General features: G+C 70.9%; 41 protein-coding genes and 1 pseudogene (1 of these 42 running past the window's edge). 22 read left to right on the top strand and 20 right to left on the bottom strand.

The features are described 5' to 3' along the window. Positions 1 to 2,385, bottom strand: partial view of a glycoside hydrolase family 9 protein gene (locus tag QSK39_RS32380; protein WP_285481645.1) — the 5' portion only. The gene continues 492 nt to the left of window position 1, outside the view; the window shows 2,385 of its 2,877 coding nt (coding positions 1–2,385); it begins with the start codon at positions 2,383 to 2,385; the stop codon falls past the left edge of the window. 238 nt (positions 2,386 to 2,623) lie between these two features. On the opposite strand from QSK39_RS32380, the gene QSK39_RS32375 reads away from it, so the two are divergent. The 5 genes from QSK39_RS32375 (at position 2,624) to QSK39_RS32355 (ending at position 8,412) form a co-directional block, all read left to right on the top strand. Further along, positions 2,624 to 3,361 carry a GH12 family glycosyl hydrolase domain-containing protein gene (locus QSK39_RS32375; protein ID WP_285481644.1) on the top strand — a complete coding sequence of 246 codons (738 nt, stop codon included), beginning with the start codon at positions 2,624 to 2,626 and terminating at the stop codon, positions 3,359 to 3,361. A gap of 20 nt (positions 3,362 to 3,381) precedes the next feature. Continuing rightward, a complete protein-coding gene (locus tag QSK39_RS32370; RefSeq protein WP_285481643.1) occupies positions 3,382 to 4,746 on the top strand; it encodes a glycoside hydrolase family 10 protein in 1,365 nt (454 codons plus the stop codon). A 349-nt stretch (positions 4,747 to 5,095) separates the two neighbouring features. Beyond that, on the top strand, positions 5,096 to 6,472 hold the full coding sequence (locus tag QSK39_RS32365; RefSeq protein WP_285481642.1) for a glycoside hydrolase family 10 protein: 1,377 nt from the start codon (positions 5,096 to 5,098) through the stop codon (positions 6,470 to 6,472). Between the two features lie 102 nt (positions 6,473 to 6,574). After that, entirely contained in the window at positions 6,575 to 7,558 is a 984-nt protein-coding gene (locus QSK39_RS32360; RefSeq protein ID WP_285481641.1) for a MerR family transcriptional regulator, read from the top strand. A 146-nt stretch (positions 7,559 to 7,704) separates the two neighbouring features. After that, positions 7,705 to 8,412, top strand: a complete 708-nt coding sequence (locus tag QSK39_RS32355) for a FadR/GntR family transcriptional regulator (protein ID WP_285481640.1) — start codon at positions 7,705 to 7,707, stop codon at positions 8,410 to 8,412. Between the two features lie 4 nt (positions 8,413 to 8,416). On the opposite strand, the gene QSK39_RS32350 is transcribed toward QSK39_RS32355, so the two are convergent. From QSK39_RS32350 to QSK39_RS32335, 4 genes are read right to left on the bottom strand one after another with little or no spacing between them, the layout of a single operon-like run. Beyond that, entirely contained in the window at positions 8,417 to 9,442 is a 1,026-nt protein-coding gene (locus QSK39_RS32350) for an ABC transporter permease (protein ID WP_285481639.1), read from the bottom strand. Beyond that, the gene (locus QSK39_RS32345) at positions 9,432 to 10,934 is read right to left on the bottom strand and encodes a sugar ABC transporter ATP-binding protein (protein WP_285481638.1); all 1,503 of its coding nucleotides are present in this window, start codon (positions 10,932 to 10,934) and stop codon (positions 9,432 to 9,434) included. Before QSK39_RS32345 ends, QSK39_RS32350 begins: the two co-directional genes overlap by 11 nt. Positions 10,935 to 10,957: 23 nt before the next feature. Next, entirely contained in the window at positions 10,958 to 12,004 is a 1,047-nt protein-coding gene (locus QSK39_RS32340; protein WP_285481637.1) for a sugar ABC transporter substrate-binding protein, read from the bottom strand. 46 nt (positions 12,005 to 12,050) lie between these two features. Next, positions 12,051 to 13,373 carry an enolase C-terminal domain-like protein gene (locus tag QSK39_RS32335; protein WP_502873321.1) on the bottom strand — a complete coding sequence of 441 codons (1,323 nt, stop codon included), beginning with the start codon at positions 13,371 to 13,373 and terminating at the stop codon, positions 12,051 to 12,053. 166 nt (positions 13,374 to 13,539) lie between these two features. Between QSK39_RS32335 and QSK39_RS32330 the strand changes: the two genes are divergently transcribed. Genes QSK39_RS32330 through QSK39_RS32320 form a run of 3 tightly spaced genes read left to right on the top strand, consistent with a single transcriptional unit; the run spans position 13,540 to position 16,405 of the window. Further along, the gene (locus tag QSK39_RS32330) at positions 13,540 to 14,637 is read left to right on the top strand and encodes a sugar ABC transporter substrate-binding protein (RefSeq protein WP_285481635.1); all 1,098 of its coding nucleotides are present in this window, start codon (positions 13,540 to 13,542) and stop codon (positions 14,635 to 14,637) included. Positions 14,638 to 14,645: 8 nt separating this feature from the next. Beyond that, positions 14,646 to 15,620 (top strand): ABC transporter permease, encoded by a 975-nt coding sequence (locus QSK39_RS32325; protein WP_285481634.1) that lies wholly within the window; start codon positions 14,646 to 14,648, stop codon positions 15,618 to 15,620. Beyond that, positions 15,617 to 16,405, top strand: a complete 789-nt coding sequence (locus QSK39_RS32320) for an ATP-binding cassette domain-containing protein (RefSeq protein WP_285481633.1) — start codon at positions 15,617 to 15,619, stop codon at positions 16,403 to 16,405. The genes QSK39_RS32325 and QSK39_RS32320 overlap by 4 nt, the downstream gene beginning before the upstream one ends. A 24-nt stretch (positions 16,406 to 16,429) precedes the next feature. Here QSK39_RS32320 and QSK39_RS32315 read toward each other — a convergent pair whose 3' ends face one another. Together QSK39_RS32315 and QSK39_RS32310 are read right to left on the bottom strand one after the other, a co-directional pair. Continuing rightward, the gene (locus QSK39_RS32315) at positions 16,430 to 17,302 is read right to left on the bottom strand and encodes a transporter substrate-binding domain-containing protein (protein WP_285481632.1); all 873 of its coding nucleotides are present in this window, start codon (positions 17,300 to 17,302) and stop codon (positions 16,430 to 16,432) included. Positions 17,303 to 17,550: 248 nt separating this feature from the next. Further along, entirely contained in the window at positions 17,551 to 18,792 is a 1,242-nt protein-coding gene (locus QSK39_RS32310; protein ID WP_285481631.1) for a serine hydrolase domain-containing protein, read from the bottom strand. Between the two features lie 178 nt (positions 18,793 to 18,970). On the opposite strand from QSK39_RS32310, the gene QSK39_RS32305 reads away from it, so the two are divergent. Both QSK39_RS32305 and QSK39_RS32300 read left to right on the top strand, forming a co-directional pair. After that, on the top strand, positions 18,971 to 20,224 hold the full coding sequence (locus tag QSK39_RS32305) for a sensor histidine kinase (protein WP_285481630.1): 1,254 nt from the start codon (positions 18,971 to 18,973) through the stop codon (positions 20,222 to 20,224). Further along, the gene (locus QSK39_RS32300; RefSeq protein WP_285481629.1) at positions 20,209 to 20,865 is read left to right on the top strand and encodes a response regulator transcription factor; all 657 of its coding nucleotides are present in this window, start codon (positions 20,209 to 20,211) and stop codon (positions 20,863 to 20,865) included. The genes QSK39_RS32305 and QSK39_RS32300 overlap by 16 nt, the downstream gene beginning before the upstream one ends. Here QSK39_RS32300 and QSK39_RS32295 read toward each other — a convergent pair. Further along, positions 20,838 to 21,341, bottom strand: coding sequence for a MarR family winged helix-turn-helix transcriptional regulator (locus QSK39_RS32295; protein ID WP_285481628.1), 504 nt, complete (start codon positions 21,339 to 21,341; stop codon positions 20,838 to 20,840). The genes QSK39_RS32300 and QSK39_RS32295 overlap by 28 nt on opposite strands. A 56-nt stretch (positions 21,342 to 21,397) precedes the next feature. Here QSK39_RS32295 and QSK39_RS32290 point away from each other — a divergent pair, with 56 nt between their 5' ends. Continuing rightward, on the top strand, positions 21,398 to 22,588 hold the full coding sequence (locus QSK39_RS32290) for an FAD-dependent monooxygenase (RefSeq protein ID WP_285481627.1): 1,191 nt from the start codon (positions 21,398 to 21,400) through the stop codon (positions 22,586 to 22,588). A 181-nt stretch (positions 22,589 to 22,769) separates the two neighbouring features. Next, the gene (locus tag QSK39_RS32285) at positions 22,770 to 24,215 is read left to right on the top strand and encodes a non-reducing end alpha-L-arabinofuranosidase family hydrolase (protein WP_285481626.1); all 1,446 of its coding nucleotides are present in this window, start codon (positions 22,770 to 22,772) and stop codon (positions 24,213 to 24,215) included. On the opposite strand, the gene QSK39_RS32280 is transcribed toward QSK39_RS32285, so the two are convergent. The 6 genes and pseudogenes from QSK39_RS32280 to QSK39_RS32255 all read right to left on the bottom strand — a co-directional run bounded on the left by QSK39_RS32280 (position 24,212) and on the right by QSK39_RS32255 (position 33,141). Next, positions 24,212 to 25,447 (bottom strand): PucR family transcriptional regulator, encoded by a 1,236-nt coding sequence (locus tag QSK39_RS32280; RefSeq protein ID WP_285481625.1) that lies wholly within the window; start codon positions 25,445 to 25,447, stop codon positions 24,212 to 24,214. The genes QSK39_RS32285 and QSK39_RS32280 overlap by 4 nt on opposite strands. Positions 25,448 to 25,520: 73 nt before the next feature. Then, positions 25,521 to 26,210: pseudogene (locus QSK39_RS32275) on the bottom strand (IS5 family transposase). A gap of 232 nt (positions 26,211 to 26,442) precedes the next feature. Then, entirely contained in the window at positions 26,443 to 27,159 is a 717-nt protein-coding gene (locus tag QSK39_RS32270; protein ID WP_285481624.1) for an alpha/beta fold hydrolase, read from the bottom strand. A 122-nt stretch (positions 27,160 to 27,281) separates the two neighbouring features. Next, positions 27,282 to 28,733: an arabinofuranosidase catalytic domain-containing protein gene (locus QSK39_RS32265; protein ID WP_285481623.1), complete on the bottom strand. Its 1,452-nt coding sequence runs from the start codon at positions 28,731 to 28,733 to the stop codon at positions 27,282 to 27,284. Continuing rightward, positions 28,730 to 31,147 carry a ricin-type beta-trefoil lectin domain protein gene (locus QSK39_RS32260; RefSeq protein ID WP_285481622.1) on the bottom strand — a complete coding sequence of 806 codons (2,418 nt, stop codon included), beginning with the start codon at positions 31,145 to 31,147 and terminating at the stop codon, positions 28,730 to 28,732. Before QSK39_RS32260 ends, QSK39_RS32265 begins: the two co-directional genes overlap by 4 nt. A 26-nt stretch (positions 31,148 to 31,173) precedes the next feature. Then, complete coding sequence (locus QSK39_RS32255) at positions 31,174 to 33,141, bottom strand: alpha-L-fucosidase (protein WP_285481621.1); 1,968 nt, start codon at positions 33,139 to 33,141, stop codon at positions 31,174 to 31,176. Positions 33,142 to 33,396: 255 nt separating this feature from the next. On the opposite strand from QSK39_RS32255, the gene QSK39_RS32250 reads away from it, so the two are divergent. Beyond that, positions 33,397 to 34,770 (top strand): glycoside hydrolase family 43 protein, encoded by a 1,374-nt coding sequence (locus QSK39_RS32250; protein ID WP_285481620.1) that lies wholly within the window; start codon positions 33,397 to 33,399, stop codon positions 34,768 to 34,770. A gap of 34 nt (positions 34,771 to 34,804) precedes the next feature. Then, positions 34,805 to 36,418 carry a glycoside hydrolase family 27 protein gene (locus tag QSK39_RS32245; protein WP_285481619.1) on the top strand — a complete coding sequence of 538 codons (1,614 nt, stop codon included), beginning with the start codon at positions 34,805 to 34,807 and terminating at the stop codon, positions 36,416 to 36,418. Positions 36,419 to 36,500: 82 nt separating this feature from the next. Here the strand turns inward: QSK39_RS32245 and QSK39_RS32240 are convergent, their stop codons facing one another. The 4 genes from QSK39_RS32240 to QSK39_RS32225 form a co-directional block, all read right to left on the bottom strand. Next, complete coding sequence (locus tag QSK39_RS32240; protein ID WP_285481618.1) at positions 36,501 to 37,937, bottom strand: arabinofuranosidase catalytic domain-containing protein; 1,437 nt, start codon at positions 37,935 to 37,937, stop codon at positions 36,501 to 36,503. Between the two features lie 55 nt (positions 37,938 to 37,992). Continuing rightward, positions 37,993 to 39,018: a LacI family DNA-binding transcriptional regulator gene (locus QSK39_RS32235; RefSeq protein WP_285481617.1), complete on the bottom strand. Its 1,026-nt coding sequence runs from the start codon at positions 39,016 to 39,018 to the stop codon at positions 37,993 to 37,995. A gap of 69 nt (positions 39,019 to 39,087) precedes the next feature. Then, the gene (locus tag QSK39_RS32230; protein ID WP_285481616.1) at positions 39,088 to 40,437 is read right to left on the bottom strand and encodes an RICIN domain-containing protein; all 1,350 of its coding nucleotides are present in this window, start codon (positions 40,435 to 40,437) and stop codon (positions 39,088 to 39,090) included. A gap of 142 nt (positions 40,438 to 40,579) precedes the next feature. Next, the gene (locus tag QSK39_RS32225) at positions 40,580 to 41,323 is read right to left on the bottom strand and encodes a FadR/GntR family transcriptional regulator (RefSeq protein ID WP_285481615.1); all 744 of its coding nucleotides are present in this window, start codon (positions 41,321 to 41,323) and stop codon (positions 40,580 to 40,582) included. A 260-nt stretch (positions 41,324 to 41,583) separates the two neighbouring features. Here QSK39_RS32225 and QSK39_RS32220 point away from each other — a divergent pair, with 260 nt between their 5' ends. Beyond that, entirely contained in the window at positions 41,584 to 43,953 is a 2,370-nt protein-coding gene (locus QSK39_RS32220; RefSeq protein WP_285481614.1) for an RICIN domain-containing protein, read from the top strand. 16 nt (positions 43,954 to 43,969) lie between these two features. Further along, entirely contained in the window at positions 43,970 to 45,052 is a 1,083-nt protein-coding gene (locus tag QSK39_RS32215; protein WP_285481613.1) for a ricin-type beta-trefoil lectin domain protein, read from the top strand. Positions 45,053 to 45,078: 26 nt separating this feature from the next. Here the strand turns inward: QSK39_RS32215 and QSK39_RS32210 are convergent, their stop codons facing one another. Continuing rightward, the gene (locus QSK39_RS32210) at positions 45,079 to 45,792 is read right to left on the bottom strand and encodes a FadR/GntR family transcriptional regulator (protein ID WP_285481612.1); all 714 of its coding nucleotides are present in this window, start codon (positions 45,790 to 45,792) and stop codon (positions 45,079 to 45,081) included. Positions 45,793 to 46,013: 221 nt separating this feature from the next. Between QSK39_RS32210 and QSK39_RS32205 the strand changes: the two genes are divergently transcribed. Genes QSK39_RS32205 through QSK39_RS32185 form a run of 5 tightly spaced genes read left to right on the top strand, consistent with a single transcriptional unit; the run spans position 46,014 to position 51,931 of the window. Next, positions 46,014 to 47,375, top strand: coding sequence for an ABC transporter substrate-binding protein (locus QSK39_RS32205; protein WP_285481611.1), 1,362 nt, complete (start codon positions 46,014 to 46,016; stop codon positions 47,373 to 47,375). After that, positions 47,372 to 48,280, top strand: coding sequence for a carbohydrate ABC transporter permease (locus QSK39_RS32200; RefSeq protein WP_285481610.1), 909 nt, complete (start codon positions 47,372 to 47,374; stop codon positions 48,278 to 48,280). The genes QSK39_RS32205 and QSK39_RS32200 overlap by 4 nt, the downstream gene beginning before the upstream one ends. Beyond that, a complete protein-coding gene (locus QSK39_RS32195) occupies positions 48,270 to 49,145 on the top strand; it encodes a carbohydrate ABC transporter permease (protein ID WP_285481609.1) in 876 nt (291 codons plus the stop codon). The genes QSK39_RS32200 and QSK39_RS32195 overlap by 11 nt, the downstream gene beginning before the upstream one ends. Before the next feature lie 18 nt (positions 49,146 to 49,163). Continuing rightward, positions 49,164 to 51,065 (top strand): DUF8034 domain-containing protein, encoded by a 1,902-nt coding sequence (locus QSK39_RS32190; protein ID WP_285481608.1) that lies wholly within the window; start codon positions 49,164 to 49,166, stop codon positions 51,063 to 51,065. Beyond that, positions 51,062 to 51,931: an amidohydrolase family protein gene (locus tag QSK39_RS32185; protein ID WP_285481607.1), complete on the top strand. Its 870-nt coding sequence runs from the start codon at positions 51,062 to 51,064 to the stop codon at positions 51,929 to 51,931. The genes QSK39_RS32190 and QSK39_RS32185 overlap by 4 nt, the downstream gene beginning before the upstream one ends. Here QSK39_RS32185 and QSK39_RS32180 read toward each other — a convergent pair. After that, entirely contained in the window at positions 51,916 to 52,854 is a 939-nt protein-coding gene (locus QSK39_RS32180; RefSeq protein WP_285481606.1) for an oxidoreductase, read from the bottom strand. The genes QSK39_RS32185 and QSK39_RS32180 overlap by 16 nt on opposite strands. A 225-nt stretch (positions 52,855 to 53,079) precedes the next feature. On the opposite strand from QSK39_RS32180, the gene QSK39_RS32175 reads away from it, so the two are divergent. Beyond that, the gene (locus QSK39_RS32175) at positions 53,080 to 57,612 is read left to right on the top strand and encodes an RHS repeat-associated core domain-containing protein (RefSeq protein WP_285481605.1); all 4,533 of its coding nucleotides are present in this window, start codon (positions 53,080 to 53,082) and stop codon (positions 57,610 to 57,612) included. Positions 57,613 to 57,671 lie beyond the last annotated feature (59 nt).

The raw sequence follows: 57,671 nt of genomic DNA, 5'->3' as shown, positions 1-57,671 counted from the left end.
CACGTCGTAGTTCTTCACCCCGCTCTCCGGATCCGCGGCCGCCGTCCAGGTCAGGGTCGCGCCGCCGCTGGACACCGCGGACACGGCCGGGGTGCCCGGCGCGCCCGGCGCCGTCGTGTCCACAGTGGACGACGACTTCTCCGCGGTCCAGTTCGCCAGCCAGGCCAGCGCCGAGTTCCAGTTGATCGCGACCTCGTTCACCGAGTACGCCTGGATGTCGTCGACGAAGCAGCGCTGCGGGGCGCAGCCGGCGAGCAGCCGGGCCGCGGTCGGGTCCTGCAGGCCGCTGTTGGGCCCGCCCGACAACGCACCGGGCGGCGCGGTCGGCAGGGACGCGTCCAGCTGGTGCGCCCAGAACCGGTGGTGCACGTTGCGCACCGGCTGGTCGCCGTGGCCGGCGACGTAGGAGTAGTTCGCCGGGTTGCGGCCCAGCAGGTAGTCCAGCGCGGCGAACGCGCCGTCGCGGTACTTGTCCTGCTTGGTGAAGTCGTAGGCCAGGGCGAGCACCACGCCGTTGTTCGCCACCAGGCCGTTGGATCCCCATTCGTACGAGCCGTCGGCCGTGCGGTAGGGCGCCGGGTAGCCCATGGCCGCCATCTGCGCCAGGTGGCTGTCGGCGGTCGTGGTGATCGCCGACCGGATCGCGGTGACGTCCGCCGCCGGCAGGTCGGTGGGGACCACCGCGAGCGTGATGTCCCCGAGCGCGCCCGTCGAGGCCCAGTCGAAGCCGTGGGTGGTGAAGCTCTTCCCGCGGTAGAGCGCAGAGCCGGTGACGTCGGTGCGGTAGGCGCTCTTGCCCGTGGTCGTGAACAGCTCCGCGGCCGCCCAGTAGAACTCGTCGGTGACGGTGCTGTCGCTGTAGGTCCCGCCGCCGGTGCCGTCGTCCGGATCGGCGAGCCGGCCCGGGTTCGCCTTGGCCGCGGCGTACGCCTTTTCGGCTGCGGCCAGCAGCTTCGCCGAGTACGCCGGATCGATGGCCCGCCACAGCCGGGACGCCTGCGCCGCGACTGCCGCCGTGTTCAGCGTCGCCGCGGTGCTCGGCGGCGACAGCCGGCGCGGCTGGCTGTCCTGGTCGGGCCGGGTGGGCAGCGACGTCCACTGCGCGTCGTGGATCTTGTGGTGCACCAGGCCCGCGTCCGGCTTGCCGTCCGGCACCTGCATGGAGAGGAGGAAGTCGACCTCCCAGCGGGCTTCGTCGAGGATGTCGGGCACGCCGTTGGCCCGCTCCGGGATGGCCAGCTTGCCGTCGCCCAGCGCGCTCGCGTCGCCCAGGCGCAGCGCGCGCTCGTACTCGTCGAGCAGCTCCCACGCCGCGATGCCGCCGTTGACGACGTACTTGCCGTGGTCGCCCGCGTCGTACCAGCCGCCGCGCACGTCGAGGGTGTAGCCGCAGTTCAGGTCGGCTCGGCAGGGAACGGCGTCGTCGCCCTGGTTCGGGGCCACGTTCACGTGCCCGGCGGGCCGCGCGTAGGCACTGCCGACGTAGGCGGCGTCGATCGCGATGCCGCTGCGCTGGTGGTAGAAGAACGCCAGCGAGTCGTACCGCAGCTTCTGCGGCCCGGCGGCGGAGATGTCGAACGGGAAGCTGGTCTCGGAGCCGACGCTCAGCGTGTACCCGGTCCCCGCGGTGTCGTAGGCGGAGAAGTCGATCTCGTGCACGTTCTCGCCGGAAGCCGCGTCCGCGCCCCGCGGCGTCGTCCGGCCGGTGGCCACGGCGGTCCCCGCGGAGTTCTTCAGCGTCCAGGTCTGCGCGGCGGCCGAATCGCTGATCAGCGTGGCCCGCTTGGGCAGCCCCGGGGTGTAACTTTCCTGGTTCACCCGGATGCCGCTCGTCGGTGGCAGGCCGCCGGGCGGGACGACCCCGCCGACGAGGGAGATGTTGTCCAAGCAGACGGTGTTGGCGGCGGACTGCCCGCCGAACCAGAACGCCAGCTGACCGTTCCCGGCGGCCGGGAAGTCCAAAGTGGACGTGAAGGTGACCGTGAAGTGCTGTGTGGACGGCGTCACCGTCAGGTCGGTGCGCGAGATCTGCCGGTAGGGCGACACGGCTTCGCCCGCGACGGCGGAGATCTGCTGAGCGGTGCTCGCGTGCGCGTCGAAGGTCAGCGTGTACTGCTGCCCCGCCTCGAACGGCACCCCGTTCTGGCCGGACAGCGCGTCGTACCCGTTGGCCGTGCCGCCGGGGACGTCGGTGCAGAACTCCCCGCCGGTGACGTGGCCGGTCGTGCCCGACCCGGCCCACCAGGGGTCGAGGGTGCCGCCGGAGAAGGTGCCGTTGAGCAGGCGCTCGTAGTCCGCGGCGGACGCGGGCGCGGCGGCCCCGGCCAGCCCGAGCGCCACCGCGACCAGCAGGGCCGGACCGGCCCGCAGCTTCCTTGCCCGCATTCGCCATCTCCTCGTCTTCGTCGGCGTGCCGATGGTGATCCGGACTGAGAGCGCTCCCAGGTGACGGTAACCGCTCCCGCGCTCCCTTGGCAATCACCGGCGAAACTTTCGAAGGGTACCCGGAAAATTGATCACGGCCGGGGGCTTTGCTCCCCGGCTCCCTTGTGCTTTCATCGGAACGACCCGGGACTGAGAGCGCTCCCAGCAGGTTCCGCACACGACGAGGTGGAGGCGGCACGTGAAACTGAAGCACGCTCTTTCGGCAGTGGTACTGGCCCTGGCGGGGCTCGTGGTCCCGGCACCGGCCGCCCACGCGGACACGCTCATCTGCGACCAGTACGGGACGACCACGATCGGCGGCCGGTACGTGGTCATGAACAACCGCTGGGGCAGCAGCGCGACGCAGTGCATCAGCGTCACCGGCAGCGGGTTCCGCATCCAGACCCAGCAGGGTTCGACCAGCGGCGGCGCGCCCCTGTCCTACCCGGCCGTCTACGCCGGGTGCCACTACGGGAACTGCTCCCCCGCCACGAACCTGCCCCGGCAGCTGAGCCGGATCGGCAGCGTGTCGTCGTCGATCTCCTACACCTACGCCGGCGGCACCTTCGACGCCTCCTACGACATCTGGATGGACCCGACCGCCAAGACCACCGGGGTCAACCAGATGGAGCTGATGATCTGGTTCAACCGGACCGGCGGGGTGCAGCCGGTCGGCGGCCGGGTCGGCACCACGACCCTCGGCGGGCGGAGCTGGGAAGTCTGGCAGGGCAACAACGGCGGCAACGACGTCGTCTCCTACGTCGCCCAGTCGACGATCTCGAGCTGGTCGTTCAGCGTCCTGGACTTCGTCAACGACGTCGACGCCCGCACCCGCGTGGACCGCTCGTGGTACTTGACCAGCATCCAGGCCGGCTTCGAGCCGTGGAGCGGCGGCGTCGGCCTCGCGGTCAACTCGTTCTCGGCCACCGTCAGCTGACCGTCCCGGAAAGGCCTGCCATGAAACCGACCTCGCGATCTCTATCTCGCGCGGCGCTCGCTTCGACGCTGCTGGCGGCGTCGATCGGGGCTTCGCTGCTGCTCGCCACCACCTCCGCCGGCGCGGCCACCACGCTCGGCGCGTCGGCCGCCCAGACGGGCCGCTACTTCGGCACCGCCGTCTCGGCCGGGAAGCTCGGGGATACGACGTATGTCGGCATCCTCAACCGTGAATTCAGCATGGTCACCCCCGAAAACGAGATGAAGTGGGACGCCACCGAACCGAACCAGGGGCAGTTCAGCTTCACCAACGGGGACCGGATCCTCAACCAGGCGGTGAGCAACGGCAAGCGGGTGCGCGGGCACGCGCTGCTGTGGCACCAGCAGCAGCCGGGCTGGGCGCAGGGGCTCAGCGGCTCCGCCCTGCGTCAGGCCGCACTCAACCACGTCACCCAGGTCGCCACCCACTACCAGGGCAAGATCTACGCCTGGGACGTCGTCAACGAAGCGTTCGCGGACGGCGGCAGCGGCGGCCGGCGGGACTCCAACCTCCAGCGCACCGGCAACGACTGGATCGAGGCCGCCTTCCGCGCCGCGCGGGCCGCCGACCCCGGCGCGAAACTCTGCTACAACGACTACAACACCGACGGCGTCAACGCGAAGAGCACGGGCATCTACAACATGGTGCGCGACTTCAAGTCCCGCGGTGTCCCGATCGACTGCGTCGGCTTCCAGTCCCACCTGAGCAACTCGGCGCCGAGCGACTACCAGGCCAACCTCCAGCGGTTCGCCGACCTCGGCGTCGAGGTCCAGATCACCGAGCTGGACATCTCCGGCTCCAACCAGGCGAACGTCTACGGCACGGTCACCCGCGCCTGCCTGGCCGTCGCCCGCTGCGCCGGCCTCACGGTCTGGGGCATCCGCGACAGCGATTCGTGGCGCACCGGCGAAAACCCGCTCCTGTTCGACGGCAACGGGAACAAGAAGGCGGCTTACACGAGCGTCCTCGACGCCCTGAACGCCGGCGGCACGACCACGACGCCGACCACCCCGACGACGCCCACCACACCCACGACCCCGACCACGCCGTCGAACTCGGGCTGCACCAGCTCGGTCTCCCTCGACTCGTGGAACGGCGGTTTCGTGGCCACCGTGCGGGTCACGGCCGGCTCCACCGCCCTTTCCGGCTGGTCGGTGACGACGAACCTGCCGTCCGGCGCCACGGTGACCAGCGGCTGGAACGCCGGCCAGAGCGGCACCACCGGCAGCGTCAAGTGGACGAACGTCGGCTACAACGGCAACGTCGCCGCCGGGCAGTCGACGCAGTTCGGCTTCCAGGGCACCGGCAGCGCCGACGGCATCACCTCGTCCTGCACGGCCGGCTGATCCCCGCCGGCCCGGTCTCAGAGAGGAGTTCCTGGCCTCGCACCATGAATTCGCGACGCGCGATGCCGTGGTGCGAGGCATCCGGTTGCGCAACATTCTCCGCAAACTCCCCGCGCCGCCGGAAAGCCCTGCCCGGCGGCATCGTCCGGAGACACGTGGTCCGCCCGTGGGTGCACCGGTCGAAACTCGACCGAAACTCTTTGCCCGGCAACGAAGTTCCGTGTTCTCCTGCTCGCAGCAAGTGAACATCATCGGATCGTCCAGGTCACCGGCGACTTGGTTCCCGGCTCCCGCCGGGACTCGTCCTCGGGTGGCTACTCCTGGGCGTGCGCCCGGAAGGAGACCACGGATGGCAAGAAGTTCGTCGAGCCCGAGCGGCAAGCGGTGGTGGCGGTCACCGGCCGGCCGCGTGGTGGCGGCAGCGGCCACCGTTGCCGCGACCGCCGCCGTCCTCGTGACCGCCCCCGGCGCCGATGCCGCGGCCAGCACGCTGGGCGCCGCGGCCGCGCAGTCCGGCCGGTACTTCGGCACCGCGATCGCCGCCGGCAAGCTGAGCAACTCCGCCTACACCACGATCGCCGCGCGTGAGTTCAACATGGTCACGCCGGAAAACGAGATGAAGCCCGACGCGACCGAACCGAACCAGAACCAGTTCAACTTCTCTTCGGGCGACCAGATCTACAACTGGGCGGTCAGCCACGGCGCCAAGGTCCGCGGCCACACACTGGCCTGGCACGCCCAGCAGCCCGGCTGGATGCAGAACATGGGCGGCAGCTCGCTGCGCAACGCGATGATCAACCACATCCAGAAGGTGATGGCGCACTACCAAGGCAAGCTCGCGTACTGGGACGTCGTCAACGAAGCCTTCAACGAAGACGGCAGCCGCCGGTCGTCGAACCTGCAGAGCACCGGCAACGACTGGATCGAGGTCGCGTTCAAGACCGCGCGCGCCGCCGACTCGTCGACCAAGCTCTGCTACAACGACTACAACATCGACAACTGGAACTACGGCAAGACCCAGGGCGTGTACAACATGGTGCGGGACTTCAAGTCCCGCGGCGTCCCGATCGACTGCGTCGGCCTGCAGGCCCACTTCACCGGCGGCAGCTCGGTCCCGAGCAGCCTCCAGACGACGATCTCCAGCTTCGCGGCGCTCGGCGTCGACGTGGCGCTGACGGAGGTCGACGTCACGAACGCGTCCACCTCGCAGTACTCGGCGCTGACCCAGGCGTGCATGAACGTCGCGCGCTGCGTCGGCATCACGGTGTGGGGCGTGCGGGACAGCGATTCCTGGCGCTCCGGCGAGAGTCCGCTCCTGTTCGACGGCAACGGCAACAAGAAGTCCGCCTACAACTCGGTGCTGAACGTCCTCAACTCCGGCGGGGGCACGACCACCACACCGACGACGACCCCGACGGGCACCACCACGCCGACCACCCCGACCACGACACCGGGCGGCGGCAGTTGCACGGCCTCGCTTTCGGCGGGACAGTCCTGGAGTGACCGGTACAACCTCAACGTCTCGGTCAGCGGCGCCAGCTCCTGGACGGTCACGATGACCGTGCCGAGTCCCGCGAGGATCAGCGCCACCTGGAACATCAACGCCACCTGGCCCAGCAGCCAGGTCCTCGTCGCGACCCCCAACGGCAACGGCAACAACTGGGGCGTCACGATCCAGCACAACGGGAACTGGAACTGGCCCAGCGTCAGCTGCAGCACCTCCTGAAGCAGGACAACGCAAGCCGGCCCGCCCGCGAACCGGCAGCTTCGCGGGCGGGCCGGTGGTGTCCTTGACTCTCAAGCCACTCGAGACCGCATAGTGGTCGGCATGGAAGAGCTCTACCCCATCGGGGACGTCGCCCGCCGCACCGGCCTGAGCGTGAGCGCGATCAGGTTCTACGCCGACGAAGGCATCGTCGCGCCCACGGCCCTCACCGCGGGCGGCTTCCGGCAGTACGACGTGCAGGCCATCTCGCGGCTCGAGCTCGTGCACACCCTGCGCGAACTGGGCGCGGGCCTCGACGACATCCGTCGTGTGCTGGCCGAAGAGACCGCCCTGCCCGACCTGGCCCGCACGCACCTGCGGCTGGTCGAGGACCAGCTGCGGCAGTTCCGGGCCCGCCGCGCCGTGCTGCGGACCATCGTGCGGCAGCGGAGCACGGCGGACCAGGTGAACCTGCTGCACAAGCTCGTCTCCCTGTCCGACGACGAGCGGGACCGGCTCGTCGCCGCGTTCTGGGAGTTCGTGACCGAGGGGCTCGACGTCCACCCCGAGTACGTCGAACGGCTGCGCGGCCGGCGGCCGAACCTGCCCGAGGACCCGTCCACCGAGCAGCTCGAAGCGTGGATCGAGCTGGCCGACCTCGTGCAGGACGACGACTTCCGGACGTCGGTGCGCGAGTTCTACCACCGCACCTTCGCCACCGAGCGGGGCAAGCTGATGACCACGCCGGACATGCTGGCCCGCACCGAGAAGCACCGGAAGCTCCTCCTCGAAGCGCGGGCGGCCCAGCAAGCGGGGGTGGCCGCGGACTCCCCGCAGGCCCGGGACCTCGCCGAACGCGCGGCCGCCGGCTCGGCCGACCTCGTCGCCGCCATGACCGGGCAGCACGACCCCGAAAAGGCCCGGCGCAGCATGGCCGAGCCCGATCGCGACGGCAAAGCCGCGCACTGGCTCGCCAAGTCGGCCGGCCTGCAGCTGCTGATCCGGTTCGAGGCCCTGGTCGCGAAGATCAACGGCACGCCCGTGCCGGACGCGGATCCGGAAAAGGCGGCGGCACTCCGCGCGTGGATCGCCGCCGCGCTGAAGTGAAAACAGGCCGGAACATCACATGTTCCGGTGACCAAAAGCCACTTCTCCCGCGGCAATCCGTCGAATCCGGCGAAGGCGCCCGCACTTGCGCGACATTCATCATATGACTGATAGGGTCGGGGGCAGTTCACTGCCCGAGGAGCACCATGGCGAGGTCCCTGACCGACGAAGCGATCGACCGGATCCGGGAGTTCGTCCGGTCCGGGCGGTTCCCCGCGGGTTCCCGGCTGCCGCCCGAGCACGAGCTGGCCACCGAGCTGGGGATTTCCCGCAGTCCCACGCGGGAAGCCGTGAAGGCGCTGGAGCTGGCCCGGGTGCTCGAAGTCCGCCGCGGCGACGGCACCTACGTCACGAGCCTCGCGCCCGGCCTGCTGCTGGAAGGCCTGGGCAACGCGGTCTCGCTGATGCGGGACGGCTCCGTGCTCGAACTGACCGAGGTGCGGCGGCTCCTGGAGCCGGCCGCCACCGGGCTCGCCGCGACCCGGATCACCGATGACGGGCTGCGCACCGTGGCCGAACTGCTCGACGCGATGCAGGAAGCGGTCGAGGACGTCGAACGCCTGACGGTGCTCGACGCCGCCTTCCACCGCGAGGTCGTCGCCGCGGCGGGCAACGAAACCCTCACCGCGCTGCTGGACGGCATCTCCTCGCGCACGCTGCGGGCGAGGATCTGGCGCGGCACCGTCGACCGGGGCGTCACCCACCTGACCCTGGCCCAGCACAAGGCCATCTACGACGCCCTGGCCGGCCGCGACCCCGCCGTGGCCACCGCGGCCGCGCTGATGCACGTGGACACCTCCGAGCGCTGGCTGCGCGACCACCTGGCCGACCTGCGGACCCTCGGCGAGCAGTAGCGGCTCAGCTCTGCCGCTTGCCGCTGGTGATCCGGGACATCACCAGCGCGACCAGGATGATCGTGCCGTTGAGCGCCCCGATCCACTGCGCGGGCACCCCGGCCAGGGTGAGCACGTTCTGGATCATGTACAGCAGCAGGATCCCGGTGAACGCCCCGAACAGCGTGCCGCGGCCGCCGTTCAGGCTGACCCCGCCGATCACCGCAGCGGCGAAGACGGTGAAGATGTAGCCGTTTCCCTGGGCCGCGGCCACGGAAGCCAGCCGGCCCGACAGCAGCAGCCCGCCGAGCGCGGCCAGCACGCTCGCTCCGATGAGGACGATCCACACGATCCGGTCGGTCCGGATGCCCGCCGCCTTCGCCGCGTCTTCGTTGCCGCCGATCGCGTAGAGGCTGCGGCCGAAGCGGGTGTGGCCGAGCAGGACGATGCCCGCGGCGAACAGCAGCACGCAGACCCAGATGGACGCCGGGATCCCGGCCCACAGCGTGGTGCCGAGGTAGAGCATCGAATCGGGCATGCCGAAGAACGTCTGGCCGCCGGAGATCCCGGTCAGCAGGCCGCGCAGCACGATCAGCATGCCGAGGGTGACCACGAACCCGCTCAGCCCGAACCGGACGATCAGCAGGGCGTTGAGCGCGCCCACCAGCACCCCGACCGCGAGCACCAGCGGCACCGCCGTCCACGCGGGCAGGAGGCCGAGCGAGTGGCCGCCCTCGATCGTCAGCCAGGCCGCGACCCCCGGGGCCAGGCCGAACGTGGACTCCAGTGACAGGTCCATCTTGCCGACGACCAGGACCAGCGTCTGGGCCAGCACCAGCAGGGCGATCTCCGACATGGTCTGCAGGATGTTGATCACGTTGTCGTACTGGAGGAACACGGGGTTCACCAGCTGGCCGACCACGGCGATCGCGACGATCCCCGGTACCAGCGCGAAGTCGCGCACGCGGGCGAGGGCGATCCGCCGCGGCGGCCGGGCGGCAGCGGGCTCGGTCCGTGCCTCGGCACGCACGGCGGCAGGGCTATCCGGCATCGAGGTCGACTCCTTCCATGGCGGCCACGACCTCGCGGTCCGGCCAGCCGGCGGGGATTTCGGCGGCGAGCCGTCCGTGCACCAGCACGAGCACGCGGTCGCAGAGGCGCAGGTCGTCCAGCTCGTCCGAGGCGATCAGCACCGCGGTGCCCCCGGCGGCGGCCTCGGCCACCTTGCCGAGGAGGAACTCCTTCGACCGCACGTCCACGCCCGCGGTCGGGGTGATCAGCACGAGCACGCGGGGATCTCCGGCCAGCGCCCGGGCCATGACGACCTTCTGCTGGTTGCCGCCGGACAGGGCCGACACCGCGAGCTCCGGGCCGGGCGTCTTCACCTCCAGCCGGTCGATCATCGTCCCGGCCAGCCGGTCCCGGAGGCCGGACCGGACGAAGATGCCCGGGCCGAGCCGGTCCATCACGGACAGGGTGGTGTTGTCCGCGACCGACATGTCGGGCACGAGCCCCTGCCGGTGGCGGTCTTCCGGGACGAAGCCGATCCCGGCGGCGAGTGCCGCCGGGACGTCGCCGGGACGAGGACGGTGGCCGCCGACGAGGATGGTGCCCGACCCGGCCGCCCGCAGCCCGGTCAGCGTTTCGGCGACCTCGGTCTTGCCGCTGCCGCCGGCCCCGGCCAGGCCGACGATCTCCCCCGGCGCGACGTCGAAGGAGACGTCCTCGTACGTGGGGGCGAGACTCAGGCCGAGCACCTGGAGGACGGGAGCGACGCCGAGCCGGGCCGAGGACGGGCGTTCGTCGGCCACGAGGGCGTTCTCCCCGGTCATCGCCGCGACGAGGTCGGGCTTCGGCAGCTCGGCGACCGGCGCGGTCAGGACGTGCCGGGCGTCGCGGAAGACCGTGACCGTGTCGCAGATCTCGTAGACCTCCTGCAGGTGGTGGCTGATGAACAGGAACGTCACGCCTTGCCGTTGCAGGTCGGCGATGTGGCCGAACAGGCGGGTGATCGCGCCGCCGTCCAGCTGCGCGGTCGGCTCGTCGAGGATGACGAACCGCGCGCCGAAGGACAGCGCCCGCGCGATCTCGACGAACTGCCGCTGCTCGACCCCGAGCTCCCCCGCGGGCCGGCGGACGTCGACGTCCACCGACCAGCGTTCGAGCAGCGCGGCGGCGGCCCGGCGCACCGCAGACCAGCGGACGAAGCCGCGCACGGTCTCCTGCCGGTTCAGGAACAGGTTCTCCGCCACCGACAGGTCCGGGATGATCGTCGAGCGCTGGTACACGCAGGCGACCAGCGACCGCCAGGCGTCCCGATCGGACAGTCCCGGGGCGGGTTCGCCGTTCAGCAGGAGCGATCCGGAATCCGGCCCGGTCAGGCCGGTGAGCACGGAGACGAGCGTCGACTTCCCGGCGCCGTTGCGGCCGACGAGCGCGTGCGTCTGTCCCGGCAGGACGGTGAGGTCGGCGTGGTCCAGCGCGACGGTGGCGCCGTAGCGCTTGACCACCTGCCGCGCTTCGACGACCGGCACGGTGCTCATCTCCACCTCCTTTCCGAAGCCGGTCAGCTCTTGCTGTTGCCCCACAAGGACTGGTCGTCGACCTTGACGCTCGCGACCGGGCCGAAGGTGGCACCGTCCGCGGTGACCAGCGGCGCGGCCAGCTGGTCCTCCATCAGGCCGTCGCGGACCGCCACGATCGTGCTGTCGTGGTCGGTCTTGCCCGGCGCCGGTGTCTTGCCCGCGATGGCGTCCTTGAGGTACTGCAACGCGTACTTGGCGAACAGGTCCGCGGGCTGCGAGACGGTCGCGTCCATCTCGCCGGCGCGGATCTTCTCGAGCTCCTCGGGGATCCCGTCGTTGGACACGATGAACACGTGCTTCGGGTCGGCCGCCGGCACGAGCAGGCCCCGTTGCTTCAGCAGCTGCAGGGTCCCCGAAAGGGCGAAGCTGGACTGCATGTAGACGCCCTTGATGTCCGGGTTCGCGGTCAGCCGGGTCTGGAGCTTCTGGGCCGCGGTATTGGCGTCCCAGTTGGTCGCCTCACCGAACACCGTGATGCCGGGGAAGTTCTGCTTCATGCAGTCGTTGAAGGCTTCGGTGCGGTCCCGCCCGTTGATCGACGCGAGGTCGCCCTGCAGCATCACGACCTTCCCCTTGCCGCCGAGCTTCGTGCCGAGGAACCGGCACGCCTTTTCGCCGTAGGCACGGTTGTCGGCCCGCACGACCATGTAGACGTTGCCCTGGTCGGGGCGGGTGTCGACGGACACGACCGGGATCTTCTTCGTGGCCAGCTGCTGCAGCGTCGGGATGATCGCCGCGGTGTCCTGCGGTGCCATGACGACGCCCTTGACGCCCTGGCTGATCATCGTCTGCACGTTGGCGGTCAGGGTGGCGACGTCGTTCTGCGAGTTCGTGGTCTTGAGCTCGAAGCCGTCCTGGCCGGCGAACTGGGGCACGTACTTGATGTAGGCGTTCCAGAAGTCGGTGTCCGAGCGGGGGTAGTCGACGCCGACGACGGTTCCGCCGGACGCGGCGGTGCCCCCGCCGCTGCAGCCGGCGAGCACGCCGGCCGCGACGACCGCGGCCGAGCACAGGTAGCGGATCTTCATGACCTCTCCTCGTTGACAGGCTGCCGAAGGACTCGCGGGCCGGTGGTCACGCGACCACCGGCGCTTCCGCGCGCCAGGCCGGACCGTCGGGATACCGGAAGCGCGCGATGGATTCGGGGTGCAGGCGGGCGCCGAGGCCCGGCCGGTCCGGGGCCAGGTACCTCCCCCGCTCGACCCGGGCCGGGTCGACGAAGTGCTCGTGCAGGTGGTCCACGTACTCGATGACCCGGTCCCGGCGGGTTCCGCTCACCGCGACGAAGTCGAACATCGCCAGGTGCTGCACCATCTCGCAGAGCCCGACCCCGCCCGCGTGCGGGCACACCGGGACGCCGAACTTCGCGGCCAGCAACAGGATCGCGATGTTCTCGGTGACGCCGGCGACCCGGCTCGCGTCGAGCTGGAGGATGTCGATCGCCTCCGCCTGCAGCAGCTGCTTGAACATCACCGCGTTGTGCGTGTGCTCCCCGGTGGCCACCTTGATCGGCGCCACCGCCCGGCGGATCGCGGCGTGGCCGAGCACGTCGTCGGGCGAGGTCGGCTCCTCGATCCAGTACGGGTCGAACTCCGCCAGCGGCCGCAGCCAGGCGATGGCCTGCCCGACACCCCACACCTGGTTGGCGTCGATGGCGATCCGCACGTCCGGGCCGACGACCTCGCGCGCCAGCCGCAGCCGCCGGATGTCGTCGTCGAGGTCGGCCCCGACCTTGAGCTTGATCTGGGTGAAGCCTTCGTCGACCGCCGCCGACGCGAGCGTCGCCAGCTTCTCCGGCGAATAGCCGAGCCAGCCGGGAGTGGTGGTGTAGGCGGGATAGCCCGACGCGAGCAGCTCGGCCTGGCGGCCCGCCCGGCCCGGTTCGGCGGCCCGCAGGATGCTCAGGGCTTCGTCGCGGGTAAGCGCTTCCTCGAGGTACCGGAAGTCGATCAGGTCGACCAGGTCCGCCGGCGGCAGTTCGGCGAGCAGCCGCCAGACCGGCTTGCCTTCGCGGCGCGCCCGCAGGTCCCACACGGCGTTGACGATCGCCGCCGCGGCCATGTGGATCGCCCCCTTGTCCGGGCCCAGCCACCGGAGCTGGCTGTCCCCGGTCAGCCGGCGCGAGAAGCCCCCGAGATCGGCGAGTGCGTCGTCCACCGGCATGCCGGCGACCAGCGGCACCAGCGCCCGGACGGCGGCGACCTGGACGTCGTTCCCGCGTCCGACGGTGAACGCGAGGCCGTACCCCTCCTCCCCCGCGCTCGTGCGGATGGTGACGTACGCGGCGGAGTAGTCGGGTTCCGGGTTCATCGCGTCGGACCCGTCCAGGTTCAGCGACGTCGGGAAACGCACGTCCACGGCTTCGATCGCGCTGATCACCTCGGGCAAGGCCGTCACCTCTCACGCGAACACCAGGGCCAGACAACATACGTATAGGTACGCCTCGCCCGGCCGATTGTCCAGAAGTCCGGCGATCACGCGAAGAAGCTGGTCGAGACATCATACGTCTGCTACCGTCGATGCCAGTTCCGCTCCGGTCCGCCGAGACGAACGCGGGGACATGATGACCGCTGAAACAGGCACCACCTCCCGAAGAACCGCACTGAAGTACCTGGGCATGGGCGGCGGGACGGTGGCCGCGAGCGCACTGCTCGCGGCGTGCACCGGCGTCCAGGAGGCGCAGAACGGCGGCAAGTCCGGGCCGTTCCCGAGCACACCGCAGTGGCGGTTCGTGTTCGTCAACCACGTCACCACCAACTCCTTCTTCGTCCCGACCCGGACCGGGCTCGCCGACGCCGCGGCGTTGCTCGGGGTGCCCGAGCCGCAGTGGACCGGCTCGGAGAACGGCAACGTCGCCCAGATGGCCAGTGCGATGGAAACCGCGATCACCGGCAAGGCCGACGGGATCGCCGTCGCGCTGACCGACGACAACGCGTTCGTCGACCTCACCAAGCGCGCGCTGGCCGCGGGCATCCCGGTGATCGCGTACAACGCCAGTGCCGCGGGCAACTACCCGCTCACCTACGTCGGACAGGACCTGTACTTGTCCGGGTTCCGGATGGGGCAGCGCATCGCGCAGAAGGTCACCTTCGGCGACATCCTGGTCGGGATCTCCCAGCCGGGCGGCAACAACGTCCAGCCGCGGCTCGACGGCATCACCGACGCGCTCAAGCAGGCCGCGCCCGGCGTGCGCGTCCAGTCGGTGAACACCGGGGCCGAGCAGGCCGGCGAGCTCAACGCGATGACCGCCGCGTACACCGGGAACGCCGCGGCGAAAGGGATCTACGCGGTCGACGCCGGCAGCACCGCCGCGTGCGCGAAGCTGATCGCCGACCGCAAGCTGTCCGGCAAGCTCGGCAGCGGCGGGTTCGACCTGCTCGACGACACGGTCACCGGGGTCAAGGACGGCGCGCTCGACTTCACCATCGACCAGTCCCCCTACCTGCAGGGCTTCCTGTCGGTGCTCTACCTGTACCTGTTCCGGCTGTCCGGGACGCTGGTCGCGCCACCGGTCACCGACACCGGTCTCACGTTCGTCACCAAGGAGAACGTCGGCCCGTACGCCACGGCCCGCAGCCGGTTCGAAGGCGGCGACAACAAGGACGTCCTCGCGATGCCGGGCTCGATCCCCCTGCCGCCCGCGTCGGTGCCGAGCCGGTAGGCGCGCCGATGTCGTCGAAGCCGGTGCTGCTCGGCGTGCTGCAGGTCAAGGAGCTGAGCATCCTGCTGGTCACGATCGCCGCGGGGATCTACTTCACGGTGACGAGCGGAGCGTTCAACTCCCCGGACAACTACCAGACGATCGCCCAGTACGTGGCACCGTGGTCGATCATCGCGGCGGGGCAGGTGATGCTGCTGATCTGCGGGGAGATCGACCTGTCGGCCGGTTTCGTGTTCACCCTCGCCCCGTTCACGATGATGCAGTTCTTCGTCAACGGGTGGCCGCTGTGGCTCGCGCTGCTCGGCGCGATCGCGGTGAGCACGCTGGTCGGTCTCGCGAACGGGATGATCCGGACCGTGCTGGGGATCCCGTCGTTCATCACCACACTCGGCATGGCTTTCCTGTTGCAGGGCCTGGTCCTGATCATCTCGAACGCCCGCCCGGTCGCCGCACCCAAGGGCAGCGGGGTGCTCGAGGTGTTCGGCGGGGCGCGGTGGACGGAGTTCCTGTGGGCGGTGGGCGTGGTCGTCGTCATGCAGGTGGTGCTCTCGGCGACCCGGTTCGGCATCCACACCCAGGCCACCGGCGGGAACCCGGTCGGCGCCGCGGAGTCCGGCATCCCGGTCAACCGGGTGAAGGTGGTCAACTTCGCGATCACCAGCACCGTGGCCGGCCTCGCCGGCATCCTGCAGGGCACCCGGGTCGGCTCCTACGACCCGACCAACGGCGGGTTCACCACGATGTTCTTCGCCGTGGCGGCGGCCGTGATCGGCGGCACGGCGCTGCTCGGCGGGTCCGGCACGGTGGCCGGGGCGTTCCTCGGCGCGCTGCTGCTGGGGATCGTGTTCGACGGGTTCAACCTGACCGGGGTCAGCGCGAACGCGTTCAACGTGGTGCTCGGCGCCGCCATCCTGGGCGCGATGGTGCTGAACGTGACGCTGATCGTGGTGCGCAAGCGCGCCGGATCCCGGGAGCGGACATGACCGGCGAGATCATCCGGGTCGAGGGCATCAGCAAGAAGTTCGGTTCCGTCACCGCGCTCGCCGACATCGGCCTGCACGTCCGGCGGGGCGAGATCCTCGGGCTCATCGGGGACAACGGCGCCGGCAAGTCGACGCTGATCAAGATCCTCACCGGCTACCACCAGCCGGACGGCGGGAGCATCGCGTTCGAGGGCGAGCCGACGACGCTGAAGTCCGTGGTGCACGCCCGGTCACTGGGCATCGAGACGGTGTTCCAGGACCTGGCGATGATCAACGACCTGCCCGTGTACCTGAACCTGCACCTGAACCGCGAGCTGACCCACCGCCCGCTGCCGTTCCTGCGGCGCCGCGAGATGAAGCGCCGCGCCCGCGAGGCCCTGGACTCGATCGGGATCGGCATCCCCTCGGTGACCGCCGAAGTGGGCATGCTCTCCGGCGGCCAGCGGCAGGCGATCGCGGTCGCCCGGTCGGTGTATTCGAAGGCGAAGCTCCTGCTGCTCGACGAGCCCCTCGCCGCGATGGGCGCCAAGGAGAGCACGGTGATCCTGCGCCTGCTGCAGGAATTGAAGAACCGCGGCGACATCGCGATCATCCTCATCGCGCACAACTACGGTCAGGTGATCGACGTCTGCGACCGGGTGAACCTGCTGCAGCACGGAGAAATCACCTTCGACCGGCCGGTCGGGGAAACGTCGGTGGCCGAGCTCCTCGAGCTGGTGCACGCGGAATACCGCCTCGAAGGCGGGCACCGGCCGCCTTCCGGAATTCCCCCTGCCCGCCCTTGATCCTCCACAGTGGACATCCTCGGCTCAGTGCGCCGTAGCCGCGTTGAACACCGGTTTCGGAACCGACACCTGGTTGAGCCCCCAGCGGGACATGATCCCGACGTACGTGCCGTTCTCGAACAGCTCCTCGAAGACCTGCTGCAGCACCGGGCCCAGCTTCGAGGACTTGGGGACGTACAACGCCAGGTCGTCCTTGGTCGCCCCCTGCGCTTCGGTCTGGGTGACGTACTTGGTGCCGCCCTGCTTCTGCGTCACGTCGATCGCCGCGGCCTCGGTCATCCCCGCCGCGTCCGCACGCCCCGAGCGGGTGGCCAGCAGCGTGCCGTTCGTGTCGTCCAGGCCGACGGTCTGCGTGGCCGCGCGTTTGTTCTGCGTGCAGAACCGGGACAGCTTGTTCAGCTGCTCCTCCACGACACTGGCGGCCACCACCGCGATGCGCTTCCCGCAGAGGTCTTCGACCCGCGTGATCCCCGCCGTCGAATCGGTGGGGAACACGTAGGCCGTGCGGGTGGTCATCCAGGTGATCGTGTCGAACTGCTTCTCGCGTTCGGCGGTGGCCTTGACCGGGCCGTTGAACGCGTCGTACCGGTTGCTCAGCATGCCCTGCAGCGCGGCCGGCAGCCCGGTGACGACGCTGGTCTGCGTCTTGACCCCGAGCACCTGGCCGATCGCGGCCTGGAAGTCGGCGTCGATCCCGGTGATCGTGCCGTCCTGCGCGACCGTGCGATAAGGCGGGTGGGAGTCACCGGCGAACCGGATCACCCCGGAGTCCTTGATCGCCTGCGGCAGCGCGTCGTGCAACGACTGCACCACCGCGAGGTTCGTCGCGGTCGCCAGGCCCGGGGAACTGCTTCCCACCGTGCACCCGGTGGCGGCCAGCCCGAAAGCGGCGGTCATGAAGATCATGCTTCGGCATCGACGACGAAGGGGGGATCGCATAGTGCTTTTTCTTCCTTGGCCGAGGTCAGTCCCGCGAAGAATAGGTTCCTAAGACGGCGGCGATCGTTGCACAAACTGTCGCCTTGTTCAACCCACTTTGTTTCGGTCTTCTTCGGACGTACCGGCACGCCTTGATGTCATATCTTGACCGCGAGCACAAATGGTGGCTATCTGTCCGCCGATCGCACTTCGAAGTGCGTCCGGGATCAGCCGGCCGGGACCGCCGCGGTGCCGGGAACCGGCTTGCCGAGCATGGCGCACACCGCGGCGTTCACCAGCTCCCGGTTGGCCGCGCCGGCCTTCGGGACGGCCAAGCCGAAGATCGTGGTGGTGAGGACGGAAGCGGTGCGCTTGCCCGTGTCGTCGGTGTAAGCCTCGCCGGAGTACCCGGCGACCTGGCCGTTGTGCCCCCAGACGGTGCCGCAGGGCGTGGTCACCTGCTCGAGACCGAGCCCGTAGCGGCGGTCCGGGAACTCCGGCTCCTCGGCGCGGGTGGTCTGCATTTCCTTGAGCAGGGCGGGCGGCAGCAGCTCGCCGGACACGAGCGCGCGGTCGAACCGGGCCCAGTCCGGCGCGCTCGACACCATGCCGCCGGCGGCCCACTGCGTGCTGGCGTTCACGAACGTGGTGTCGACGTACCCGGCGGGCCGGGCCGGGCCGGCGAACGCGGTCCCGGCAGGCGTGCCCGCGGGAAGCAGCGGGGCGATGTGGGCGGCGTCGGGTTCGTAGCCGTGCGCGAGTGTCGACGTGTCTCCTTCGACCAGATACGTCTTCGTCAGGTGCAGCGGCGCGACGATCCGCTCCCGGACCAGGTCGCCCAGGGTCCGCCCGGTCGCCTTCTCGGCGACGAGCCCGAGCGCGACGTAGTTGGTGTTGCTGTAGGCGTAGTCCGTCCCGGGCGCGAACAGCGGGTCGTGCCGGACGGCGGCGGCGAGCAGCTCCCGGGGTGTCCAGACCCGGGTGTCCTGGCCGGTGAACGCCCGCAGCACGGCGGGATCGTTGCGGTAGTTGAACAAGCCGCTCGTGTGGCCGAGCAGCATCCGCACGGTGATCGCGTCCCCGTTCGGCACGAGGCCGGGCAGCCACTTCCCGACCGGGTCGGTCAGCCGCAGCCGCTGCTCGGCGACCAGCTGGAGGGCGACGGTGGCGACCATCGTCTTGGTGTTGGAGCCCATCCGGAACGCGTCGCTCGCGCTCAGGACGTGGTCGGCCGTCGTCCACGGCGCCTGCCGGGCGAGCTCGACCACCCGGCCGCTGCCGTCGTCGACCCGGACGATCACCCCGGGTGCTCCGGCGTCGACGTCCCGCTGGGCGAGCTCGGCCAGGCCGACGCCGGCGGGGCCGGGCGTCTCGTCGCAGGCGGTGAGCACACCGCTCAGGGCGACGGCCACCAGCAGGGCCAGTCCCGCCCGGCGGCGGTGGCGGGGGAACAACGGGTTCGCGGTCATGGGCAGGGCCTCCTGGCTCGTCGGTCGCCGGTCGTCCGGCCGGCAACATCAGCTTCTCCGGACGACGGACCGGGAACACTGGTGCCGGCTCCCACGGAAGGTGGAGCCAGCCCTACCGCGCGAACCCCCCTTCTCCGGTCATCATCGACATCCGATCCGTCGACGCCGGGAGGGAACCGTGCCGACCGCACTGCGTTCGCGGCTGACCCTGCTGGGCTGGTCCGCGCTGCTCCTGACGGGCTCGGTCGCGGGTGCCGCACTGGCCACGCTCTGGATCACGGCGGTGCCGCTCGTCGCGCTGGGCGCCGGAATCCCGCTGACGCTGCTTTCCACCGCGCTGGTCCGGTGGCTGGCCGGCCTGCACCGGCAGTGGGCCGGGCGGCGGCTCGGCGACCCGGTGGACCGGCCCTACCTCCCGGCACCGGACGCCGGCTGGGCGGCACGGCTGTGGACGGTCCTGCGCGACCCGGCGAGCTGGCGGGACTGGGCGTGGCTGGGCGTCAACGCGGTCACCGGCTGGCTCACCTCCGGGCTGTCCCTGCTGTTGTTCGCCGGTGGCTTCTTCTACCTGCTCTATCCCGTGGTCTACCTGCTGACGCCGCCCGAGGTGTTCCGCACCCCGCTGGGCGGGGCCTTCCGGCTGCACAGCGTCGCCCAGACGTTCGTGCTGCTCCCGCTCGGCCTGGTCAGCTTCGGGCTCTGGTACGCCACCGCCACCCCGCTGGCGGACCTCAACGCCCGGGTGATCCGCCTGCTGTTGGGCCCGGCCGAGCAGGTCCGGCTGCGGGCCCGGGTCCGGCAGCTGGCGGCCTCGCGGGCCGAGACCGTCGACACCCAGGCCGGCGAGCTGCGCCGGATCGAACGCGACCTGCACGACGGCGCCCAGGCCCGGTTGGTGTCGCTGGGCATGAGCCTGGGCCTGGCCGAACAGGTGCTGGCCGAGGACCCGCGGGCCGCCCGGCGGCTGCTGGCCGAGGCCCGCGACGCGACCTCCACCGCCCTGGCCGAACTGCGCGACCTGGTCCGCGGCATCCACCCGCCGGTGCTGGCGGACCGCGGCCTGGACGGCGCCCTGCAGGCCTTGGCCCTGGTCAACCCGATCGCGACCACGGTGACGACCCGCCTGCCGGGCCGGCTGGCGGCCCCGGTGGAGTCCGCGGCCTACTTCGCCGTTTCCGAAGCCCTGTCGAACGCCATCAAGCACGCTCAGGCCCGGCACATCCGGATCACCGTGGAGTTCGCGCCCCACCCCGGAAGCGGCCTGACGATGCGGGTGGCCGACGACGGCCGCGGCGGTGCCTCGCTCGAGGGCGGCACCGGCCTGCGCGGCATCGCCCGCCGGCTGGCGGCCTTCGACGGCACGCTGGCCGTCGACAGCCCGCCGGGCGGCCCGACCGAGATCAGGATGACACTGCCGTGCGCGTCGTCGTAGCCGAAGACCTCGTCCTGCTCCGCGAAGGCCTGGTCAGGATCCTGGAGACGACCGGCTTCGAGGTGGTGGCAGCCGTCGACAATGGACCGTCGCTGGTCCGGGCGCTCACGACGCACCGCCCCGACGTCGCCATCGTCGACGTCCGGCTGCCCCCGGCCTACGCCGACGAAGGCCTGCGTGCCGCGATCGCCGTCCGCAAGCAGATCCCCGGGCTGCCCGTCGTGGTGCTCTCGCAGTACGTCGAGCAGCTCTACGCCCGGGAACTCGTGGAGGACCGCGCGGGAGCCGTGGGGTACCTCCTCAAGGACCGGGTGCTGGACGTCGGCCGGTTCGTCGCCGACGTCCGGCAGGTCGCCGCGGGCAGCACGGTGCTGGATCCGGACGTCGTCCGCGCCCTGCTCACCCACCGCGCGACCGATCCGGTGCTGCGGAAGCTGAGCCCGCGCGAGCACGAGGTCCTGGCGTTGATGGCCGAGGGCCGCTCCAACGCCGCGATCGCCGCCCGGATGTTCGTCACGGAGAAGACGGTGAGCAAGCACATCGCGACCGTCTTCACCAAGCTCGGACTCGGGCTGTCGGAGCACCACCACCGGCGGATCCTCGCGGTCCTCGCCTACCTGGAGCGGCCCGTCGAAGCCTGACGCACACGCTGGTTGGCCTCGCCGGCGGCGGCGGTGATGCGGGCCAGGAACCCGGTGACCACCCGCAGCTCGTCCGGGTCCGCGGTCCGCAGGGTGGCCGCGATCTCGGCACCCGCGAAGGCGAGGAACTCGCGGGCGCGTTCGCGCGCGGCCGGGGACGGCCGCAGCGTGACCCGGCGGCGGTCGGCGCTCTCGCGGCTGCGGTGGACGTGGCCGGCGGCCTCGAGCCGGTTCAGCAGCACGGTCGTCGCCCCGGTGGTCAGGCCGATCCGCCGCGCCAGCTGCACCGGCGAGAGCGGCGCGTCCGTCTCGGCGGCCCAGGTGATCTGGCCGAGGGCGTTGGCGTCCGAGCCGGGCAGGTCCAGCCAGGTGGCGAGGTGCTGGTTCAGCTCGGTGAAGCCGACCGCCCAGTCCCGCAGCGCGTGCATCACCGCCACCTGGGCCGGCGCCCATTCGGCGGTCAGCGGGTCCGTCATGCAGACTCCTTCATCACATAGTAGCTTCACTATAAAGCTACTTGGACGGAGCAACGATGAGCACACGACACGCGGTGATCTCCGGGGCGAGCATCGCCGGCCTCTCGGCCGCCTTCTGGCTGCGGCGGACCGGGTGGGACGTGACCGTGCTGGAACGGGCGGACGCCTTCCGCGACGGTGGCCAGAACGTCGACGTCCGCGGCGTCGCCCGGGAAGTCCTGACGCGGATGGGACTGACGGAGGCGGTGCGCGCGCAGAACACCACCGAAACCGGCACGGTCTTCGTCGACGGCGCGGGCCGGGTGCTCGCGCGGCTGCCGTCCGGCGGCCCCGACGGCGGCGCGACCGCCGAGCTCGAAATCCTGCGCGGCGACTTCGCCCGCACGATCCTCGAGCACCTGCCCGACGGCGTCGAAGTCGGTTACGGCGAAACGATTTCCGCGGTCGAGGAAGGCGAAGCCGAGGTCACCGTGACCACGACGGCCGGCCGCACGCTGCCCGCCGATCTGCTGGTCATCGCCGAAGGCGTGCGGTCCGCGACCCGCGACCGGCTCTTCGGGGACCTCGTCGACCGCCGTGAGCTCGGCATCGCGATGGTGTTCGGCACGATCCCCCGCACGGCCGGCGACGACGACCGGTGGCGGTGGTACACCACCGTCGGGGGCCGGCAGGTCCACCTGCGGCCGGACCAGCACGGCACCACCCGCGCCATCCTCACCTACGCCCGGGCGGAGGACCTCACGCGGCTCGACCGCGCCGAAGCCCTGCGCCGGGTCCGCGAGCTGTTCGGCGACGTCGGCTGGGAGGCACCGCGCGTCCTGGACGCCTTCGACACCGCCGACGACGTCTACCTCGACCACCTCACCCAGATCCGGCTGCCGTCCTGGCACCGCGGGCGCGTCTGCCTGGCCGGCGACGCGGCGTGGTGCGTGACCCCGATGGGCGGGGGCGGCGCGTCGCTCGCGCTCACCAGCGGGTACGTCCTCGCCGCCTGCCTGTCCACCGCCGAGCCCGAAGAGGCGCTCGCGGCCTACGAAGAGTGGATGCGCCCGCTCGTCGACGACGTCCAGCAGCTGCCGCGCTGGATCGTGCCGATCGCCTACCCGCGCACCGCGTTCGGCCTGCGGCTGCGGCGGCTGGCCGACAAGGTGCTCACGTCGCGGTTGTTCGCGCCGGTCGCCGCGAAGTTCACCACCGTCGCCGCGACCGAACGGCCGCTGCCGCCGCTCGCGGTGCCCCGCCCGTGATGTAACTTTCACTCCTCCGTCGTCCTTTGTGGACTTACGGCGGTGGCCGTGAAGTGGCCGGGCCGCCAAGGCCCGGCTTTCGGGCCTTGGCGGCGGATTGACATTTCTTCTCCCGGAAGCCCAGGGTGACGCACCGCATGTTAGCGATAACACTCGTCTCGCTCGCCGGGAGAAGGTCGTCATGAACAGAGGAAGTACCAGCCGCCGGATCCGCACCCTGATCGGGGTGCTCACCGCCGCGGCCACCGTGGCACTGGCGGTGACGCTGGGGGCAGGCGCGGCCTCGGCCGACGTCACCGGTGCCCTGCGCGGTGCCGGTTCGGGCCGGTGCCTGGACGTCTCGAACACCAGCCAGGCCGACGGTGCCCTCCTGCAGATCTACGACTGCTCGGGCGGGGCCAACCAGCAGTGGACGTCGACGTCGAGCGGCCAGCTGACGGTGTACGGCAGCAAGTGCCTCGACGTGCCCGGCAGCGCGACCACCGCCGGGACCCGGGTGCAGATCTGGACCTGTCACGGCGGGGCCAACCAGCAGTGGCGGGTGAACTCCGACGGCACGATCGCCGGGGTGCAGTCGGGGCTCTGCCTGGACGTCACCGGCGCCGCGACGGCCAACGGCACCGCGGTGCAGCTCTGGACGTGCAACGGCGGCAGCAACCAGAAGTGGACGGGCTTGTCGTCGACGCCGACCACGACCACCACGACGACCGGCGGCGGCACCGGCTGCTCCCTGCCGTCGTCGTACCGCTGGAGCTCGAGCGGGGTGCTGGCGACGCCGAAGAACGGGTGGGTCTCGCTCAAGGACTTCACGAACGTCGTCTACAACGGCAAGCACCTCGTCTACGCGTCGAACGTCTCGGGATCGTCCTACGGCTCGATGGCCTTCAGTCCCTTCACGAACTGGTCCGACATGGCCTCGGCCGGCCAGAACGGGATGAGCTCGGCCGCGGTGGCGCCCACGCTGTTCTACTTCGCGCCGAAGAACATCTGGGTGCTGGCCTATCAATGGGGTGCCTGGCCGTTCATCTACCGCACGTCGAGCGACCCCAGCAACCCCAACGGCTGGTCCTCGCCGCAGCCGCTGTTCACCGGCAGCATCTCCGGCTCCGGCACGGGTCCGATCGACCAGACGCTGATCGCCGACGGCTCGAACATGTACCTGTTCTTTGCCGGGGACAACGGCAAGATCTACCGGGCGAGCATGCCGATCGGGAACTTCCCGGGCAGCTTCGGCTCGTCGTACACGACCGTCCTGAGCGACTCGACGAACAACCTTTTCGAGGCCGTGCAGGTCTACAAGGTCCAGGGCCAGAACCAGTACCTGATGATCGTCGAGGCGATCGGCGCGAACGGGCGCTACTTCCGCTCGTTCACGGCGAGCAGCCTGAGCGGTTCGTGGACCCCGCAGGCCGCCGGTGAAAGCAACCCCTTCGCGGGCAAGGCCAACAGCGGGGCGAGCTGGACCAACGACATCAGCCACGGTGACCTGGTCCGCAGCAACCCGGACCAGACCATGACCGTCGACCCCTGCAACCTGCAGCTGCTCTACCAGGGCAAGTCCCCCAGTGCGAGCGGTCCGTACGACCAGCTGCCGTGGCGGCCGGGCGTCCTGACGCTGCAGCGTTAACGGTCTCGGGGAGGAACCCGGCCGGGTTCCTCCCCGATGCCCAGCAACGCGGCCTCGAGCGCGATCAGGATCTCCGCGGTCGCCTTCGGGTCGCCGAGCGAACGGCCGGTGGCCGCCTCGATCCGGCGCAGCCGGTGGCGGACCGTGTTGGGGTGGCAGAACAACGCTCCCGCGGCGGCCGAGGCCGATCCCCCGCTGTCGCGCCACGCGGCCAGCGTCTCCAGGAGCATCTTGCTCTGCTCGGGCGGCAACGCGAAGATCGGCCCGAGCACGGCTTGGCGGACCCGCTGCATGGCGTCGGGTGCGCTGACCGCCGCGACGGCGAGGGGGAAGTCGTCGAACATCGTCACGTGCGGGGTGCCGGCGACGGTGCTCGCCAAGGCGATGCGCGCGAACCGCAGCACGGCCGCCGTCTCCGTCAGGGCCAGGTACGGCGGGCTGACGCCGATCCGGCTGCGGGCCGACGCCGTCAGGGTCGCCGTGAGCGGCTGCAGGTCGGCGTCGTGCTCGAAGCGCACGATCCCGATCTGGGCGTCCGGCAGCAGCCGCCAGGCCGACCCGATGCGGCGGGCCCGCAAGCGGTTCTCGATGCCGGGCAGCGCTTCCTGGGCCAGGTGCACCGATTCGGCCGCGACGACGACGAACGGCCCACGCCGGGGCAGGCGGAGCACGTCCGCCACGTCCCAGACGGACGTCTCGTGCAGCGGCCGTCCCTCCAGGAGGGCGCCGACCAGCGCCGAGCGCTCGCCCTCGTTGCGCAGCAGCAGCGTCATCGTCGCCTCGCGGTGCGCGGCGGCCATCTCCTCGGCGAAGGTGTCGTGGGCGGCCCAGAGGTCGGAGGCCGCGTCCACGAGTGCTTGCTCGGAGACCCGTTCCTGCGCCCGGGCGTGCAGCACGAGGCTGTGCCAGATCCGGCTGAACAGCACGCGGAACGCGGCCATGACGACCGACAGCGGCACCCCTTGCTCGGCCCGCAGGGCACCGGTCGTCCGGGCGGCCGCGACGTCGGCGTAGCTGTCCTCGCGCAACGACTTGAGGACGTACTCGAGGTTCCCTCGCACGGACCGCCGCAGGTCATCGGCCGGCACGACGCTGTGCCCGCCGTAGAACTCGACGCGAGCCTCGATCGCGGACGCGATGTCGTCCGCGAACTCGTCGATGGTGTCGAGCAACCGGCCGGCGAGTGCCACGAGCTCCGGATCCGGCCCGCCCGTGGCCTCGCGTCGCGTCACCGGATCAGCCTAGGGAGTTGTCCGGTAGGCGGTCGAGCTGGGCATCCGGTAGGACTGGGCGGTGTCCTGTAAGTCATCGGAGCCAAAGAACGATCGCGGCGATGGTGAGTTTCTTCCTGGTAGTAGGCGACCCGTTTGGCATAGCGGGTAGCCGGACCGCGGAACTGCTTTAGCCGGGTGAAGCACCGCTCCACCACATTGCGCTGCTTGTAGATCTCGGCATCGAAGGCAGGTGGTCGCCCGCCGCGAGAGCCCTTGCCCTTGCGGCGGGGCGATTGGGTCCTCGCGCTCCGGACTGACAAACCTGATCTGACGGCCCCGCATCGCTGCGGGTTGTCTCCCGCTCGGCCCGCAGTGAGCAGGAACCGCATCGGCAGGCCACGCCCGTCGACGGCAAGGTGGATTTTCGTGCTCAGCCCGCCGCGGGACCGGCCGAGTCCTTCTCCTTCGACGACGCTGGCTTCGACTTCGTCGCTGAATCTCGAATCCACCGAAACAACCCACTCCAGATCACCGACGGCGTCGTCTTTGACGATCACTCGGTCGAGGCTCCGATCCCAGGTTCCGTCCTTGGTCCACAATCGCAGCGGTCGTGCGCGGTTTTCCAAGGTCCGTAACGTTCAGGCAGGTCACGCCACAGAGCACCGGTGCGCAGTTTCCGCAGGATCGCGTTGATCACCTGACGGTGATCGCGCCACCACCAGCCACCACCCTGCTGCGGTGGCAGCAGCGGCTCGAGCACTACAACACTCAACGCCGCCACAGCGCACTCGGAGGTCACCCACCCATCAGCCGGCTGCAACCAACCTGATGGCCAAATACACCTAGGCCGGTCCCGCGGCGGAGTGAGCACCAAGATCGACGTCGCCCGGCTCGGGCCGGGACGTCCGCGGTGCGGGCCGGAGACCGTGCTCGCGGACAAGGCGTATTCGCACCCCTCGACCCGCGCGGCGATGCGAGACCGCCGGATCGAGGACACTCCCCCCTGGTCCCGGTCACCCGGCCGCGGCGGCGGCGATCAGCTCGATCGTCTCGGCCGGCTTGCTGATCATCGCGACGTGCGAGGCGGCGACCTCCACCGTGTGCGCTCCGGCCCGCTTCGCCATGGCCCGCTCCGCTTCCGGCGGGATCGTGGCGTCGTCGGCCGCCACGAGGTACCAGCTCGGGATGGCCCGCCAGCCGGGCACACCCGACGGCGTGGACAGGCAGGACAGCGCGAACCCGCGCTGGGCGGCACCCATGAAGGCGGCGAGGTCGGCGTCCAGGTCGGCGCAGAACAGCCGGTGGAAGTGCGCCAGGTCGAGGTAGCCGTCGGCGTCACCGTCGGGCGCACCCGGGTAGGGGCGCTGGACCAGCCGCTCCCCGAGCTCCGTCTTCCCGCCGCCCAGCGCGATGGACTCGAGCAGCGTCTCGCCCTCGTCCGGTGCGAACGCGGCGATGTAGACCAGCGCCCGCACGTTCGGGGCGCCCGTGCTCGCGTTCGTGATGACGCAGCCGCCGTAGGAGTGGCCGACGAGCACGACGTCGCCTTCGAGCGTCGAGACGAAGTCCCGGATGTACGCGGCGTCGCCCGCGACGCTGCGCAGCGGATTGGCCGGGGCCAGGACCTGGTACCCGCGCTGACGCAGGCCGTCGGCCACCGCCTGCCAGCCGGAAGCGTCGGCGAACGCGCCGTGGACCAGGACGACGGTGGGAAGTGCGGAAGCGGTCATGCCGGACCTCGGTTCTGTGCGGGTGAAGGGGGTGCTGCCTCACGGTGCCGCACGGCAGGTGGTCACGCGATGTTCCCGCTCACCCGGAACGAGCCCGTCCGTTGTCCGTGCGCACAACCGGCCTAGCCCAGCGTCCACTGCTGGTTGCTGCCGCCGTTGCAGGTCCACAGCTCGACCAGCGCTCCATTGGCCGTGGACGCGCCGGTCACGTCCAGGCACAGGCCGGACTGCCCGCCGGTGACCGTGCCGCCGGAGGTGACGGTCCACTGCTGGTTGGCCCCGCCGTTGCAGGACCAGGTCACCACCTTCGTCCCGGCCGTGGTCCCGTTGCCCGAGGCGTCCAGGCAGAGTGTCTGCCCGCCGACGGTGGCCGTCAGCTGGTTCGACGACGTGCGCGTCCAGGTCTGGTTCGCCTGGCCGCTGCAGCTGTAGATCTGCAGCTGGGTGCCGGGGGTCGTGGTGGAGCCCGGGACGTCGAGGCACTTGCCGGCGCCCACCGCGTGCAGCGGCCCGGTGGTGGTGCCGCTGCCGCCGCTGCCGTAGCCGGCCGCGGTGATGTTGGCCTGCACGGCGTTCTCGGTGGCGTCCGACGGGTAGCCGGACGTCATCACGCCTTCGTAGAACGTGCCCGCGGAGCCGATGCTGTTGTCGCCCCCGGTGCCGAGGATGATCGCGCCTTCCTTGCGCATCGGGTTGTACCCCGAGACGTTGGGGCGGGCGCCGTCGTAGAAGGTGGACAGGCCGCCGGACTGCGCGTTGCCGCCGCGGATGGCCCAGTGGTTCGACTGGCCCTTGATGATCGCGGTCAGGTAGCGGTGGCCGATCGTCGGGTCGTTGGCGTTGTAGCGCTGGTTGATGCCGGAGAACAGGCCGTTCTCGAGGTCGGCCATGATCCACGGGCCGTTCCCCGCGCCGTAGCCCCAGACCTTGATGTTGCCGAAGTAGATGGCTTCCATGGTGCCGTTGCCGTTGTCGCGGCTGTTGCGTTCGGCGTTGCCGTAGTCGAAGCAGCAGCCGCCGTTGTAGTGCGTGCCGTCGAAGATCGCGTACATGCCCTCCGGCTGGTCGCCGGTCGCGGTGCCGGAGGCGTTGTTGTTGCGGTAGCCGGTTCCGGGGGCCACGAACACGCCGTAGGCCTTCTGCCCGCCGACGGTGATCGGGGCGGCCGCCGCGTTGGCGAGGTTGTCGTACCCGCCCGCGGCCGGTCCCGAGAACCCGCCGGGCGGCGCCTGGGTCAGGTGGTTGCCACGGCCGGACTGGTCGTAGATGACCGTGATCAGGCACGTCGTGCCCGCGCAGAACGCGTCCTGGGTCGCGGCGTTCGCGACACCACCGGCGCTCAGGACGCCGACGTCCCGCGTCGCGTTGTCGGAGGACCGCCGGACTTGGTACAGGGCACCGTTGTACGAGCCGTACAGGGCGCGGGTGGTGGAATGCGCGGCCACGCACGGGGTGCCGCCCGCGGAGTAGAGGTCGCACGGCCCTTGCGTGGCGGCCTGCGCCGGCGCGGCCAGCGCACCCGCGGTGAGGACCACCGCCGCGCCCGTGGTCTGAAGCAGCCTTCGTGCGGTCATGAACGAGCTCCTTCGTCCGGTCGGGGTTGCGGCTGGCTCCGGGTCCACTTCTGGGCGCTGCTGCCCGTGCAGGCCTGCAGGGTCACCGGTGCGCTGTTCCCGGTGCCGCTCGGGCCGAGGCACAGTCCTGATGGGACGCCCGTGATCGTGCCGTCGGTGTTGGCGTTCCACTGCTGGTTGGTGCCGCCCGTGCAGTCCCAGATGATCGCCCGCGTGCCCGCTGCCGTGCTCGCGCCCTCGGCGTCGAGGCACTTGGCGCCGTACACCTGGAGCTGCTTGCCGGAGGTGAGCGTCCACTGCTGGTTGCCGCCGCCGTTGCAGTCCCACAACGTCACCTGGGTGCCGTTCGCCTGCGACACGTTGGGGACGTCGAGGCACCGGCTCGAGCCGGTGTTGCGCAGCACCGACGTCGACCCGCCGCCCGAGCCCGTCACGGCGAGGTTGTCGAACTGCGCGGTCTCCCCCTGGCTGGTCCCGATGCCGACCTGGCCGGCCGGGAACGTCGTGTCGGTGACGGTCCCGAGCGTGGTGCCGTCCACCGCGGCGGTGATGGTGCCGCCGGAGAAGCCCAGCGACAGCTTGTGCCAGCGGTTGGTGCCGAGCGCGGTCGTCGTGCCGCTGCGCAGGGTCGTGACCTGCTGGCTGGTGTTGTTGCGCAGGATCGACCACGCGCCCGTGTCGCTGACGCGCAGGTAGTAGGCGTTCACCGCGCCCTGGTTGCCGGTGTCCTGCGAGCCGACCCGGCCGAGCAGCTGGACGTACCCGGACTTCTCCAGCAGCACGTCCGCGTTGACCGTGTAGGTGCTCCAAGCGACGCTGCCCAGCAACGCGTAGGGATCGGTCGTCTTCTTCCAGGGGATCGCCTTCTGCGGGGCGGCCTGGCGCACGCAGGTACCCGAACGCCCGGCGCCGCAGGAGGACGTCTCGAAGGCACCTTCCATGTCCATCAGGTACTTGGCTTCCTTGCCCGTCGCGTACCCGTCGAAGTCGTCGCTGTAGGGCAGGTTCAGCGACCCCTGCGACGGGCCCGCCGCGGTGCCTTTGCCCTGCCCGGTCGTGGTCGTGACGGTGTACAGGTAGCCGGGTTGGACGGTCAGGGAGAACGCGCCGCCGGACGGTGTGACGTCGGCCGGGTGCGTGAAGAAGTCCGCGGAGTTGTTCGAGTTCAGGTTGGTCGCCCACACGTGCACCCGGCCGGTGGACAGCCCACCGGTGACGTTCAGGTTCAGCGTCTGGGCCGAAGTGGCGTCCATGGTCTCGATGATCGTGCTGTAGTCGCCGGTGCCCGGGGACCGCAGCGAGACGTAGCTGCCGTTGGCGCGGTTGCCGCCGAGGTAGCCGCTGGACGCGTCGAGGTACTTCCAGCCGGGCGCGGTGAACTGCGTCGTGTGCGCCAGCGCCCAGGCGTCCTTCCCGACCGAGTAGTAGCCCGACCACGGCTGGTTGGCCAGCACGAGCCCGACGGTCGGCCAGGGGATGTTCGGCGTGGTCGCGGCGATGAGGTCCCAGTTGAGGTACGCGGTCATCTTGCCGTCGAGGTAGACGCGGTTGATGCCGCGGGCCAGCGGCTTCGCGCCGTCGTTGTAGTCCTGGGAGCCGTTCTCGCTGGACCACAGCGTCTTGCCGGTGCCGGTGACGCTGGACGGGACACTGCACGACGTCTGCGCGCTGAGGTAGCCGCACGTGTAGTGGGCGCTGAGCACGTCGGTGGCGGTGCGGTAGGCCGCGTTGGTCGAGATCGCGCTTGCGGGTCCCCAGTCCCCCGGCCACGAGTCACCGGAGATGAGCTTGACGGCGCTGTACCCGTTGGCGTTGAGCGCGTTGCGGATCGTGACGGTCCAGTCGGCGCTCCACTGCTTCTCGTTCTGGACGGTCGTGAGGTAGTCGATCGTCAGCCCGTGCTGCCGGGCACACCCGAGCCACGAAAGGTAGTAGCCGGTCAGGTCGTCGGAGAAGAAGGTGCCGTTGCCGATCCAGCCCGGCGCGCCCCAGGGCAGGCCCACGAGCTTGATGCCGGGGTTGCGCGCCTTGGCCTGCTCCATGATCCACCACTCGTACCCGCGGTTGCAGTCGAGATCGCCGCGGAAATGGGCGTGACTGGGCTCGGCACCGCTGGTGGAGTTGGTGTCCCCGCCCATCTCCACCTTGAGGATCTGCAGCGCGGCGCCGTAGCCGGGCTTGAAGAGGTAGTCGAGGATCTGGCCGCGCTGGGGTTCGGGGTAGTCGATCAGCAGACGGCTGTTGCCCCCGCCGCCGCTGACCGCGCCGACGCCGTCGAAGGTGCGCCCGGCCGAGCCGCCGTCGATCGTGATCGAGGTGGCGGCCTCGGCCGGCGCGGCCGTGGCCACCAGAACGCCGGCCAGGACGACGACGGCGGCCATCGCGGCTCGCACCCTCCGGAGCAGGGTTGGCATGACAGTGCTCGCTTCCGACGAAGGGGTCAGACGGCCGTGACGGTCCACTGGTTGTTGGTGCTGCCGTTCGGGGCCCACAGGACCACCGGGGAGCCGGTCGCGGTGCTGCCCGCGCCGTCGAGCGCGGTGCCGGTGCCCCGGTTGACGACCTGGTAGCGGCCGTTGCCGAGCGCGGCCAGCCGCCATTGCTGGTTGACGCTGCCGGTCCAGGACGCCTGCACAGCGGTGACGCCGTTGCCCGTCCGGGCGCCGCTGTCGGCGACGAAACCGTTGGTGCGGTTGACGATCCGGTAGTAGCCGCTGCCGACGTCGACCAGCTGCCACTGCAGGTTGGCCGAGCCGTCGTAGGACCACTGCTTGAGCACCGACCCGGCCGCGACGGTCCCGCCGCTGTCGAGCACGAGACCGGTGGTGACGTTCGCGATCCGCACCCAGCTCGTCGGCACCGGGCCGGCGCCCAGGGCCGGGATCTGGCCGGAGAAGGTCAGCTTCACCACGTACGCCGGGGCGCTGAACGGCGTCGACGGCAGCCGGACGTGCAGCCCGGAGCCGTCCTGGGTACGGTCGGGCAGGTCGGTGTACGACCCGGCGGTGGCACCGAGCAGCTGCACGGACCTCAGCGAACCGAGGTCGATCCGGCCCGACCCGAGCGTCGTGATGTCCAGCGTGCCGCCCGGCCAGCCCAGCACCGTGGCGTACAGGACGGTGTTGTCCTTGCTGCGGGTGAACCGGATGTCGCGGCTGGTGCCCTCGCGGGGTGTCGTGAAGGAGCCGCCCCCCATCTGCGTCGGGCCCTCGCCGAAGGACGACCACGCACGGGTCGCGTAGATCGACTCCCCGAAGCGGGCGAGGTAGTCGCCGATGCCGAGCAGGATCGTCCGCTGTCCCGACGGGATGGTGCCGTCGGCCATCGGTGCGATGTTCAGCAGCATGGTGCCGTTCTTGCTGACGCGGTCGATCAGCGCGTGCAGCATCGCCTTCATCGAGTAGTAGCCGATTCCCGTCGTGTAGCACCAGCTGGAGCTGGAGATGCTGTCGTCGGTCAGCCAGTACGGCGTCTGGATGTCCCCCGGTCCGCCGCGCTCGAAGTCGAAGACCTCTCCCTTGTTGTCGAAGCCGTCCTTGTAGGTCGCGACGACGTACTTGTTCCCCGCGACGGCCTTGTTGTAGTAGTACGCCAGGAAATCCAGCCGCCGGGACTCGTCGACGCGGGGCAGGTTGAAGTCCTGCCAGAGCAGGTCCGGCTGGTAGCCGTCGACGACTTCGGCCAGCTTGGCGTACCAGAGCTGGTTCTCCGCCGTCGAACCCAGCTGCCCGTAGAGCTTGCGCAGGCCGGCATCCGACTGCGCGGGCACGTGGTCGTAGAAGCCGGTGAAGTGGTAGGCGTGGTGCAGCGACACCATGAACTTCAGGCCTCGCGCGCGGATCGCATCGGCGTGTAGCCGCACCAGGTCCAGCCGCGGCCCCTTGACGGCCGAGTTCCACTCGTTGACGGTGCTGTTCCACATCGAGAAGCCGTCGTGGTGCTCGGCGACGGGCCCGGCGAACTTCGCGCCGGCGTCGGCGAACAGCTGCGCCCACTCCGCCGGGTCGAAGTTCCCGCCCGCGGACTTGAGCTTCGGCGCGAACTGCACCCAGGTGCCCGCTTTGTCCCGGGCTCCGGTGATGAAGTTGTGGTACGGCCACGCCGAGGGGTCGCCGTACACGGCCTGGTGGTGGTTGTTCTCCGCCGAGCCCCCGACGTACATGTTCCGCGGGTACCACTCGTTGCCGAACGCGGGGACGCTGAAGACGCCCCAGTGGAAGTAGATGCCGAACTTGGCGTCCTGGAACCAGTCCGCCGCGGGCGGGTGCTGGTCGACCGACGACCAGCTGGCGGTGTAGCTGCCCGGCCCGGCGGTGGCCGAGGCGGTTCCGCCGCGCAGGAGACCGGCCGTCGCCGCGCCGCTCACGGTGATCAAACCCAGCATCGAGCGACGGCTGAACTCGGGCATGGCGAAAAGCCTCCTCGGCTCCGAAAGCGAGTTAGCGCTAACACACTCTGTTTAGGCTCAGTGCCTGCCGGTGGTCAAGACTCACGAGGAGGTAACCGGTTGCAGCACGGTGAAATCGCAGCGTGAGCCGCCGGACCGGGGTGTAACTTTCACGCGCCGCCGCGCATTCTTGTGAGCGTGAACATCGCCGTGCCACACTGCTTCTCGCCTGGCCTCGGAGCGCGAGCAACGGTGACCACAACCGAAGGAGCACCCGTGAAAGCCGCTTCGACGATCGTCCGGCGCGCCCTCACCCTGGCCGTCGCGCTGCTGTGCGCGCCGGGCCTGGTTTCGGCCGTCGCCCGGGCGGACAACCCGATCGTCCAGACCATCTACACCGCGGATCCCGCACCGCTGGTGTACAACGGCCGTGTCTACCTCTACACCGGGCACGACGAAGACGGCTCGACGTACTTCACCATGAAGGAATGGCGGGTCTGGTCGTCGGCGGACATGGTGAACTGGACCGACCACGGCTCCCCCTTGAACCTCGCCAGTTTCACCTGGGCGAGCGCCAACGCCTGGGCGGGCCAGGCCGTCTACCACAACGGCAAGTTCTACTGGTACGTCCCGATGACGGTCCGGGCGACCGGCGCGATGGCGATCGGTGTGGCCGTGTCGGACAGCCCGACCGGGCCGTTCCGCGACGCGCTCGGGCACCCGCTCGTCGGCAACGGCGAGATCGACCCGACGGTGTTCGTCGACGACGACGGGCAGGCGTACCTGTACTGGGGCAACCCGCACCTGTGGTACGTCAAGCTCAACGCCGACATGATCTCCTACTCGAGCGGACCGACCCAGATCCCGCTCACCACGGCCGGGTTCGGCACGCGCACGGGCAACACCAGCCGCCCGACGCTGTTCGAGGAAGGCCCGTGGGTCTACAAGCGCAACGGCCTGTACTACAACGTCTTCGCGGCGAAGTGCTGCTCGGAGTTCATCGGCTATTCGACCGCGCCCGGCCCCACCGGGCCGTGGACCTACCGCGGGACGGTCATGCCCACCCAGGGGTCCAGCTTCACCAACCACCCCGGCGTGATCGACTTCGCCGGGAACTCCTACTTCTTCTACCACAACGGCGCGTTGCCGGGCGGCGGTGGCTACACGCGGTCGGTCGCCGTCGAGAAGTTCACCTACAACGCCGACGGGTCCATCCCCACGATCGGCATGAGCACCGCGGGCGCGCCGCAGGTCGGCACGCTGAACCCGTACACGCGGCAGGAAGCGGAAACGATCGCCGGGGAGTCCGGCGTCGAGACCGAGCCGTCCGGTGAGGGCGGGATGAACGTCGGCTACCTCGAGAACGGCGACTGGATCAAGGTCAAGGGTGCCGCGTTCGGGTCCGGTGCCCGGTCCTTCACCGCGCGGGTCGCCTCCGCGGCCGCCGGTGGCCGGATCGAGCTCCGGCTGGACAGCACCGGCGGCACGGTGGTGGGCACCTGCACGGTGCCCGCGACGGGCGGCTGGCAGACGTGGACGAGCGTGTCCTGCCCGGTGACCGGGGCGACCGGGACGCACGACCTGTACCTGCGGTTCACCGGGGGCAGCGGCTACCTGTTCAACGTCACCTGGTGGCAGTTCGCCGCCTGACCGTCGCCACCTCCACGCACGGAAAGGGGCGACCATGCCCATTCGACCGCTTCACCTGCTCGCCGCACTGGCCTTGGTCACCGTGACACCGGCCGCCGCGGCCACGCCCGGCAGCCCGGCCCTCACCCCGCCCCTGGGGTGGAACAGCTGGAACAGCTTCGGCTGCGGCGTCACCGAGACCGCGATCCGCCAGGCGGCCGACGCGCTGGTCTCGTCCGGGATGAAGGACGCGGGCTACCAGTACGTCGTCGTCGACGACTGCTGGTTCGACCCGCAACGCGACTCCCAGGGCGCCCTGCGCGCCAACGCGTCGAAGTTCCCCAGCGGCATGAAGGCCCTGGGCGACTACATCCACGGCCGCGGCCTGAAGTTCGGCCTCTACCAGGTGCCGACCGACCGCACCTGCGCCCAGCGGACCGGCACCTACCCCGGGTCCACCGGCAGTGCGGGGCACGAGGCCCAGGACGCGGCGACCTTCGCGTCCTGGGGCGTGGACTACCTCAAGTACGACTGGTGCTCCCCCGCCGGCACGCGGGACGAGCAGGTCACGCGATTCACGATCATGCGGGACGCCGTGCGCGCCACCGGGCGTCCGATCGTCTACAGCATCAACCCCAACAGCTACCACGCCATCACCGGCGACAAGTACGACTGGGGTCAGGTCGCGGACCTCTGGCGCACCACCGAGGACCTGCTGGACATCTGGCAGAACGGCAACACCAACAGCTACCCGATGGGGGTCGGCAACGTCCTCGACGTCACCGCTCCGCTGGCCGCCCAGGCCGGCCCGGGGCACTGGAACGACCCGGACATGCTCGTGGTCGGCCGGCCCGGGCTGTCGCTGACCGAGTCCCGCGCGCACTTCGCGCTGTGGGCGCTGATGGCCGCGCCGCTGATGGCGGGCAACGACGTCCGCACGATGTCGGCCGACATCAGCGCGGTGCTGCGGAACCCGCGGCTGCTGGCGGTCGACCAGGACCGCCTCGGCGCCGGCGGCCGCCGGGTGCGCGACGACGGCAACGCCGAGGTCTTCGCCAAGCCGCTGGCCGACGGGTCGGTCGCGGTCGGGCTGCTCAACCGCGGGAGTGGGACGGCCACGGTCAGCACGACCGCCGCGCAGGTCGGCCTCTCCGGCTCGGCGTTCACCTCGACCGACCTCTGGACCGGTGCGACCTCGACGACCGGCGGGACGATCAGCGCGAGCGTGCCCGCGCACGGCGTCGCGGCGTACCGGGTGTCGGGTGGTTCCCCGCGGGCCGCGACGACGTCACGGCTGCGCGGCGCGGGCTCCGGCCGGTGCCTCGACGTCGACAACGCCTCGACGGCCGCCGGGGCGGGCACGCTGCTCTGGGACTGCCAGACCGCGGCGAACCAGCTCTGGACCACCTGGGACGACGGCGAGATCCGCGTGTTCGGCGACAAGTGCCTCGACGCCGACCACCAGGGCACGACCAACGGTACCCGGGTGCTCAGCTGGCCGTGCAGCGGTCAGGACAACCAGAGGTGGACGTTCGGCTCGGACGGCTCGATCCGCAACGTCCACTCCGGACTGTGCCTGGACGCCGAGGGCGCGGCGACCGCCAACGGAACCCACGCGATCCTGTGGAGCTGCAACGGACAGCCGAACCAGCGGTGGGCCCGCGTCTGAGCGCTCCGACCCGAAGGCGGAAAGCCGAACGCCCGAGCCGGTCCCTGGCGGCTCGGGCGTCCGGTTCTCCCCGGGTGGAAGCTCAGCGATAACCGGCCGCGACGACGTTGGCCTGCACCGCGTTCTCGGTCGCGTCGGACGGATACCCCGCGACCATCGCCCCTTCGTAGAACGTCCCCGCGCTCAGGTTGGCGCCGCCGCCGGGCTTGCAGCAGTCGCCGCCGCTGCCCAGGACGATCGCGCCCTGCTTCTTCATCGGGCTGTACCCGCTCGGGAGGCCGCCGTCCCACAGCGTCGTCAGGCCGCCGGACTGGGCGTCGCTGCCCTTGATCGCGAAGCGGGACGTCCCGTTGTTCTTCAGCACCGCCGTGACGAACTTGCCGGTGAACGCCCGCTGGTTCGGGTTCCACGTCTGGCTGCCGCCGGGGTACAGCCCCCATTCGAGGTCGGCCTGCACCCACGGGCCGGTGCCGGAGCACCCGCCGAACCAGCACTGCTTGCCGAAGTTGAGCGCGTCCATCGCGCCGGCCGCGTCGGCCTTCCGGGTCGTCTCGCTGTTGCCGTAGTCGAAGCAGCAGCCGCTGTTGACGTGCGTTCCGCTGGTCACCAGGTACATACCCTCGGGAGCGCTGCCGGTGGGCACGCCGGTCAGGTGGCCGTCGCGCCAGTAGCTGTTGCCCGGGTTGATGTACAGCGAATACGCCTTCCGGCCGCCGACCGTGAGCGACTCCGTCGTCGCCTTCGCCGGACTGCTCTGGCTCGACCCGGGCACCACGCTCGATCCCTGGTACCACAGGTCGTTCCCGTGCCCGGACTGGTCGTAGATCACCGTGATGACGCAGGAAGTGCCGGCGCAGAACGAATCCACGACCCCCGCGTCCGTGCCGATGTTCCGGGTGGCGTTGTCCGACGCGCGCCGGACCTGGTAGAGACTTCCGTTGTAGGACCCGTACAACGCGCGAACCGTGCTGTGCGCGGCGATGCACGGCGTGCCGCCCGACGCGTAGAGGTCGCACGGGCCCGTCCCGGACGGCTGGGTGCCGGTGGTGGTCCACCGCTGGTTGCCCTGGCCGTGGCAGGTCCACAGGATGACCGCGGTGCCGTTGGCGGTCCCGGCCCCGGTCACGTCGAGGCACAGCCCCGACTGGACGCCGGTGATCGTCCCGTCGGAGTTCTGGCGCCACTGCTGGTTCGCCCCGCCGGTGCAGGACCAGATGATCACCGCCGTCCCGGGCGCGGTCCGGTTGCCGTAGGCGTCCACGCACCGCGTCCCGCTCATGGCCCGCAGTTCCCCGGCCGAGCCGAACTCGAAGGCCTGGCTCGCCTGGCCGCCGCAGTCGCGGATCTCCAGCGCCGTCCCCGGGGTGTCGGCGCCGCCCGCCACGGTCAGGCACCGTCCCGACGCCACGCTCGTGAACGACGCCGGCGCCGCGGCCGCCGGCACCGCACCGGCCGGCGCGGCCACCAGCAGCACCGCCAGGACCAGGACGGCCCGCACCGGGTTGACTCGAGTGGTCACGAATCCTCCTTCGGGCGCCGGAGCACCATTGTTAGCGCTAACACCTCGCGTTCGCTCAGCCCGATATACGTGCGACGAGTTCGGTGTCCAGCACCGCGCAGCGGGGCCCGGCGGAGCCGCCGAGCATCGCGAGCAGCTCGCCCGTCATCCGGGCCCCCATCTCTTCGATCGGCTGGCGGACGGTGGTGAGCGGCGGATCCGTGCGACGGCCGATCGGCAGGTCGTCGAACCCGATGACCGCCACGTCCCCGGGGACCCGGCGGCCCGCGCGGCGCAGGGCCCGCATCGCGCCGACCGCCATCATGTCGGAGGCGGCGAAGATGGCGTCGACGTTCGGCCGCCGGTCCAGCAGCCGGGCGGTGGCGTGCTCGCCGGAGGCCTGGCCGAAGTCCCCGAACACCACCAGCCCCCGGTCGCCGTGGCCCGCGCCCGCCACCGCCTGCCGGTAGCCGAGCAGCCGGTCCACCCCGGCGGTCATGTCCTGGGGTCCGGCGATGGTCGCCACCGTGCGCCGGCCCGCGTCGAGGAACCGCTGGGTCGCCCGCTGGGCACCGCCGCGGTTGTCCACGTCGACGTAGCAGGAGCGGCCGGGTTCCCGCGCGCAGACCGGGCGGCCGCCGAAGACCACCGGGATGCCGAGCCAGCCCAGGTCGAGCGGACGGCGGCCGTGCATCCCGACGACGAGGGCGCCGTCGACGTGGCCGCCGTCGAGGTAGCGCACCACCGGGGCCTGGTAGTTCTCCGTCGCGGGCACGGTGAGCAGGACCAGCTGCAGGCCCGCCTCGGTCAGCTCCCGGCCGGCACCGGCGGAGATGCGGGCGAAGTAGGGGTCGGCGAACAACCTCAGCACCTCCTCGCACACGACCAGCGCGACCGACCCGGTGCGCCCCGCCGTCGCCCGGGCGGCTCTCTGCCGGGCGTAGCCGAGCGCCGACATCGCGGACTCGACCTGGTTGCGGGTTTTCGGCCGGACCCGGGGGAAGCCGTTGAGCACGCGGGACGCGGTGGCGGTCGACACCCCGGCCGCCCGGGCGACGTCGGCCAGGGTCGGGCGGAGTTCGGGTGACTCGGCGATGGACACGTTTCGCTCTCCCAAGACGTCGTTGTCTTTTCTGGGCTCGCTCGAGGATATCGCCCGGATCCGGGTACCTCAGGCGCGCTGGAGCCGGAACCGCTGGTTGGCGCCACCGGTGGCCGTCCACTGCGAGACCCGCGCGCCGTCGGCGGCCGAGGCTCCCCAGACGTCCATCGTCAGGCCGCTCAGCCGGTTGACCAGGCCGACGACGCCGCTGCCCAGGTCGGTCACCCGCCACTGCTGGGCGGCGGCGCCGGTGTCGGCCTGCTGGCTGACGTCCGCACCGGTGGCCGAACCGGCCACCTGCAGCACCAGGCCGCTGTGCCGGGCCCGGACGCGGTAGTAGCCGTCGCCGGAGTCGAGGAAGTCGAACTGCTGGTTCGGCCCGCCGGTGGCCGTCCACTGCTGCAGCAGCGCGCCGGCCGCGGTCGAAACACCACTAATGTCCAGGGCCTTGCCGCTGTGCTCGGCCACCAGGGTGTAGTTCACGCCGGCCTGCACCGGCGCCCCGGACGGCGGGGTGGACGAGCCGAACTGCGTGAGGAACTTCCACACCTCGCCCGACGTCCAGGTCTGCCAGCCGCTGCAGGTGCACCCGTCGCGCGGGCCGGGGTCGTGACCGCCGTCGAACGCGGCCCACACCACCGGGTACCCGGTCCGGCAGCCGGAGTAGGCGGTGACGACGTGCGTCCGGCTGCCGCTCGAGGGCTCCGGTGGGTTCTGCGCGGTGCAGCCGTTGGTGCGGACGAACTGGTCGCGCAGCGACCGTCCGGACGCGATGGGCAGGACGGTGTCGCCGATGCCGTGCAGGCCGATGTAGGCGACCGGCTGGGTACCGCCGTTGCACCCGCTGAGGTTCGCCCCGGAGTAGACGGCGACCGCGCGGAAGACCGTGGGCCGGGCGCAGGCGAGCGCGTAGCTCATGGCGCCGCCGTAGCTGAACCCGCCGGCGAAGACCTGCGAGGGGTCGACGCACAGCGCCGCCTCGAGCTGCTTCAGCAGGTCGTCGCCGAAGGCGACGTCCTGGCCGCCGGGGTTGGCCCAGCCGTTGCCGTTGCCTTGGGGCGCCACGAAGATCGTGCCGTTGCCGGCGTTGTCGGCCAGCCGCCGGAGCCCGTAGTAGGACCAGTTGTAGCCGTCGGTCCCGCCCGAGTCGACGTCGTCGGCCGTGCCGCCGCGCCAGTGCAGCCCGACGAACAGCCGGTACGGGTGGGTGGTGTCGTAGTTCGCCGGGATCCGCAGGAGGTAGCTGCGGTTCTGGCCGCCGCTGGAGATCGTGTGGCTGCCGCTCGCCAGCCCGGGCGCGCTTCCGCAGCCCGCGGTCCCCGAGGCGGTCGCCGTATCGGCGGAAGCGGGGCCGGCCCCGGCCATCGCCACCAGCGCGCCGATCGCGAAGGACGTGAACAGGCTTCTGAACTTCACCATCGCGCGGCTCCCTCTGGTCGTCGAACCGGCTGAGGTCAAGATAGAAGTCGGCGACGGCGAAGGTCAATGCGCGATGAAACTTACCCGCCGCAACGGATCGCGCCGGTTCGCACGGTCCACAAAGGAGTGAGCACGGGCGTGCTCACCGGGTGAAGAGCCGCCGCTGGATCTCGCGCCGGTAGTCCTCCAGGGTGTTGTCGAGGTGCACGGCGGCCGCCCGCGCCGCTTCCTCCGGGTCGCCGTCCCGGATCGCCCGGTAGATCGCCGCGTGCTCTTCGATCGCGTCCGCCGCGTGCCCGCCGACCGCGCCGGACATCCCGATGATGTTCGTCTGGCGTTGCAGGCGGCGGGCTTCGCGCACGGCCGCGACGAGGAACTGGTTGTGGGACGCGGTCGCGACGCAGAGGTGGAAGTCGTCGTCGCCGCGGTCGAACAGCACGCTCTGCCCGGTCAGGTGGCCCTGCCGGCAGGTTTCGGCGGCGGTCTCGATCGCGCGCAGTTCGGCCGGGGTGGCGTTGGTCGCCGCCAGCCGGCCGGCCGCGGTTTCCTGGACCCGGCGGAACTCGAAGAGCATGTAGACGTGGTCGAGGTCGGCGGGCAGGAAGAAGCCGCCCCAGCGGGATGCGCCGAGCATGCCCTCGTCGTCGGAGACATACAGCCCACGTCCCTTGTGCGCGCGTACCCGGCCGATCGCCGAGAGGATCTTGACGGCCTCCCGCACCACGGTCCGGCTGGTTCCCATCCGCGCCGCCAGCTCGACCTCGGTCGGCATCCGGTCGCCGGGCCGCAGGTCCAGCTCGGCGATCAGGTGCAGGATCTGCTCGGCCACCACTTCGTAGCCGGGCCGGTACGGCGCGGGCGGTGCGGCTTCCTCGTCACGGGTCACCCGATGAGTATGACTCAGTGGGCGCCGGCCAGTGACGATACCTCGCGGCCCGGCGGTCCGGTCAACAACGCCGCGGCGCGGAATGAAACTTACATGCGTTCCCCCAGGTGAAAACAGCGAATGGCGACGCTGCCTCCGTTCGTCTCTTGACGCGGACCCGATCTTGGCTTCGTATGAGTCGTACACATCGATTCCCGGTTGTCCGGTCCACTGTGGACTCCCGGGCACCCGAGGTCCCCGCTCCCGGAGAGGTACCCGCCATGCCGCCGCGCACCGGATCCGTGGCCGCCGCGCTCGTCACCGCCCTCGTGGTGAGCGCGGTGGCCGCGCCGCCCGTCCACGCCGCGACCGTCACCATCGCCGTGGCCCCGAACGGCGACGACGCCAACCCCGGCACGCCCGGCCGGCCCGTCGCCACCCCGGCCAGGGCGCAGCAGCTGGCCCGCGCGCAGTCGGCCGCCACCGACGTCGTGGTGCAGCTCGCGGGCGGCACCTACCGGCTGTCCGCCCCGCTCACGTTCACCAGCGCCGATTCCGGGCAGAACGGCCACACCGTGACCTGGCAGGCCGCTTCGGGCCAGACGCCGATCCTGTCCGGCGGCACGCAAGTCACCGGCTGGGCGGTCCAGGACGCCAGCCAGAACATCTGGGCGGCGTCCGTACCGCAGGGCGCCGACTCGCGGCAGCTGTTCGTGGACGGGGCGCTGGCGCCACGCGCGTCCATCCCGATCTCGCGCAACGACGTGCAGATCACGACGTCCGGGATGACGATCGTCAACTCCGCGCTGAACTACCTCGCCACGCTGCCGCGGCAGAGCCGGATCGAGGTGGAGAGCCAGAACTCCTTCACCGACCGCTACTCCCCCGTCGACCACGTCAGCGGCACGTCGATCGTCATGCAGCAACCGGCGTGGAACAACAACAACTGGGGCTACGACACCCTCGCCAAGCCCTTCGGCGGCGGCCAGCTGTTCCTCGAAAACTCGTACTCGTTCCTCAAGAACACCGGCCAGTGGTACCTCGACCCGCAAGCCGGGAAGCTCTACTACAAGGCGCCGAGCGGCTGGGTGCCCGGCAGCCACGACGTCGAGTTACCGCGGCTGACGTCACTGCTGCGGATCAGCGGCAGCTACGACAACCCGGTGCGCGGCCTCACCTTCAGCGGCCTGCACTTCGAGCACACGACCTGGCTCACGCCGGGGACCTCGGTCGGCTACGCGAACCAGCAGAGCGGCACGTTCCTCCCGGCCGCGGTGTCGATGCCGGGTGACTTCCTGAGCTCGTGCCAGTCGGGCTGCCCGTTGTTCGAGGGCGCTCGCAACGGCTGGGCGCAGGCGCCGGCCGCCGTCCAGGTCTCGGCCGCCACCGGGATCACGTTCAGCGGCAACACCTTCACTCACCTGGGGCAGGTGGCACTGGGCATCGGCAACGACGCGAACGCGCACGCGTCCGGGGTCGGCCTCGGCGCGTCGTCGATCACGGTGGACCGCAACACCTTCACCGAGGACTCGGGCGCGGGCATCGTCGTCGGCGGCGTGCGGCCGGACGCCCACCACCCGTCGAACGCGGCGATGACCAACCGCGACATCACGCTGTCGAACAACACGGTGAGCCGGGTCGCCCTCGACTACCGCGAGATGGCCGGCATCCTGTCGACCTACGTGACGCACGCGGTGATCACGCACAACGACGTGGCGAACCTGACCTACGACGGCATCGACGTCGGGTGGGGCTGGGGCGCGAACGACCCGGGCGGCAGCCAGGACTACCGCAACCGCGGCCTGTACAACTACCAGCCGGTGTACACCACCGCGACGACGCTGCGGGACACCGTCGTCAGCTACAACCGGGTGCACGGCACGAAGAAGCTCATGCACGACGGCGGGAGCATCTACAACCTCTCCGCGAACCCGGGCAGCTCCATCGACCACAACCACGTGTACGACAACAACCGCACGGTCGGGCTGTACCTGGACGAAGGCTCGCGCTACGTTTCCCTGTCGGCCAACGTGATCCAGGACTCCGGGGTCTGGGCCTTCACCAACGCCAGCGGCACCAACAACACCAACGACAGCACCTTCAGCGGCAACTGGTACAACGGCGGCGCGACGAACGTGGCCACCGGGTCCCCGCACAACAACGTCCTGAGCGGGAACGTCCTGGTGAGCGGCACCGCCTGGCCGTCGGGTGCCCAGCAGGTCATCGCCGCCGCGGGCCCGGCGGGCACCGGCCCGGCCGCGACCCCGGTGCGCGCGGCCGGCGCGGGCAAGTGCCTGGACGTCAACGGCGTCAGCACCACCCCCGGCGCCCAGGTGCAGATCTGGGACTGCACCGGCGGCACCAACCAGTCCTGGACCCGCACGAGCGCGGGAGAACTGACCGTCTACACCGGCGACAGCACCCGGTGCCTGGACGCGTCCGGGCAGGGCACCACGCCGGGCACCAAGATCGTCAGCTGGACCTGCAACGGCGGGGCGAACCAGCGCTGGCAGGTCACCTCGGCCGGCGCCGTCACCGGCGGCCAATCCGGACTGTGCCTGGACGTGACCGGCAGCGGCACGGCCAACGGCACGCCCGTCCGGCTGTGGACGTGCACCGGGCAAGCCAACCAGCAGTGGACCTTCGGCTGAACGATCGAGGAGAGCCATGAGAATCCGACTCGTCGCGGCCGCGACGGCCCTGTTCGTGAGCGCGTTCCTCCCGGGCACCCCGGCGGCCGCGGACTCCAACGGCGGGGTCCGGGTCATGCCGCTGGGCGACTCCATCACCGAAGGCACGCAGGTCCCCGGCGGGTACCGGATCGGGCTGTGGCAGCGCCTGAGCGCGGGCGGCTACCAGGTCGACTTCACCGGCTCGCAGTACAACGGCCCGGCCGCCCTCGGCGACCACGACCACGAGGGCCACCCGGGCTGGCGCATCGACCAGATCGACGCGAATGTCGTCACCTGGCTGCGGAACACCGGCTCGCACACCGTCCTGCTGCACATCGGCACCAACGACGTCCTGCAGAACTACGACGTCGGCCGCGCGCCCGCCCGGCTGTCCGGGCTGATCGACCACATCACCGCGACGGCGCCGGACGCCGAGGTCTTCGTCGCGATGATCACCCCGCTCGCCAACTCCGGGCAGGAGTCCGCCGTCCGCACGTTCAACTCCGCGATCCCCGGAATCGTGCAGAGCAACCAGAACGCCGGCAAGCACGTGCACCTAGTCGACATGCACTCCGCGGTGAGCACCGGCGACCTGATCGACGGCATCCACCCCACGGCCACCGGGTACGACAAGATGGCCGCCACCTGGTTCGCCGCGCTGCAGTCGGTGTCCGGGAGCATCGGCACCCCGGGGACGTCCACGGCGCGGCAGATCGTCGGCGCGCAGTCGGGCCGGTGCGTCGACGCCGCGAGCGCCGCCAACGGCACCCAGGTGCGGCTGCAGGACTGCGGTGGGCAGGCCGGCCAGGCGTGGACCCGGGCCGGTCAGACGCTGACCGTCGGCGGGACCAAGTGCCTCGACGCCTCCGGCCACGGCACGGCCAACGGCACCCCGGTGATCGTCTGGGACTGCCACGGCCAGGCCAACCAGCAGTGGACGATCAACGCCGACGGCACGGTCACCGGCGTCCAGTCGGGTCGTTGCCTCGACGCGTCCGGGCAGGGCACCGCCAACGGCACCCAGCTGATCCTGTGGTCGTGCAGCGGGCAGGCGAACCAGCGGTGGACGCTGCGGTAGTCGATCCGAGTCCGCAGCCTTCGAGCTCAGCCGAACACGCGCCGCTGGATCTCGCGGCGGTAGTCCTCGAGGGTGTTGTCCAGGTGGACCGCCGCGGCCTGCGCCGCCGCTTCCGGGTCGCCGTCGCGGATCGCCTGGTAGATCGCCGTGTGCTCCTCGACCGCCTCCGCCGCGTGGCCGCCGACCGTGCCGTGCAGGCCGATCGTGCTGGACTGGTGCTGCAGCCGCCGCACCTCGCGCACTGCGGCCAGGAGGAACTGGTTGTGGGACGCGGCCGCGATGCCCAGGTGGAACTCGTCGTCGCCGCGGTCGAACAACGCCGCCTCGCCGGTCAGGTGGCCTTGGCGGCAGGTCTCCGCCGCCGCCTCGATCGACCGCAGCTCGCCCGGGGTGGCCCGGGTCGCCGCCAGCCGGCCGGCGGTCATCTCCTGGACCCGGCGGAACTCGAACAGCATGTAGATGTGCTCGAGGTCCGTCGGCAGGAACAGGCTGCCCCAGTGCGCCGAGCCGAGCATCCCCTCGTCGTCGGCGACGTACAGGCCGCGCCCCTTCTGCGCACGCACCCTCCCGATCGCCGAAAGGATCTTCACCGCCTCGCGCACCATCGTGCGTGAGCTCCCCAGCCGCCTCGCCAGCTCGACCTCGGTGGGCATGCGGTCACCCGGCCGCAACCCCAGCTCGGTAATGAGCCGGAGGATCTGCTCGGCGACGAGCTCGTAGCCGGGCCGGTAGGACGTCACCACTCTTCCTCCACCTCGCCGTGAGCATGAAGCATACATTCGACTAGCGCCTGTGAGAATAAGTCGTACTCATTTTCCGGCAGGCATCCTCTTGACTCCGGAGATCCGACGGACTCTCATAGACGACACGCCCCAGCAACGCGAGATGTGTCGGACACATAGCCGAAGGCCGTTGCCTGATCAGGTAGACCTGCGGGCACCACGATGGAGTGGAGTAGCTCATGACAGCCCCAGCCCCCGGAGCCGGAAGACCAGCCCAGCGCCGCCGACGGTCCGCAGGACTGGTGCTCGGCGTCGCGGCCGTCCTCGCCGCGGTCACGGCGTGCGGGAACGGCGGCAGCGGCACCGGCGCCCAGACCGGGTTCCAGCCCGTCCAGCAGACCGGCGGACCGCTCACCGTGTGGGTCGACTCGACGCGGCTGCCCGCGGCGCAGCTGTACCAGAAGCAGCACCCGGCGGTGAAGCTGGACATCGTCACCTACGACGGCGACGCCAACGGCTCCAACTACCTGCAGACCAAGGTGAGCCTGTTCAACCGCACCCGCAGCGGCTGGCCGGACGTCGTGTTCAGCACCCAGAACAACGAGACGTCCTGGGCGGTGCAGGCCGGCTTCACCGCGCCGCTGAACAAGGGGCAGATCCCCGACGCGACGCTGAGCGGCTGGGCCCCCGGCGCGAACGACCCGTGCACCGTGGACGGCACGCTCTACTGCCTGCGCAACGACCTCGCCCAGACCGTCCTCTGGTACGACGCTTCGCTGATGCAGCAATGGAACTACCAGGTGCCCAAGACCTGGGAGGAGTACCAGGCGCTGGGTCAGCGGGTCGCCACCGAGCACCCCGGCTACCTGGTGGGCACGGCCGGCGACAGCTTCACCCCGGAGATCTACCTGTGGGCGGGCAAGTGCGGCGCCAACGAGATCACCGGCCCCAAGGCGGTCAAGGTCAACACCACCAGCCCGGCCTGCACCAAGATGGCCGCACTGCTCGACACCCTGGTCAAGAACCGCACGATGTCCACCAGCAGCGTGTTCAGCTCGGACTTCGACAAGAACTCCGGCGACAAGATCCTCATGCTGCCGGGGCCGTCCTGGTTCGGCGGATCGATCTTCCAGGAGTCCTTGAAGACGCCCAAGGGCCGGATCGGCGTCGCGCCGATGCCCCAGTGGGCCGGCGAAACCGCCCCGTCGGTCGGCAACGTCGGCGGGGGCACCTGGCTGCTGTCCGCCCACAGCGCCAACCTCAAGGACGCCACCGACTTCCTCACCTGGGTGACGACCGCACCCGACTACCAGGGCCAGGTCGCGCCGGGCTACCCGGCGAACACGACCGCGGCCAAGGCCTGGCTGGCGAAGCAGACGGCCGGCGGGTACTACGCCGGCGACATCACCGCGACGATGCAGACGGCCGCCGCGCAGGTGTGGCCGGGCTGGGGCTACGGGCAGTTCAGCCAGGAGGCGATCTGGGCCGCGACCGTCACCCCCGGCCAGACCGCCGGCAAGACGATCGTCTCCCTGCTGCCGGACTGGCAGAAGGCGATCACCGACTACGCGAAGTCCAACGGGTACGAGGTCAGCCAGTGAGCACGGCCGCCCGGCCGGCCGGCGCACCGTCCCGGCGGCGGACGCGCTGGCCGGGCCGGGCCGGCCACCTCTTCGTCGCCGCCTACGTCGTCCTGCTGGTCGCGTTCGGGGTGGTGCCCACGGTGTACGCGATCTACTTCGCGTTCACCGACGCGGGCGACCGCTTCGCCGGTCTGGCGAACTTCGTCGACGCCGCCGCCGACTTCCGGTACTTCTCCGCCGTCGGGCACGTGGCGCTCTACCTGCTGTTCTGGCTGGTGTCGCTGGTGGTGTTCGTCGTCGGGCTGGCCCTGCTGCTGCACCGCCTGACCTCCCGGGCGGCCGGCACCACCCTGCGCTTCCTCTACTACATCCCCGGGGCGCTGGCCGGCGCGGCCAGCGTCATGGTCTGGCTGTTCATGCTGGACCCGTCGGTGAGCCCGCTGAGCTTCCTGTTGCGGGCCTTCGGTTTCGACACCTTCGGCGAGGTCGTCGCGCCCGGGCACCTGCCGGTCCTGTTCACCATGATCGCCTTCTGGACCGGGGCGGGCGGCTGGATCGTCGTGCTGTACGGCGCGCTGAACACCATCTCCCCCGACCTGCTGGAAGCGGCGCGGATCGACGGCGCGGGCGCGTGGCAGACCGCGTGGCGCATCCAGCTCCCCCTGCTGCGCAAGTGGATCGTCTACATGGTGATCCTCGCCTTCGCCGGCGGGACCCAGCTGTTCGTCGAACCGCAGCTGCTCTCGCAGGCGAGCGTCGGGGTCGCCGGCCGCGACTACTCGCTCAACCAGCTCTCCTACGACTTCGCCTTCCAGAACAACAACGTGAACACCGCCGCCGCCATCTCGGTGGAGCTGCTGGTGATCGGGGTGGTCGTCGCCGGCGTGTTCGTCGCCCGATCGGGGTTCTTCGATGCCGACTAGGCCCCGCCGGAAGCTGCCGAACCCGCTGTCGGTGCTGGTGCTCGCACTGTTCGTGATCTTCTTCGTGCTGCCGGTGCTGTGGCTGCTGCTGGCCGCGACCAAGACCGACGACGAGCTCGTGCACGGCAACCCGCTGTCGTTCGGCTCGTGGGGCGCGCTCGGGGACAACTGGACCGCGCTGACCAGGTTCGGCGACAACGCGATCTTCCGGTGGCTGGGCAACTCGGCGCTGTACTCGTTCATCGCGCTCGCGATCACGCTGTGCGTGGCGATCCCGGCCGGCTACGCCCTCGCCATGACCGAGTTCCGCGGCCGGCGCACGCTGCTCGTCGCGACGCTGGTGGTCATGCTGATGCCGAACGCGACGCTGGTGGTCCCGCTGTTCCTCGAAGTCAACGCCGTCCAGCTGATCGGCTCGATGTGGTCGATCATCCTGCCGTACTCGTTCTACCCGTTCGGCGTGTACCTGACCTACATCTACTTCTCCACCGCGCTCCCCCGCGACCTGATCGACGCGGCGAAGCTCGACGGCTGCTCGCCGTTCGGCGTGTTCCGCCACATCGCCCTGCCCCTGGCCGCCCCGGTCGTCGCCCTCGTCGGGTTCTTCAGCTTCGTCGCCAACTGGACCAACTACTTCCTGCCGTACGTCCTGCTCCCGGCGAGCGACCAGTTCCCCGTCCAGGTCGGCCTGGGCACCCTGCTCGACGCCGTCCCGCAGTTCAACCCGACCGTCGGCACCGCGGCGGTCCAGCGCCCGGAACTCGCGCTGGCCACGCTGCTCGCGATCACCCCGGTACTCGTCGTCTTCCTCTTCTCCCAACGTTTCCTGGTCGCCGGGATGCTCGCCGGCGCGACCAAGGAGTGACCACCATGGAGAACTTTGATGCATCCCGTCATCACGGCCTCGGTACCCCTGCTCGAACCGCCGGGCTGGGCGATCGCGCAGCGGGAGCTGTTCGCCTTGCTCGACCGGGCCTGGCGCCGGTTTGCCGATGACTTCACCGGCCCGGACGGACGGCTGCGCTACGAGGGCGAGCTCACCACCCGCGACGGCGTGGACGACTTCTACGAAACGTTCTTCAACTGGCCGCAGCTCTACCTGCTGGGCGGCGCCGACGACCTGCTCACCGAGTCCGAGCACCACTGGGAAGGCGTCACCCGGCAGCTGGCCGAGCTGGGCATGCTGCACGACGAGTACGAACGCGGCTACGACTGGTTCCACCAAGGCGAAAGCCTGCTGCTGCTGTACTTCCTGTGCATGGCCGCGCCCGCGCGGTGGCGGGACCGGGCGCTGCGGTTCGCCGAGCTCTACGTCGATCCCGTGCACGGCAACTACGATCCCGTCCACCGCATCATCCGGCGCCCCCACAACGGCAGCGATCCGGCGCGCGAAGGGCTCTTCGACGGCAGTACCTACCCGTGGCTGCCCCGGGAGGCCATGACGTACGGCTTCCCGCTGGAGTGGCTGCCGCCGGACGACTCCGCGCTGGGCGAGCAGATGCACCGGCGGATGGGGACCGGCGACACCGCCGTCAACCTGGCGGCGTCCGGGCTGGTCCTCAACGCCCTGCTGCTGTCGGGTGACGGGCGCTACCGCGACTGGCTCGCCGAGTACGTGGGCGCGTGGCGCGAGCGCGCGGCCGCCAACGGCGGCATCCTGCCCGACAACGTCGCGCCCGACGGCACCGTGGGCGGGCTGCTGGAGGGGCGCTGGTACGGCGGGCACTACGGCTGGTCGTGGCCGCACGGCTGGTACAGCGTCGGGCACGCCGCCGTCGTCGGCGCGCTCTCGGCCGCACTCGCCACGGGCGACGACACGTTCACCGACCTGGTGCGCCCGGCCCTGGACGAGATCATCGCCCAGGGCAAGGTGATGGCCTTCACCGAAGCGGACTCCAGCCTCGACTCCAAGTGGTCGGTCCAGCTGCGCGAGGACGTGCACACGCCCACGCTGCACGTGCCCTTCCGCCACGACGACCGGGGCTGGTTCGACTACAACCCGATGCTGATGGGCGTCCCGGTCGCGCTGTGGCACCACTCCGCATCGGCGGCGGATCGGAACCGCCTCGACCGGCTGCGGGCCGCGAGCGGCTACGCCTGGCAGACCGTGCGGCCCTTCCGCAGCAAGGAAGAGGCCGGCCACGAAGAGCCCTGGCTCGTCTACCTCGCCGGCGACGACCCCGGCTACCCGGAGCGGATCCTGGCCGCGGCGCAGGCCCAGGTCCGCCACCGGCTGACCCGGATGGAGCGCTACCGCGACCGGGACGTCCCGGAAGCCGACATCCACCTGTGGCAGCAGTCGAATCCAGTGGTCACCGAGGCACTGGTCCAGCTCACCTGGGGAGCCCCGCAGGTCGTCTACAACGGCGGCCTGCAGCAGGCCCGCGTCCGCTACTACGACGCGCAGGCGCGGCGCCCGGGCTTGCCGCCGTCGGTGTCGGCGCTGGTTTCGAGCATCGACCCGGAGGAGACCGTGCTCGACCTGGTCAACCTCGACCCGGAGGAGCGGCGGTCGGTGATCGTGCAGGCGGGGGCGTTCGCCGAGCACCACATCCGCACCGCGCGCTACAGCGTCTGCGACGACCCGTCGTGGATCGGCGACCTCTACGACTACGGCCACGGCGAGCCGGCGGTGACGTCGGCGGCGATCAGCGTCGGCGGTCCGTGGCTCCAGGTCGAGCTGCCGCGCTCCACCCGCATCCGCCTGACGCTGCGGCTCGCCCCGCGAGCACGCCCGCCTTCGTACGCCACGCCGTTCGACGAACCCGCCGCCGGTGCCGCATGACCGGGCTCCTCGACGCGCACGTGCACTTCTGGGACCCGCGACGGTTGCGCTACCCCTGGCTCGACGGCATCGCGGACCTCGACCGGCCGTTCACCCCCGGCAACTTCCCGGGACGCCCCCGCAGCGACGTCATCGTCGTCGAGGCGGGCCGAGTGCCCGCGGAGGCCGCCGGCGAGATCGCGTGGCTGCGGGAGGAAGCGCGGCGGCAGCCCTGGATCCGCGGCGTCGTCGCGCACGTCGACGTCGAACGCCCGGCGGCGACGAGCCGGTTCGTGACCGGGTACGGCGGTGACCCGTTCGTGGCCGGGGTCCGGCGCAACGTGCAGGACGAAGCGCCCGGTTTCCTCCGCGGCACGGGGTTCCGGGCGGGTGTGCGGCTGCTGGGCGAGGCGGGGCTGCCGTTCGACGCGTGCGTCCGCGCCCACCAGCTGCCCGAGCTGACCGAACTGGCGGCCGCCTGCCCGCGGACCACGATCGTCCTGGACCACCTCGGCAAGCCGGCGCCGGGCGGCCCCGGGTACGAGCGGTGGCGCCGGGACCTGCGCCGGCTGGCCCGGCACGCCAACGTCCTCGCCAAGCTGTCCGGCCTGGCCACCGAGACCACCCCGGGCACACCCCGCTCGCTCGTGGTCGACGCGGTGCGCGAAGCCCTGGACGTGTTCGGCCCCGAGCGGTGCCTGTTCGGCAGCGACTGGCCCGTCATGACCCTGGCCACGGACTACGAGGCGTGGTTGGACGTCGTCCACGACGCGCTCGCCACCCACCCCGCCACGGCCGCCGAAGCCGTCCTCCACGACAACGCCGTCCGGACCTACCGGACGAGGAGCCGCGGCAACGCCGCTTTGTCCCGTCATGGCAGTGGATAGTGCACGCCGGTGAGCTGTTCGCACCGCTCCCACAGCAGCGCACCCGCCGCTTCGTCGCGGGCGGCTGTGGACGCCTCGACCCGTTCCGGCCGGCCTTTGACGCCGTGCACCCCGCGGGGACCGTACAAGTCCCCACCGCGTGCCTCGGGATCGACGGCCGCCCGGAGCGTGGGCAAGGCGCCGTCGGCGGCGGTGTTGACGAGCGGAGCCAGCAGCCACCGCAGTGGTGGTGCCGACAGCACCCGCATGAAGCCGCCGCTGTTGCGGCCGAATTCGGTGGCCGCGGCGCCGGGGTGCGCGGCCACCGCGATCGCCGGTGTTCCCGCGGCTGCCAGCCGCCGCTGGAGTTCGGCCGTGAACACGAGGTTGGCCAGCTTCGTCTGGGTGTAGGCGGGCCAGCGGCGGTAGCGCCGGGCGGCGAAGGCCAGGTCGTCGAGGTCCAGCCGTCCCAGCTCGTGACCACCGCTGGTCACCGTGACGACCCGCCCGGCGGGCGCCGCCAGCACCTGCGGCATCAGCAGGCCGGTGAAGGCGAACGGCCCCAGCTGGTTGGTGACGAACGTCCGGTCCGTCCCGTCGATCAGGGTCAGCGTCCCGAACGCGGCACCGGCGTTGTTGACCAGGAGGTCGATCCGGTCGAATCCGCCGCCGATCGCCGCGGCCGCTTCCCGGACGGACGCCGCGTCCGCGAGGTCCAGCCGGACCGGGTGGAGGTCGGCATCCGGTACAGCCGCGCGGATAGCGTCACACGCCAGGGCGGCTTTGCCGGGGTTCCGGCACGCCAGGACCACGCGCGCGCCCTTCTCCGCGAGCATCCGCGCGGTTTCGAAACCGATACCGGAGTTCGCGCCGGTCACCACCGCCGTGTGCCCACGCCGGTCGGGCACGTCGGCGGCGGTCCATCCCGGGGTCGACCTGGTCACGTTCTCTCCTTGGCACGAGGCGAATGACGCGGAAGGCTAGCGGGAGGCGGTGCGCACGCGAGTCCCCCTCGAGAGGACAAAACCACCGGTGCGACGAGACGGACGGGCAGTGATCGCGCCCGGTTGTGTCCCGTTCTCGCGGACCTGTTCGAACACGTCAGTGGCTTCCGGTACCGTGCTCGCGTCTGCCGGAGCCCTCGCAAGGAACGCAAGGATGGTTGTGTAGTGGCAAATCCGCTGGTCGCGGAGACCAAGGACTCGACCAAGGCGTATTCGGGGATTTCGCTGCTGGAGTCGGCGAACGACCTGAAGTCCGCGATCGAGAGCGGCGACTGGGCGTCGGTGGCGATGGGTGCCGTCGGGACCGCGCTGGACGCCCTCTCGATGGCGATGGACCCGTTCGGCGCGATCCTCGCCGCCGGCGTCGGCTGGCTGATCGAGCACGTCGGCCCGCTCAAGGAAGCGCTTAACGGGTTGACCGGCAACGCCGATGAGATCGCGGCTCAGTCGGAGACCTGGAAGAACGTCGCCACCGAACTCGGCAGCATCGGCCAGGATCTGACCGGCATGGTGAAGACGGACGTCTCGTCGTGGACCGGGAACGCCGGCGACATGTACCGCCAGCTCGCACAAGACACGGTCACCCTGCTGGAAACCGCCCAAAAAGGGTGCGAGGGCGCGTCCAGTGGCGTGAAGACCGCGGGTGAGGTTGTCGCCGCGGTGCGGGCGCTGGTGCGCGACATCATCGCCGAACTGGTCGGTCACCTCATCAGCTGGGCGCTGCAAGTGGTCTTCACCTTGGGCATCGGCATGACGTGGGTGGTGCCGCAGGTGATCAACGCGGTCGCGAAGACCGCGTCGAAGATCGCGGACCTGGTGAAGCGGCTGGTCAAGGCGCTCAAGGCGTTGGTTCCGCTGCTCAAGCGCGCCGGTGACCTGTTCGGTGACGCGGCGAAGGCACTCAAGAAGATCAAGCCGGGCAAGGGTGCGCCGCCGCCGAAGCACGCGGACATCAACGGCAACCCCAAGGGGCTCGACGGCCCCAAGGGCAAGGGTGGCCCGGACGCACCGCCGCCGAAGACCGACCCGCCCCCGAAGGGCGGCGACGGCACCACTCCCTCGGGCGCGAAGGGCGACGGCACCACGCCGTCCGGCAGCAAAGGCGGGCCCGACGCCCCGCCCAAGGGCGATCCGCCCCCGGCGTCCAAGGGACCCGACGACACGCCCTCGCCCAACGGCAACACCACCCCGTCCGGCGGCGGCAAGGGCCCGGGCGGCACCCCCAAGGACGGCGGCGGCAAGCCGAAGGACGGCGGGCTGTCCAACGACAACAAGGCGCCCAAGGAGAACTCGACCCCGGCCGACTGCCGGCCGGGCAGCGGCGACCCGATCGACATGACCACCGGCCGGATGATGCTCGCCCAGACCGACGTCGAGATCGACGGCGTGCTGGCGCTCGTGCTGGACCGCAGTCACTTCTCCGGCTACCGCAGCGGTGCCCACTTCGGACGGTCCTGGGCCTCGACCGCCGACCAGCGCCTGGAGATCGGCGACGGCCGCGTCGACTTCGCCGCCGAAGACGGCACCCTGCTGGTCTTCCCGGTCCCCGGCGCGAGCGGTGTCACGCCGGTGGAAGGCCCCCGGTGGCCGCTGCGCCGGCTCGGCGACGAATACCTGCTGGACCAGCCCGATCGCCGCCGCACCCTGCACTTCGCCACCGGCGGCGTGGTGCGCCCGCTGACCGCGATCTCCGATGCCGACGGCAACCACATCGACTTCGACCGCGACGAGGACGGCGTCCTGCGCGAGGTCCGGCACTCGGCCGGGCACCGGATCGCCGTCACCACTGTGGAAGGCCGCATCACCGAGCTCGCCTCGGCCGGCGTCACCCTCGCCCGGTTCGGCTACGACGACCAGGCGCACCTGGTCGAGGTCGTCAACTCTTCGGGGCGGCCCTACCGGTTCGCCTACGACGAGCTCGACCGCATCACGAGCTGGCAGGACCGCAACGGCTGGGGCTACGGCTTCACCTACGACGAGCTCGACCGCTGCGTGCGCGGTACCGGCCCGCGCGGATTCCTCAGCTACACCTTCGCCTACGACAAGGAAAACCGCGTCAACCGCGCCACCGACTCCCTCGGCCACACGACGACCTACGAGCTGAACGAAGAGTTCCAGCTCGTCCGCGAGACCGACCCACTCGGCGGCGTCACCGGTTACGCGTGGGACCGCCACGACCGGCTGCTCGCCTACACCGACGCGCTGGGCCGCGTCACCCGCTACGGCTATGACGAGCAGGGCCTCCGCACGTCGGAAACGCGCCCGGACGGGACCGTCCGCAGCGTTCGCCACGACGGGCGGGGCCGGCCGGCGACCGCGATCGAACCCGACGGCGCGACCTGGTCCTACAGCTACGACACCGACGGCCGGCTCGTCGCGACCACCGACCCGGCGGGCGGTGTCCGCCGCTACGGCTACGGCCGGCGCGGCGAGCTCACGACGTTCACCGACGAAGAAGGCCGCACCACCGGCATCGAGTGCGACGCGCTCGGCAAGCCGTTGACCGTCCTCGACCCGGCCGGCGGCCGCACGGCATACGCCTACGACCCGCTGGGCCGCGTCGTGTCGATCACCGACCCGACCGGGAACACGACGAACCTCGCTTGGACGGTCGAAGGCGAACTGTGGAAGCGCGTCGCCCCGGACGGATCCGTGGAGCGCTTCACCTACGACGGCGAAATCAACGCCGTGGAGCGCACGGACGCGACGGGCGCGGTGACGCGGACCGACTTCGGGCCGTTCGACCTGCCGGTGTGCGAGATCGCCCCGGACGGCAGCCGGACCCGGTTCGCCTACGACACCGAGCTGCGGCTGATCTCGGTCACCAACGCGAGCGGTGCGCAGTGGCGGATCGACTACGACGCGGCCGGGCGGGTGGTGCGGGAAACGGACTTCGACGGCCGGGTCGTCACCTACCGCCGCGACGCCGCCGGGCAGCTGCTCGAGAGCCGCAAGGGCAGCGACGAACCCACCACCTACACGTGGGACGAGCTGGGCCGGCTCACCGGCAAGCGGCGCGGTGACGCCGTCACGGCCTACACCTACGACGCCGCGGGCCGGCTGGTGCGCGCGGTGACCGCCGACGCCGACCTGACCCTGACCTACGACGCGCTCGGCCGGGTCGTCGCCGAGTCCTGCGACGGTCGCGAAGTCCGGTCGGGCTACGACCGCAGCGGGCTGCGGACCACTCGCCGCACCGCGACGGGCGTCGAAAGCTCGTGGAGCTACGACGCGGCGAGCGCACCGACCGCGCTGGTCACCGCCGGCCGCTCGATCCGGTTCACCCACGACCCCGCCGGGCGCGAGATCGGCCGCCTCTTCGGGCGCGCGGCGCTGTCCCAGGCGTGGGACGCCAACGACCGGCTCGTCGAACAGGTGCTCACGGCCGAAACCGGCCAGGTGCTGCAGCGGCGCGGCTACGAGCACCGGGCCGACGACGTGCTCGCCGGCCTCGACGACCTGCTCGCCGGGCGGACCGAGTTCGACCTCGACCGGCTGGGCCGGATCACCGGCGTGCGCCGGCCGGGCGGCACCGAGCGCTACACCTACGACCAGGCCGGCAACATCACCGCCGCGGAGTGGGGCACGCACCCGTCCGCCGGTGCCCGCGAGTACACCGGAACGCTGCTGCGGCGCGCCGGTGAAGTCGGCTACCGGTACGACGAGCACGGCCGGCTGGTCTGGCGCGGGCAGTCCGGTTCCGAGGCGGGCTGGACGTTCGGCTGGACCAGCGACGACCGGCTCGAGCAGGTCCGGACCCCGGACGGGCAGGTGTGGCGCTACGCCTACGACGCGTTCGGGCGCCGGGTCGCCAAGCGCCGCCTCGGCCCCGACGGCTCGACGGCCGCCGAGACCCTGTTCGTCTGGGACGGTGTCCTGCCGGCCGAGGAGATCGTCACGGTCGCCGGGGTGCCGTCCCGGACCACGACGTGGGAGTGGGAGCAGGACCGGCCGGCTCCGGTGAGCGTGCTGGACCGGCACCACGGCCCGGACGGCTCGGTCGCGGAGCAGTTCCACGCCGTCGTCGCCGACCTCGTCGGCAGCCCGGCCGAGCTGGTCGACGAGTCCGGCCGGATCGCCCGGCACCCGGGGCAGTCGCTGTGGGGCGTCGAGACGGCGAGCGCGTCCCCGACCCCGCTGCGGTTCCCCGGGCAGTACTTCGACGCCGAGACGGGCCTGCACTACAACGTGAACCGGCACTACGAGCCGGAAACCGGGCGGTACATCAGCCCGGACCCGATCGGGCTGGGCGGCGGCACCAACCCGCACGCCTACGTGCGCAACCCGACCGGCTGGCTCGACCCGGTCGGCCTCAAGGGCGGCAAGTGCAAGGGCGGCAAGGCGAACAACCCGGTGCTGGCCAACAACCGGCCGGGCCAGCCGGTGTTCCACGGCAACGCCAACGTCCCGGTCACCGAGATCAGCGACAAGAAGTTCGTGGGCATCCTGCAGGACCTCGCCAAGGGGCGCGGAGAGGGTTCACGCCGGGCGAAGGAACTGCTCAGGCAGATGGAGGAAGGCCGCGGCTGGCAGCAGACGGCGGGCATCCACCAGGGTGGCCTGGGCGGCGCGGCCGGCGGCGCCGACCCGCGCCCGCACATCACGGTGAACGTCGGCGGCCGGGGTTACCACGTCCACGTCGGTGGCAAGAACGGAAACCTGTTCGCCCAGGACATCACCCCGAACCCGATCCGCTGACGCGAAGCGGGCGCTGGCCACCGGCGCCCGCTTCGCGACCCGGGCCCGGCCCGGACTCG

Origin of the sequence: Amycolatopsis sp. NBRC 101858, assembly GCF_030269325.1 — a bacterium.
Taxonomy (GTDB): domain Bacteria; phylum Actinomycetota; class Actinomycetes; order Mycobacteriales; family Pseudonocardiaceae; genus Amycolatopsis; species Amycolatopsis ponsaeliensis.
This window is presented reverse-complemented; position numbering and strand designations above follow the sequence as displayed.

Coding starts and splice junctions, on each gene's coding strand:
- QSK39_RS32285 (WP_285481626.1), top strand. CDS start 22,770: ATGAACAGAGGAAGTACCAGCCGCCGGATCCGCACCCTGATCGGGGTG.
- QSK39_RS32215 (WP_285481613.1), top strand. CDS start 43,970: ATGAGAATCCGACTCGTCGCGGCCGCGACGGCCCTGTTCGTGAGCGCG.
- QSK39_RS32330 (WP_285481635.1), top strand. CDS start 13,540: ATGACCGCTGAAACAGGCACCACCTCCCGAAGAACCGCACTGAAGTAC.
- QSK39_RS32245 (WP_285481619.1), top strand. CDS start 34,805: ATGCCCATTCGACCGCTTCACCTGCTCGCCGCACTGGCCTTGGTCACC.
- QSK39_RS32345 (WP_285481638.1), bottom strand. CDS start 10,934: ATGAGCACCGTGCCGGTCGTCGAAGCGCGGCAGGTGGTCAAGCGCTAC.
- QSK39_RS32220 (WP_285481614.1), top strand. CDS start 41,584: ATGCCGCCGCGCACCGGATCCGTGGCCGCCGCGCTCGTCACCGCCCTC.
- QSK39_RS32195 (WP_285481609.1), top strand. CDS start 48,270: ATGCCGACTAGGCCCCGCCGGAAGCTGCCGAACCCGCTGTCGGTGCTG.
- QSK39_RS32355 (WP_285481640.1), top strand. CDS start 7,705: ATGGCGAGGTCCCTGACCGACGAAGCGATCGACCGGATCCGGGAGTTC.
- QSK39_RS32260 (WP_285481622.1), bottom strand. CDS start 31,147: ATGCCAACCCTGCTCCGGAGGGTGCGAGCCGCGATGGCCGCCGTCGTC.
- QSK39_RS32255 (WP_285481621.1), bottom strand. CDS start 33,141: ATGCCCGAGTTCAGCCGTCGCTCGATGCTGGGTTTGATCACCGTGAGC.
- QSK39_RS32360 (WP_285481641.1), top strand. CDS start 6,575: ATGGAAGAGCTCTACCCCATCGGGGACGTCGCCCGCCGCACCGGCCTG.
- QSK39_RS32315 (WP_285481632.1), bottom strand. CDS start 17,302: ATGACCGCCGCTTTCGGGCTGGCCGCCACCGGGTGCACGGTGGGAAGC.
- QSK39_RS32350 (WP_285481639.1), bottom strand. CDS start 9,442: ATGCCGGATAGCCCTGCCGCCGTGCGTGCCGAGGCACGGACCGAGCCC.
- QSK39_RS32370 (WP_285481643.1), top strand. CDS start 3,382: ATGAAACCGACCTCGCGATCTCTATCTCGCGCGGCGCTCGCTTCGACG.
- QSK39_RS32295 (WP_285481628.1), bottom strand. CDS start 21,341: ATGACGGACCCGCTGACCGCCGAATGGGCGCCGGCCCAGGTGGCGGTG.
- QSK39_RS32325 (WP_285481634.1), top strand. CDS start 14,646: ATGTCGTCGAAGCCGGTGCTGCTCGGCGTGCTGCAGGTCAAGGAGCTG.
- QSK39_RS32185 (WP_285481607.1), top strand. CDS start 51,062: ATGACCGGGCTCCTCGACGCGCACGTGCACTTCTGGGACCCGCGACGG.
- QSK39_RS32270 (WP_285481624.1), bottom strand. CDS start 27,159: ATGACCGCTTCCGCACTTCCCACCGTCGTCCTGGTCCACGGCGCGTTC.
- QSK39_RS32340 (WP_285481637.1), bottom strand. CDS start 12,004: ATGAAGATCCGCTACCTGTGCTCGGCCGCGGTCGTCGCGGCCGGCGTG.
- QSK39_RS32205 (WP_285481611.1), top strand. CDS start 46,014: ATGACAGCCCCAGCCCCCGGAGCCGGAAGACCAGCCCAGCGCCGCCGA.
- QSK39_RS32190 (WP_285481608.1), top strand. CDS start 49,164: ATGCATCCCGTCATCACGGCCTCGGTACCCCTGCTCGAACCGCCGGGC.
- QSK39_RS32320 (WP_285481633.1), top strand. CDS start 15,617: ATGACCGGCGAGATCATCCGGGTCGAGGGCATCAGCAAGAAGTTCGGT.
- QSK39_RS32230 (WP_285481616.1), bottom strand. CDS start 40,437: ATGGTGAAGTTCAGAAGCCTGTTCACGTCCTTCGCGATCGGCGCGCTG.
- QSK39_RS32310 (WP_285481631.1), bottom strand. CDS start 18,792: ATGACCGCGAACCCGTTGTTCCCCCGCCACCGCCGCCGGGCGGGACTG.
- QSK39_RS32265 (WP_285481623.1), bottom strand. CDS start 28,733: ATGACCGCACGAAGGCTGCTTCAGACCACGGGCGCGGCGGTGGTCCTC.
- QSK39_RS32290 (WP_285481627.1), top strand. CDS start 21,398: ATGAGCACACGACACGCGGTGATCTCCGGGGCGAGCATCGCCGGCCTC.
- QSK39_RS32365 (WP_285481642.1), top strand. CDS start 5,096: ATGGCAAGAAGTTCGTCGAGCCCGAGCGGCAAGCGGTGGTGGCGGTCA.